Annotated in this window: 34 protein-coding genes, 2 tRNA genes and 3 rRNA genes (1 of these 39 running past the window's edge); 21 read left to right on the top strand and 18 right to left on the bottom strand. The window is 59.0% G+C overall.

The window, feature by feature from the left end; translation table 11 throughout:
• Positions 1-24 carry the start of an SDR family oxidoreductase gene (locus BINDI_RS00185; RefSeq protein WP_237742947.1) on the bottom strand. 747 nt of this gene lie to the left of the window's left edge, so only the first 24 of its 771 coding nucleotides appear in the window; the start codon lies at positions 22-24; the stop codon falls past the left edge of the window.
• Positions 25-194: 170 nt separating this feature from the next.
• Positions 195-872, bottom strand: a complete 678-nt coding sequence (locus tag BINDI_RS00180; protein WP_052109074.1) for a M48 family metallopeptidase — start codon at positions 870-872, stop codon at positions 195-197.
• Between the two features lie 144 nt (positions 873-1,016).
• Between BINDI_RS00180 and BINDI_RS00175 the strand changes: the two genes are divergently transcribed.
• The 7 genes from BINDI_RS00175 (at position 1,017) to BINDI_RS07725 (ending at position 8,574) form a co-directional block, all read left to right on the top strand.
• A tRNA-Ile gene (locus tag BINDI_RS00175) sits at positions 1,017-1,090 on the top strand.
• Between the two features lie 34 nt (positions 1,091-1,124).
• Positions 1,125-1,197, top strand: a tRNA-Ala gene (locus BINDI_RS00170).
• Positions 1,198-1,586: 389 nt separating this feature from the next.
• Positions 1,587-1,784, top strand: coding sequence for a hypothetical protein (locus BINDI_RS00165; RefSeq protein ID WP_033491523.1), 198 nt, complete (start codon positions 1,587-1,589; stop codon positions 1,782-1,784).
• A 20-nt stretch (positions 1,785-1,804) separates the two neighbouring features.
• Positions 1,805-4,717: a type I restriction endonuclease subunit R gene (locus BINDI_RS00160; protein WP_033491525.1), complete on the top strand. Its 2,913-nt coding sequence runs from the start codon at positions 1,805-1,807 to the stop codon at positions 4,715-4,717.
• A gap of 5 nt (positions 4,718-4,722) precedes the next feature.
• The gene (locus tag BINDI_RS00155; RefSeq protein ID WP_033491527.1) at positions 4,723-6,297 is read left to right on the top strand and encodes a type I restriction-modification system subunit M; all 1,575 of its coding nucleotides are present in this window, start codon (positions 4,723-4,725) and stop codon (positions 6,295-6,297) included.
• A 677-nt stretch (positions 6,298-6,974) separates the two neighbouring features.
• On the top strand, positions 6,975-8,198 hold the full coding sequence (locus BINDI_RS00150) for a restriction endonuclease subunit S (protein WP_033491529.1): 1,224 nt from the start codon (positions 6,975-6,977) through the stop codon (positions 8,196-8,198).
• A gap of 223 nt (positions 8,199-8,421) precedes the next feature.
• A complete protein-coding gene (locus BINDI_RS07725; RefSeq protein WP_202805346.1) occupies positions 8,422-8,574 on the top strand; it encodes a recombinase family protein in 153 nt (50 codons plus the stop codon).
• Between the two features lie 711 nt (positions 8,575-9,285).
• Here BINDI_RS07725 and BINDI_RS07030 read toward each other — a convergent pair.
• Complete coding sequence (locus tag BINDI_RS07030) at positions 9,286-11,040, bottom strand: amino acid ABC transporter ATP-binding/permease protein (RefSeq protein WP_158332576.1); 1,755 nt, start codon at positions 11,038-11,040, stop codon at positions 9,286-9,288.
• A gap of 38 nt (positions 11,041-11,078) precedes the next feature.
• Positions 11,079-12,965 carry an ATP-binding cassette domain-containing protein gene (locus BINDI_RS07025; RefSeq protein WP_081830713.1) on the bottom strand — a complete coding sequence of 629 codons (1,887 nt, stop codon included), beginning with the start codon at positions 12,963-12,965 and terminating at the stop codon, positions 11,079-11,081.
• Between the two features lie 326 nt (positions 12,966-13,291).
• On the opposite strand from BINDI_RS07025, the gene BINDI_RS00140 reads away from it, so the two are divergent.
• From BINDI_RS00140 to BINDI_RS00100, 9 genes are all read left to right on the top strand, one after another.
• Positions 13,292-13,957, top strand: a complete 666-nt coding sequence (locus BINDI_RS00140; protein ID WP_237742946.1) for an MptD family putative ECF transporter S component — start codon at positions 13,292-13,294, stop codon at positions 13,955-13,957.
• A complete protein-coding gene (locus BINDI_RS00135; protein WP_052109078.1) occupies positions 13,954-14,643 on the top strand; it encodes an energy-coupling factor transporter transmembrane component T in 690 nt (229 codons plus the stop codon). Before BINDI_RS00140 ends, BINDI_RS00135 begins: the two co-directional genes overlap by 4 nt.
• A complete protein-coding gene (locus BINDI_RS00130; protein WP_160229834.1) occupies positions 14,615-16,090 on the top strand; it encodes an ABC transporter ATP-binding protein in 1,476 nt (491 codons plus the stop codon). The genes BINDI_RS00135 and BINDI_RS00130 overlap by 29 nt, the downstream gene beginning before the upstream one ends.
• Before the next feature lie 154 nt (positions 16,091-16,244).
• Complete coding sequence (locus BINDI_RS00125; protein ID WP_033491531.1) at positions 16,245-16,946, top strand: ABC transporter ATP-binding protein; 702 nt, start codon at positions 16,245-16,247, stop codon at positions 16,944-16,946.
• 2 nt (positions 16,947-16,948) lie between these two features.
• A complete protein-coding gene (locus tag BINDI_RS00120; RefSeq protein WP_033491533.1) occupies positions 16,949-20,407 on the top strand; it encodes an FtsX-like permease family protein in 3,459 nt (1,152 codons plus the stop codon).
• An 88-nt stretch (positions 20,408-20,495) separates the two neighbouring features.
• Positions 20,496-23,315, top strand: coding sequence for an ABC transporter ATP-binding protein/permease (locus BINDI_RS00115; protein ID WP_033491535.1), 2,820 nt, complete (start codon positions 20,496-20,498; stop codon positions 23,313-23,315).
• Between the two features lie 100 nt (positions 23,316-23,415).
• Positions 23,416-24,303 carry a formate/nitrite transporter family protein gene (locus BINDI_RS00110; RefSeq protein ID WP_231570880.1) on the top strand — a complete coding sequence of 296 codons (888 nt, stop codon included), beginning with the start codon at positions 23,416-23,418 and terminating at the stop codon, positions 24,301-24,303.
• 286 nt (positions 24,304-24,589) lie between these two features.
• Positions 24,590-25,981 carry an FtsX-like permease family protein gene (locus BINDI_RS00105; RefSeq protein WP_033491551.1) on the top strand — a complete coding sequence of 464 codons (1,392 nt, stop codon included), beginning with the start codon at positions 24,590-24,592 and terminating at the stop codon, positions 25,979-25,981.
• A gap of 3 nt (positions 25,982-25,984) precedes the next feature.
• Complete coding sequence (locus BINDI_RS00100; RefSeq protein WP_033491537.1) at positions 25,985-26,686, top strand: ABC transporter ATP-binding protein; 702 nt, start codon at positions 25,985-25,987, stop codon at positions 26,684-26,686.
• A 586-nt stretch (positions 26,687-27,272) separates the two neighbouring features.
• Here the strand turns inward: BINDI_RS00100 and rrf are convergent.
• The 4 genes from rrf to BINDI_RS00080 form a co-directional block, all read right to left on the bottom strand.
• Positions 27,273-27,389, bottom strand: a 5S ribosomal RNA gene (gene rrf, locus BINDI_RS00095).
• A gap of 169 nt (positions 27,390-27,558) precedes the next feature.
• Positions 27,559-30,622 (bottom strand): 23S ribosomal RNA (locus BINDI_RS00090).
• Between the two features lie 409 nt (positions 30,623-31,031).
• A 16S ribosomal RNA gene (locus BINDI_RS00085) occupies positions 31,032-32,556 on the bottom strand.
• Together the 16S, 23S and 5S rRNA genes form the textbook arrangement of a ribosomal RNA operon.
• 502 nt (positions 32,557-33,058) lie before the next feature.
• Positions 33,059-33,973 carry an alpha/beta fold hydrolase gene (locus BINDI_RS00080; protein ID WP_033491020.1) on the bottom strand — a complete coding sequence of 305 codons (915 nt, stop codon included), beginning with the start codon at positions 33,971-33,973 and terminating at the stop codon, positions 33,059-33,061.
• Between the two features lie 385 nt (positions 33,974-34,358).
• Between BINDI_RS00080 and BINDI_RS00075 the strand changes: the two genes are divergently transcribed.
• From BINDI_RS00075 to BINDI_RS00060, 4 genes are all read left to right on the top strand, one after another.
• A complete protein-coding gene (locus BINDI_RS00075; protein ID WP_081830712.1) occupies positions 34,359-37,346 on the top strand; it encodes a glycoside hydrolase family 3 protein in 2,988 nt (995 codons plus the stop codon).
• A 378-nt stretch (positions 37,347-37,724) separates the two neighbouring features.
• Entirely contained in the window at positions 37,725-40,154 is a 2,430-nt protein-coding gene (locus BINDI_RS00070) for a glycoside hydrolase family 3 C-terminal domain-containing protein (RefSeq protein WP_033491021.1), read from the top strand.
• The gene (locus BINDI_RS00065) at positions 40,147-40,818 is read left to right on the top strand and encodes a hypothetical protein (RefSeq protein ID WP_197068958.1); all 672 of its coding nucleotides are present in this window, start codon (positions 40,147-40,149) and stop codon (positions 40,816-40,818) included. The genes BINDI_RS00070 and BINDI_RS00065 overlap by 8 nt, the downstream gene beginning before the upstream one ends.
• A 229-nt stretch (positions 40,819-41,047) precedes the next feature.
• Positions 41,048-42,094 carry a glycosyltransferase family 2 protein gene (locus BINDI_RS00060; protein ID WP_033491022.1) on the top strand — a complete coding sequence of 349 codons (1,047 nt, stop codon included), beginning with the start codon at positions 41,048-41,050 and terminating at the stop codon, positions 42,092-42,094.
• On the opposite strand, the gene BINDI_RS00055 is transcribed toward BINDI_RS00060, so the two are convergent.
• Both BINDI_RS00055 and BINDI_RS00050 read right to left on the bottom strand, forming a co-directional pair.
• The gene (locus BINDI_RS00055; protein ID WP_033491023.1) at positions 42,058-43,413 is read right to left on the bottom strand and encodes a sensor histidine kinase; all 1,356 of its coding nucleotides are present in this window, start codon (positions 43,411-43,413) and stop codon (positions 42,058-42,060) included. The genes BINDI_RS00060 and BINDI_RS00055 overlap by 37 nt on opposite strands.
• Positions 43,410-44,126 carry a LytR/AlgR family response regulator transcription factor gene (locus BINDI_RS00050; protein ID WP_033491024.1) on the bottom strand — a complete coding sequence of 239 codons (717 nt, stop codon included), beginning with the start codon at positions 44,124-44,126 and terminating at the stop codon, positions 43,410-43,412. Before BINDI_RS00050 ends, BINDI_RS00055 begins: the two co-directional genes overlap by 4 nt.
• A gap of 200 nt (positions 44,127-44,326) precedes the next feature.
• On the opposite strand from BINDI_RS00050, the gene BINDI_RS00045 reads away from it, so the two are divergent.
• Complete coding sequence (locus BINDI_RS00045) at positions 44,327-45,271, top strand: DMT family transporter (protein WP_148301941.1); 945 nt, start codon at positions 44,327-44,329, stop codon at positions 45,269-45,271.
• A 59-nt stretch (positions 45,272-45,330) separates the two neighbouring features.
• Here BINDI_RS00045 and BINDI_RS00040 read toward each other — a convergent pair whose 3' ends face one another.
• The 8 genes from BINDI_RS00040 to dnaA form a co-directional block, all read right to left on the bottom strand.
• Positions 45,331-46,425, bottom strand: coding sequence for a VanZ family protein (locus BINDI_RS00040; protein WP_237742945.1), 1,095 nt, complete (start codon positions 46,423-46,425; stop codon positions 45,331-45,333).
• 88 nt (positions 46,426-46,513) lie between these two features.
• Entirely contained in the window at positions 46,514-47,038 is a 525-nt protein-coding gene (locus BINDI_RS07395; protein WP_148302003.1) for a DUF3566 domain-containing protein, read from the bottom strand.
• Positions 47,039-47,447: 409 nt separating this feature from the next.
• A complete protein-coding gene (gene gyrA, locus BINDI_RS00030) occupies positions 47,448-50,201 on the bottom strand; it encodes a DNA gyrase subunit A (RefSeq protein WP_033491025.1) in 2,754 nt (917 codons plus the stop codon).
• 43 nt (positions 50,202-50,244) lie between these two features.
• Complete coding sequence (gyrB, locus tag BINDI_RS00025; protein ID WP_202805353.1) at positions 50,245-52,284, bottom strand: DNA topoisomerase (ATP-hydrolyzing) subunit B; 2,040 nt, start codon at positions 52,282-52,284, stop codon at positions 50,245-50,247.
• Positions 52,285-52,545: 261 nt separating this feature from the next.
• Positions 52,546-53,043: a DciA family protein gene (locus tag BINDI_RS00020; RefSeq protein ID WP_033491027.1), complete on the bottom strand. Its 498-nt coding sequence runs from the start codon at positions 53,041-53,043 to the stop codon at positions 52,546-52,548.
• Positions 53,040-54,260: a DNA replication/repair protein RecF gene (gene recF / locus BINDI_RS00015; protein WP_033491029.1), complete on the bottom strand. Its 1,221-nt coding sequence runs from the start codon at positions 54,258-54,260 to the stop codon at positions 53,040-53,042. Before recF ends, BINDI_RS00020 begins: the two co-directional genes overlap by 4 nt.
• Positions 54,261-54,365: 105 nt before the next feature.
• Positions 54,366-55,490 carry a DNA polymerase III subunit beta gene (gene dnaN / locus BINDI_RS00010; RefSeq protein WP_033491030.1) on the bottom strand — a complete coding sequence of 375 codons (1,125 nt, stop codon included), beginning with the start codon at positions 55,488-55,490 and terminating at the stop codon, positions 54,366-54,368.
• A gap of 411 nt (positions 55,491-55,901) precedes the next feature.
• Positions 55,902-57,671, bottom strand: a complete 1,770-nt coding sequence (gene dnaA / locus BINDI_RS07545) for a chromosomal replication initiator protein DnaA (protein WP_033491032.1) — start codon at positions 57,669-57,671, stop codon at positions 55,902-55,904.

The following is a 57,671-nucleotide window of genomic DNA, read 5'->3' as shown; positions in this document are numbered from 1 at the left end:
CGTATTCGTTGAATCCGTCATCATCGCTCCTTCATCTGCCATCCTTGAACAGCGCTCACCACCAACGCTAGCGCGGAAACAAGCACCCGAGCGCATTCCCACCCCGATGTGGTCGGATATCAACCAGTCGTTCATTCATCTCTGTGTGGTTCCCGGCATAATTCGGGTCGCCGTGGAATATGGGCCTAGGGTATTCAGATAACCACGTACTGGTTGAGTCGCCTCCTGCGCTGTCGCCAATCCGGCATGTACCTGGTCATCAGCTCCTGGAACAGGGGGCCATGTCCATGGGCATGCAGGTGGGTCAGCTCGTGAACGAGCACATACTCCAGAAGTTCAGGATCCAGCCAGGCCAGCTCAGTATTGAGCCGAATCCGGCCCGTGGAAGGAGTACAGGACCCCCAGCGGGTCTTCATGTGGCGCAGAGTAATGGCCGTGGGGCGCTTACCGACGACCGGCACCCAGGTTTCAACCAACCGAGGCAGCCGCTCTTCGATGATTCGCCTGGCCCTATCCTCGGATCGGTCCTTCCCCTGCGGTTCATCCCCGCATCTGCTCTCACCATCTGCTTTTCGGTCATCGGCAGAATCGTTGGAATCACTCGCAATCTCCGAAATGGAGTTACTGATACGCCCTCGGGTCCGGCCAATCCAAACCCTCCTGGCCCGGACGAACTCCTCAAGCTGCTTATCCGAGAGACCGACCGGAGCCGTGACTTCAAGCCCTCCTTCAGGCGGTTTCACCCGCAGGTAGACGTTCTTGATTCGCTTACTGATGACCAGGACCTCTTCACCATCCAACTCAAGCAGGCGGCGCTTGACCGTCGATCCGGCACCCCGGCCCCGTCTGCCGCCACCGATTGTCTTGGTCATATACGAATCTCCGTCATACCTGCATTCTTCACCACCCCCGCGATGTAGCTTGTAATCTTGCAACTCACGACGCGACGCGAATTGACTTACTCTGCCCACATGGTATGCTAACCATTTGTGTGATTCTCCAGAGTCACATGGAATGGGCCTGTAGCTCAGCTGGTTAGAGCGCATCCCTGATAAGGATGAGGTCGGAGGTTCAAGTCCTCCCAGGCCCACGCACTTCTGCTTTTTGAAGTTCATTCCAATCACGGGGCTATGGCGCAGCTGGTAGCGCATCTGCTTTGCAAGCAGAGGGTCGCCGGTTCGAACCCGGCTAGCTCCACAAAAACATGAAGCGTCTGACCGTTCCTCCTCAGGAGCGAGTTCGGGCTTATTTGTAGATTAGAGAGCGCAATGTAGGCACTTCTTTTTCGTTTTATGTCCTAGAAGGCCCAAATTTGCCGTTTTTAAGCCATTTTCGGCCCTTAGGTGCAGGTCTGCTGCCGTAGTCCGAGGCAACCGCAGGTCAGGGTTCAAGCCCTCCACCGTCGCCGTGGACGGCCGTGGCCCCACAGCCAAGACCGTACGCACGATGTACGCCAAGGTGAGAACGCCCGCCGTCCTGCCGTTCGAACGGGTAAAGCTGAAGTAGGACGAGACTGAGTGAGATACTCATTAGATATTGGTTAGATAAAGAGTATCTAATGCGAGGAGGTAAGAGGGAGGCTGTATATGGGCAAGAAGCACGACTGGAAGGAAACCGAAGCGTTTGCTGGAACCACGGCGTCTGAAGTGCGCGCCACGTCGCTGGTGTCCATGACGAGAAGCGCCAAGGAGCGTCTGACGGCTGTCGCGAAGGCCCACGAGTTGAGCCTGAGTGCGTTCTTCCGACTGGCGGCCGACGAGTACATCACGAACCATAAGTGGTAAGCAGAGAGGGAACCGAACAGATGGCACACGTCTCCGAATACGATGCCGAGAATCTATTCATTGACAGGCTTGAGAGCATCGGTTATGAGTTTGTTCAGATGCGTGACTACGACGACGTCGTGGCGAATTTTCGCAAGCAGCTCGCGGCATTCAATGCCGAGAAGCTGACCGAAGCGAAGGGCGAGACAACGTTCTCAGATGCCGAGTTCGGACGTGTGATGATTCATGTCAACAACCACAGCGTCTACGAGTCTGCGAAAATCATTCGCGATAAGTACGTGCTGACGCTGGATAACGGGAAGACTGTATATCTAGATTTCTTCAGCTCCGACATCGATCGGAACATCTATCAGGTGACGCATCAGGTAACAATGGATAAGGAGCATAAGGGCGATGTCGTCTATAAGAACCGTTACGACGTGACGATTCTCATCAACGGCCTGCCGACGGTGCAAATCGAGCTGAAGCGCCCCGGCGTCGAAATCAACGAGGCAATCAATCAGATCAACCGGTACCGCAAGTTTTCGTTCAAAGGACTGTTTCATTATTTACAGCTGTTCGTGGTGTCGAATTCCGTGCAGACGAAGTACTTCTGCAATGAGAACGAGATGGACGGCGGCTTCTACAACCCGATTCTGAAGAGCCTCGTGTTCTTCTGGACGGACGACAAGAACACGCGAATCAACAAGTTGGACCAGTTCACGGCGGAGTTCCTGCGTCGCTCGACGCTTACGGAGATGCTCGACAAGTACATGGTTATCAAGACCACTGAGCCTATCCTGATGGTCATGCGCCCGTATCAGATTTACGCGGTGAAGGCCGCGAAGCGCCGCGTGCTGGATTCCAACCAGAACGGCTATGTCTTCGCGTGCACAGGCTCGGGCAAGACGCTGACGTCGTTTAAGTTGGCCCAGCTTTTACGTGACGAGCCGCGTGTGGACAAGGTCATCTTCCTGATTGACCGCAAGGATCTGGACGACCAGACCGTGGGCGAGTACAACTCGTTTGAGAAGGACTGCGTGGACGGCTCCGATTCGACCACCGTACTGGTCAGACAGCTGAAGCAGGACGACCGCAAGCTCATTGTGACGACGATTCAGAAGATGGCGAACGCGGTCAGGAACAAGCGATATGAGTCGCTGATGGATTCGTACCGTGACAAGAAGGTTGTATTTATCATAGACGAGTGCCATCGCAGCCAGTTTGGTAAGATGCACGGCGACATCAAGCGCCATTTCAACAACGCGAACTATATCGGCTTTACGGGCACACCCATCTTCGAGGCGAATCGCGGCAGGGATGGCAGGACGACCGCGGATGCATTCTGCGCTGGGTCTAAGCTGGATGCCTGCCTCCATCGTTACATGATTAAGGACGCGATTGCGGACGGAAACGTGTTGCGCTTCTCGGTCGAGTACCGGCGCTCGCTTTCCCCCAAGCGTATTGCCGCGAATGACATCGATCCCGAGCAGCTGAACGACCCTGATTATTGCCGACGCCACAACATCGATTTGGAGTCGCTGTACCACGACGACGAGCGTATCCGGTCGGTGGCCGGGAACATCTTCGAGCATCACGAGCAGCACGCCCACCCGCAGGGCACGGACGTGTACACGGCGCTGTTCGCGGTGGACACTATCAAGACGCTTGGCAAGTATTACGACGCGTTCAAGGCGTTGAATGAGACGAGAGATGACGACAAGCGGTATCGCGTGGCCGCCATCTTCACGTACCAGCCCAACGGCGACATGGACGAGGGCGGAGACGAGCACTCGCAGGAGCTGCTGGAGCGCTGTATGAATGACTACAACGAGATGTTCGGTACGGCGTTCGGGCTGGATTCCTTCGACGCGTACCGCAAGGACATCACGCGCCGCATGAAGCAGGAGGATCTGCCGCAGGTGGACATTCTGCTGGTGGTCAACATGCTGCTGACGGGATTCGACGCGAAGCCGCTGAACACCCTTTATTTGGACAAGAACCTCATCTGGCACACACTGGTGCAGGCATACAGCCGTACGAACCGAGTCGACAAGGTGACGAAGCAGTTCGGACAGATTGTCTCCTACCGCAATATCAAGCGGGCGCAGGACGATGCCCTGCGTCTGTTTTCCGGCGACGGCGACCCTAACGAGTACCTGCTCGAGAACTATGAGTATTACATGAACAGGTGGATGAACCAGGTGCCCGTGCTGCGCAAGGTCACGCAGACCGTGGACGATGCCGGACAGCTTCAGAGCGAGGACGACATCCGGCAGTTCATCCTCGCGTTCCGTCCGCTTTCAGGCACGCTAGCAACGCTGAAGACACTCGACGAGTTCAAGTGGACGGATTTAGCCGGGGCTCTCGGCGAGGAGGAATACGAGGGCTTCAAAAGCTGGTACCTGTATTATTACGATGAGTCGAAGAAGCGCAACCCGAAGGTTCCCGTGCCCGTCGACGTGGATTTCGACGTGGAGCTGGTCCGCACCGACCGCATCAACGTGATGTACATCCTGAGCTTACTGAAGTCAGCGCACAAAGCCAACAAGAGTGAAGCGGATATTGATCGCGACATCGACCTTGTCATGCGGGAGATCGAGCGTTCGGACAACGATGCCCTACGCGCTAAGAAGGACATCATGAAGGCATTCATCCAAACGCGCTTCTACAACTTGCCGGAAGACGCCGACGTGCAGCAGGCTTACGAGCAGTTCGAGCGTGAGAGCCTCGAGGACGAAATCGAGACGTTCGCCCGCGAAAACAGTCTTGAGGCGAAGGACGTGCAGGACATCTTCTCGAAGTACATCTTCGACGGGAATTTCTCTGAGGAGGCCGTCCGCCAGAAGCTGACCGCATATCGTAAGGGACTTGTGGAGATCACGACCATGACGCAAGTCATCAAGAAGTTCGTCATCGACACATACAACCGCTATAGGGCCGAAGGAGAGTAAGCGGCATGATTGATGCCACAAAGTATCAGGAGCAGGCGAGCGAGCTGTCCCAAAAGCTCTGGGCCATCGCGAACGATTTGCGTGGAAACATGGATTCCACCAAGTTCCGTAACTACATCCTCGGGACAATTTTCTATAGCTACCTGTCGGAACGCACCGAAGAGTACATGCAGGAACTCCTGAAGGCGGACGGCCTGAGCTACGAGCAGGCATTCGCCGATGCGAAATACGGCCCCATCGTCGAACAGTGGTCCATTAAGCATCTTGGCTACATTATCAAGCCCAAGAACCTGTTCCGCGAACTGGTTCGCAAGATTGTCCATCCTTCGGATGACCGTGACAAGTTCAGCGTTGAGGACTACGAGCGCGCGGTGAACGAGCTGACGGGTTCCACGATGGGTCAGGCGTCGGCGGCGGCGTTCTCCGGCTTGTTCAATGACATGAAGTTGCATGACCCCGATTTGGGCGACACCGTGGCCGATCGTACTGCGCTCATCGCCAAAGTCATCGTGCAAATCAGCGAGATTGACTTCAAGCTATCCGATTCGCAGTTCGACGTGCTGGGGACGGCGTACATGATTCTTCTCGGACTGTTCGCCTCGGACGCTGGCAAGAAGAGCGGCGAGTTCTTCACGCCAACGGGGCCCTCGAAGCTGGTGGCGACGCTGGCGACCGTCGGCCTGGACGAGGCGAAGACGGTGGGCGACTGCACGTGCGGCTCGGCATCCATGCTGCTCGAGGTGCAGAAACACCTCACGACTGGACGTGTCGGTCATTTCTACGGGCAGGAAAACAACGCCACTACGTACAACCTTGCGCGCATGAACATGCTGATGCACGGCGTGGATTACCAGAACTTCGACATCTACAAGGGCGATACGCTGCGCGAAGACAAGTACGGCGACGTGAAGATGACGGTGCAGGTCTGCAACCCGCCGTACTCGCTGAAGTACGACGGCAACCCCGCCTTGCTGCATGACCTGAGGTATTCGGGCGCGGGGAAGCTGCCGCCGAAGTCCCACGCCGACTACGCCTTCGTCGAGCACATGATCTATCACATGGACGATGACGACGGGCGCGTGGCCGTCCTGCTGCCTCATGGCGTGCTGTTCCGCGGCGGTGCCGAGGCGGTCATCCGCAAGTACATCATCAAGGATCTGAATCGCCTCGATGCCGTCATTGGCCTTGCACCAAACCTGTTCCACGGCACATCCATCCCCGTGTGCCTGCTCGTACTGAAGTCCAAACGCAACGGCAACAGCGACAACGTGCTGTTCATCGACGCGAGCAAGGAGTTCAAGCCCGGCAAGAACCAGAACACGCTTGAGGACGAGCACATCAAGAAGATCGTGAACGCCTACACGATGCGCGAGGACATCGAGAAGTTCGCCCATGTGGCGGATATGGCAGAGATCGAGGCAAACGACTGGAACCTCAACATCCTGCGTTACGTGGATACGTACGAGGAGGAAGAGCCCGTCGACCTCGAGGCCGTACGAGATGACATCAAGCGTATCGAGGGCGAGAAGAAGGCCTCTGCCGACAAGGTGGAGTCGATGCTGCGGCAGCTGGGAATATGACTGTGGTGGAAAAGAAAGCAGAAGACTGACCTTGGAAGCGTGCGATTTACAACTATCACATGAGGGAAGACGAGAACAACGCCTGTATTTCGTCCGCTGTGACCGATAGTTGGTATTCGACGTCGCCAGAACAGGAGAAGACTCTGTTTCTGAGCACGATGCACAGGCTTTCGAAGGGCATGATGGCGTTACGGTGCACATCGCTGAGGTGAATCTGCCCTCTTTATTTATGACGAGCGGATATACGGAGACGTTTGAAGGTGTGTTTGTTGGCGGAGCAAGATGTAATCATGCGGCGAACGCGCAGCCGAGTTCATGATTTTGCTGGACGTGGATTATTGGAAGGCACTATTGACGCCCCTGCGATTACGTTCTCAGGGCTAAAGTAGCTCAAAGACCTCGTGACGCTCGACGACTCGGCAAACGATATTATTCGCGAGTTTGTTGCAGCCGTTCACGAGAATACAACTGCGATGTAGGTGCATGGCAAGAAGCTTGATGAATCACTGGTTGCGTTGGAATCGCAGATTGCAGCATCAGAGAAGAAGGACGACGCGGTATACATGGCGGAGAATATGGCGACGACTATCGACACGGTGCCTGCTGCGGCAAGCGCAGCACCAAGTATGATGAATCCGATTCATCGATTGTTTGAGTTTATTAGGAGGTGAAGTGATATGGAACCAGTATTGCGTTTTAAGGCTGATGATGGGTCCGATTTTCCTGATTGGGAAGAGAAGACACTGGGAGAACTTTGTGCGCCTTTGACATACGGAATGAATGCGGCTGCAACGAGGTTTGATGGCGAAAATCGTTATATCCGCATTACTGATATTGACGACGAAACGCATGCATATTTGTCTGACGATGTTGTTTCGCCAGAGGGTAAACTTGACGATAAATATATTGTTGGAAACGGGGATATTTTACTGGCAAGGACTGGTGCAAGTACAGGCAAGTCTTATCTGTATCATTCAAAAGACGGCAAATTGTTTTATGCGGGCTTTTTGATTAAAGCGCATGTGCTTTCAAGTTCGGACGACTACTTTGTGTATTCCCAAACGCTTACTGATAAGTATTGGAAATGGGTTAAGACGACTTCGATGAGATCTGGTCAACCGGGAATTAACGCAACCGAATATGCATCTTATTCGTTTGCTGTTCCCTCTCTCCCCGAGCAGCACAAGATTGCCGATTTGCTCTCGACCGTCGACAGAGTTATCGCTGCCCAGCAGACCGAGGTAGACGCATGGGAACAGCGCAAGAAGGGCGTGATACAGAAGCTGTTCAGCCAGGAGGTCAGGTTCAAAGCTGACGACGGGTCCGAGTTTCCCGATTGGGAAGAGAGAACATCTGCCGAATTGTGCAATCGAATGATTGGTGGCGGTACGCCATCAACTAGCAATACCGACAATTACAACGGTGATATTTCTTGGATTTCATCTTCCGATTTGGATGTGGACAACATCACAACAGTTCGTAGAACGCGATTTATCACAGAGGAAGCTATTGCAACTTCGGCTACAAAAAAAGTAAAGCCCGGTTCAATCGCTGTAGTTCTTCGTGTTGGGGTTGGAAAAGTTGCGCTTTTGGATCGCGAAACGTGTACGAGTCAGGATTTTATTAGCTTAGAAGATGTCACGGGCGATGCAAAGTTTATTGCATACATGCTGTCCGCACGAATGCAACGAGAAGCCGTTCGAACCCAAGGGACTTCAATTAAAGGTATCCCCGCAACACGATTCAAAGAGCTGACTTATCGCATGCCATCGTCCATTATTGAGCAGCGCAAGATTGCCGACCTGCTCTCGATCGTCGACGACGTCATCGTCAAGGCGAAGGCTGAGCTGGCGAAATGGCAGGAATTGAAGAAGGGCCTGCTACAGCAGATGTTTGCTTAGATCCGACCACGCCCATCGTTGTCGCGATGGCGGACGTTTTTCTTTAGTCTGATAACAAGTAAAGGGAGTTAGTAATTTGGCACGCAGGAAGAAAACCGAGCTGGACGACAACAACCTCGCGATCGCGTATTACCGGTTCTCGTCGCACTCACAGAACGAGGCGAACATCGAGCAGTAGCGTGAGCTCGCCCACGAGTCGGCCGATGCCCATGGATTCACCATCGTGAGGGAGTACGAGGACGCGGCCATATCCGGCACGACGGACGCGCGCCCGGGGTTCCAGCTGATACTGTCGGAGGTCGCCAAGGGCAGGCTGCACACGCGCTCATCCTGCGGAAGACCGACCGTCTGGTGCGCGACAAGTACGTGCTGGTAATGGCTAAGAAGACCATACGCGAGGCAGGGTGCGAGATCCACCTGCTGGCGGAGAACATCCCGACGGACAGGCCCGAGGCGGTGCTCATCGACGGCCTGATGGCTCCATGTCCGAGTACCACAGCCGGCAGCTGTCGCAGAAATCCAGAGAGGCATGGACTACAACACCGCGCACTTCGCGCGTCGCATGTTCGACGAGTAAGCTACGGGGCGGGATGCAGTCGATAGCCGACGAGCTGAACGCCGAGGGGCGCAAAGTTCGGCGTGAAGATGCTGAACACGATGCTCAAGAACCGTGCTACATCGGTGAGCATCACTATGGCAACATCGCGGTCGAAGTAAGGCATACCTGCGCTGGCCAGCGGGGCCACGTTCGACAAATAGACTTAATTACCTCAACTCTGCCGAAAGGAACCCTTCTCTTTTCTACTGTTTTAAGACAGCCAGAGTCCATGGACCACGCTTGTATAGGTAGCTTACGGGATGTCACCACCCAAGGTGAGAGCAGACATCTACTTTGCCGAACCACTTTTCTCCGAACTGACTCCAACTATGCCCCCCCCTATTTGCGGAACCGGCAGAGAGAATCCGCACCCGGGAATCTGTCATTGAAATGCGCCAATGCCGGTTTGAATTGTGTCGACAGCGTCATAGCTGTGAGCAGCAATTCGAACCGGCACCATAAATTGCACCTCATTCTTTGTGCGGATGTTCAGGCGGAGATGAGCCTGCCATCCTGCAAGGTCAGCAGCCGATCGACCCGGGCCAGGACCGAGGGCCGGTGGGAGACGATCAGGTAGGCCCTGTCACCCTGTTGATCAATCAGGGATTTGAGCACCTTGCCCTCCAGGAGGGCATCCATGTTGCTGGTCGGTTCGTCCAGCAGGAGCAGGGAGGCCTGGCTCAGGAAGGCGCGGGCCAGGGCCACCCGCTGCTTCTGCCCTTCGGAGAGTTCGGATCCGTTGCTGGTCAGAACCTGGTCCAGTCCCTTGGGCAGCTGGTCAATCAGATCATCAAGGCAGGCCTGGCTGGCGGCCTCGGCAATCTCCTCGCGGCTGGCACCAGGTCGGGCTATGGCGATGTTGTCGGCCAGGGTTTCGCTGAATATATAGGTATCCTGGCTCACCAGGGTCTGTCGGGCACGCAGGTCAGCCGTGTTGATGGTCTCGATGGGTAGGCCGGAGACGGTCAGGTCGCCAGCACTCCTGTCTCGGAAGCGCATGAGCAGGTCGATGAGCGTGGTCTTCCCGGCCCCGTTCTCACCCTGGACACCGACCAGATCCCCTGGCTTGATGTCCAGTTCCAGGTCATGCAGAACCAGAGAATCGCTCCCATCCTGGTCAGACCCGGTGGCATAACCGAAGGAGAGCCCACTGGCATGGGTGCCTGAATAGGCAGGCAGTCTGGACCCTTCAGCCACCTCTTCAACCTCAGGCTCCTCGTCCAGCAGGCCGAAGACCCTTCGGGCAGCGGCGATGGTGGGCTGCAGGCCCGAGCCCAGTCTGGCCACAGGAATCAGGGGACCGAAGGAGCTGAGGAAACCAACCAGACCGATCATGGCCGGGGCCAGACCAATCGCTCCCCTGCCTGCGAGCGCGCAGACGGCCAGGGTGAAAACGGCCATGCAGACGAGGGTGGCCACCTGGGTGGCCAGGTCGTTGTAGAGGGTGTTACGTGAGGTGCGGCGCCGAGATTCCAGCATGTCGCCGGTGGCCTCATCCAGGTTCTGCCTGACCTGATCGGCGGCACCCAGAGCCACCAGCTCACGCCGCCCATCCAAGGTCTCCAGGAGAAGGCTGTGCAGGCGCCCCTGGGCTGTACGCTCCGCCATGGCCACACGGAAGGTGGGCGAGGCGCTGAGAAGGGGGATGACCAGACCTACGATCAGATAGGAAACCAGGGCCATCAGTCCCATCCACCCGGACAAGGCAGTCAGCGTGACCAGGTTGACCACGGCGGTAATCACTGCGATGGCGATGGGTGAAAGGGTATGGGCGTAGAAAATCTCCAGAGCCTCGATGTCATCGGTCAGAACGGTGACCATGTTGCCCCGCCCCCGCCGCGACAACTTGGCCGGGGCCAGAGTCCGCATCTTATCGAAAACGGTCACACGGATGTCGCGCAGGACACTGAACGCCATTTCATGGTTGTAGTACTGCTCGCCGTAGGCCATGACCCCCTTGAGCACCCCGGCCACAATGGACACCACCGCCCAGGCAATCCAGGTCCGGCTCAGCCAGCTGCCGTTTCCGGTCAGTCCACTCAGACCTATCAGGGCCGCCGTCGCGGCCATGACGCACCACACAGAGCACAGGTGGCCGAGCGACCCGCATCCTATGGCCTTACCTTCGGTGGCTGCCAGGGGCCTCATCAGTCCGGCCATTCGACGCATGATGCTCAGAGAGCCGCCGCCGGCCAGGGGGCCGAACTCCTCCTTGGGCATGGCACTTGTACTGGTACCGCTCAACGATCCGGTTCCCTTCTGCGTGGAAGTCCTCTGTCGGCTCATCGTGCGGCCTCCAACTCTTCGTATCGTTCCTGCTCGTTCCACTGGGCCGCAAAGAGTCCGCCCGCTTCCATGAGCTGGTCGAAATCGCCGCTTTCCACCAAGTGCCCCTGGTCCAGAAGCAGGATCCTGTCCGCATCCCGCACCCCGGCCAGGCGGTGGGTGATGGTGATGACCAGGCTGGACCTGCCAAGCCGATCCATCAGGGCGGACAGACTGGCATCGTGCTCACGGTCGACGGCGCTGGTGGCCTCGTCGAAGATGTAGAGCCTGGATCCACGCAGGAGCCCTCGTGCAATGGAAAGACGCTGCCTCTGCCCTCCCGACAGGTTTGAGCCGCCTGGCTCAAGTCGAGATTCCAGCCCCTCCGGCCGATTCAACAGGTCTTGGAGGTCCACATCCCTCAAGGCCTGCTTCAGAACCTCATCCGAGTACCCGACACCCGCCGGGTCAAGGTTGGACCGCAGGGTGCCGCTGAAAAGATGATCAGTACCCCTGACCACGGTTTGGGAAGTTATCAGGTCCGAGGGGGACATCCGGCTTACCTGATTACCGAATACACTCAGGCTTCCCTCATACCCCTTGAGCTGCCCGCTCAGAATGGAAGCCAAAGTCGACTTGCCCGATCCGGAAGCACCGACGATACCGATATGTCCCTGCTGCGGAAGCTCGAAATTCAGGGCATGCAGCGCCGTGAACCCGTCGGGATACGTAAACCTGAGATCGCCGGCCTTGACCCCGCACTTAGCCCCGGCGCCCTCACCGTCGCCTGGATCGACCTGCTCAACAGTCGCACCATCCTGCCCCGCATCTGTATCGGCCTGTGCACCCTGGGAAGACTCGGAACCGGCAGGGCCTGAAGCCTCTCGGTCGGCCCGGTCATGTGCTTCCTCCTCCTGCCTTTCCCGGCGTATGGCGGCAATGGCCTTACCCTGACGGGTGGCCACCACACCGGCATGTGCCAGGTAGCTCATACGCTGAGCGGGGGCAAAAAGACGGACACCGGTCAGGACGACCACGATGGAGGGCAGAAGCCAGATACGTGGGCCCGAGCCCCACTGGACCAGCACGGTCAGAACGGCAGCCAGGATGACGGTCAGGTGGACCATCATGTCGGCATTGATCAGACTACGCAGCTGCCCGGCCAGCACCGCCATGGTCTGGCGGCGGAAACCTTCGGAGTCCTCTGCCAGACGGTCGGCTTCGGCCTGGTCAGCATGGAAGATCTTCAACGTATTCAGGCCACGCAAGGACTCCTCGAAGTGGACCCCCACCTTGTCGTATTTCCGCAGATGCGCCGTTTGGACCTTGGTGTTGCGCTTGGTTCCCATCCTGAGGGTAAAGGGCATGACCACCATGCCCACCAGCACGACGATGGCACCCACAGGGCTGACCGGCAGAAGGACAAGCAGCACGACAGGCAGCATCATGACCGACTGGAAGAGAATGGGCAGGAAATCCGTGAAGTAGGAAGCCACCCGCTTCACGCCCTCCGTGGACAGCATGGCAAGGCTCTGGTTGGGGCGATTCCCATCAACCTTTCGCTGCCTGCCGTCAAACATGGAAAGGTAGAGGTCCTCCGAAAGGGCCGTGCTGATTGAGGTGCCCAGAGAGGCAGAACACCGGCTGATCGCCAGAAGGCAGAGTCCTCGGACCAGAATCAGCACCACCAGGCTGACCGCCAGGGCGGGAATCCGTCCGACAAGGGGGATCAGCAGCCCCGGAACCGGCAGGCCCCAGAGGAATCCCAGAGCGTAGATGGACAGGATCATGATCACCAGCTCCGCCACGGCCCCCACCGTATGCAGGAGGCCCAAAATGACGCTGCCGGATACCTTGGCACCCGGCAAATGCAGAAGTTCCTTATTGATCATGCTTGATTCCATCCGAAAATTATCTTTGCTCGTTTGTAGATGCAGACTAACAAAAGGGCTTTCGGAAGGGCAATACCCGAAATTTGGAAATCCTGAAGAGAAGCATGGAAAACCAGGAAACAGGACCGTAATCAGCGGCAGCAAGTCCAGATAGAGCAAATCTTCACGGAATCTTCATTGCCAAATCCGCAAGAATCATCTTAGACTCGTTCCACATCCATCAGACCGGCCGGGTGAGCCGCGGATCAAACTGCAGGATTGAGCCTGGGCCGTTTCTGCAAGGAGCCGATACTCCCCGTCCGGTGAGACTTTGGGGGGACGAGCCAGGAAAACGGTGGATGTCCAGAATAATTGCCATGACGGCCCACTACGCCCGAACGGGAGCATACGTATCCATGAACACACTCAAAGCCAAGGACCTCATCAACATCGGCATCTACAGTGCCCTGTATTTCATCTGCATGGCCCTGGCCGCCTTCCTCACGGGGTTTGTGACCGGCATGATTCTGCCCGGTTTCTCGTCCATCCTCCTGCCCGGTATCGTCGGCCTGATTGCCGGACCGGTCTATATGCTCATGTCCAACAAGGTCCCCCGCTTCGGCGGCATCACCATCATGGGCATCCTGATGGGTCTCTTCTTCCTGGTCTCCGGACACTTCGCCTTCTCGTTCATCCCCTACGTGTTCTGCGGGGTCCTGGCCGACTTCCTGCAGAACGTGGTGGGCAAGGGCAAGTCCGAACCCATGCGTTACCTGAGCTACACCATATTCGCCTTCGGCAACACCGGCCCTGCCCTGCCCCTCTGGTTCATGAAGAACGCCTACGTAGCCAGCCTCGTCAGGAAGGGCAAGAACCAGGCCTACATCGATAAGGTCTTTGCACAGATCAGCACACCCACCCTGATAATCTGTGTGGTTGTCACCATCGCAGGCGCCCTGCTGGGAGCCTGGATCGGATCAATGATCGTCAAGCGCCACTTCGCGAGGATACCTGCCAAGGCATGAAAAGGATATCGATCTACAGCAAGTTCTTCCTGGTTGTCTTTGCCAACGGGCTGCTCTTTTTCACCCTGCCCGACGCATTGACCCTGGCCATCACCCTGTATTTATGCAGTTTCCAGTTTGTGGATGGCAGAATCAGGAAGGGCTTGAAGTGGGTCGGCATCACCGTCGTATTCGCGGTGGGGACCTATCTGGCATATTTGGCCCCCGAGAACCTCTTCGGCCGCTACATACTCTTCTTCTTTGTAGGCCTGGGCAAGATGCTGCCGGTCGTGATCGTAGGGGCCTACATATCCGGAACCACCAAGGTCTCCGAAATCATCTACAGCCTGCGCCGCCTGCACGTTCCCCAGTGGATAGTCATACCCACCAGCGTGCTCTTCCGTTTCTTCCCGACCGTACGGAACGACTACCGGCAGATTCGCAAGGCCATGAAGTTCAGGGGCATTGCCACCACCACCGGCGACATGGTGCGTCACCCCGTCAGAACCATGGAGTTCATCTACGTGCCGCTGCTGAGCAATGCCACCAATGTGGCATCCGACCTGGCATCGGCTGCATTGACAAGAGGACTCACCGACCCTGGCCCCAAGACCTCCCTGGTCCGGGTCAGGTTCACCCCGGCGGATGCCGCCATGTGCCTGCTGGGACTCGTCCTGATTGGAGCTGCCTTCTATGCTCTCCGGTAAGAACATCAGTTTCATCTACGAAGACGCCGTGCAACCTTCCCTGGAGCATGTCGACATGGAGGTCGGCAAGGGGCAGCTCCTGGTGATTACAGGCAAGAGCGGGTGCGGCAAGACCACCATATCCAGGATTGTCAACGGTCTGATCCCCGAGCTCTACGAGGGTGAACTTGAGGGTCACTGCCTTCTGGACGGTACCGAGACCATCGATCAGCCCATATACCAACTGTCCAGAAGGGTGGGCTCGGTATTCCAGAACCCCAAAACCCAGTTCTTCACCACCGACGTGCGCAGCGAACTGGCCTTCCCCTTGGAGAACATGGGGATGGAGCGGGAAACCATCAGCAAGCGCATGGACCAGGTGACCGCCCTCTTCGGCATCGAACGCCTGCTGGATCGCAGCATGTTCTCCCTATCGGGCGGCGAAAAACAGATGATTGCCATAGCCTCATCCTGCATGGCCAACCCCGAGCTGCTGGTCCTGGACGAACCTTCCAGCAACCTCGATGTAGAGGCCATAGAGGAGCTGACCGCCATTCTCGGCAAACTCAAGGCCCTGGGGCTGACCATCCTGGTCATCGAGCACAGGCTCTACTACCTGAGGGACCTGGCCGACAGGTTCCTGGTCATCCGTGACGGCCAGGTGGCCGGCACCTTCACCCCGGAATCCATGGCGGCCATCAGCCCCGAAGAACGCGAGCAGCTTGGCCTGCGGGCCCTGGTCCTGCCCGAGCCACACAATGCCGACAGCCCGGTATCGGCCACCGTAACGGCGACCGGTCGGAGTGAATCCAGCCTCCGGGTAACCAATCTCTCCTTCTCTTACGACCACGGACAGACCCCGGCCGTACAGATTGACGACCTGACGGTATCCAACCAGCAGATCACCGGCATCATCGGCAGAAACGGAGCAGGTAAGAGCACCCTGGCCAACCTTCTGACCGGACTGCACAAGGCCGAACACGGCAGTGAGTTCTTCCTGAACGGCAAGCGGCAGTCGACAAGGGAGCTGATAGAGAACTCCTACATGGTCTTCCAGGACGTGAACTACCAGCTCTTCTGCGAGAGCGTCCGCAAGGAGCTCCTCCTGGGTGCCAGACGGCCCGAACTCCTCGATGACGTCACCTCGGAACTGGACCTGGACGGCCTGCTTGACCGTCATCCCAACACCCTGTCGGGCGGAGAGAAGCAGCGGGTGGCCATAGCAGCGGCCATCATGGCCGACAAGCATCTGGTCATCCTGGATGAACCCACGAGCGGCCTGGATCTGTATCACATGAACCAGGTGACTCGGGCCATACGGTACATGCAGGACCGAGGCACCATAATCCTGATAATCTCCCACGATGAAGAGTTCCTCCGGCAGACCTGTCAACGCTTTCTGACCTTCCGCCAGGGCAGACTGGTGACCGACCAAAACAGTATGGAAAGCCTGATCGGCGCCCTCTAGTCATACCCTGCGACACGCCTGAACCACAGTGCTTCCCCTTGGACCTGACCACCCCTTGTGTCTACAGTTTTACAGGGGAATACCGGTATCGGGATGCGGAGCAACCATACGCTTCGGTCACCAAACCCGGCTGTCAAGGAAAAGAAGGGCACGAATGGGCTACATCGACGTCATCGGAGAAACGAAGCGGTATGTGACCGGTGCAACGACCATTGCGGCCAACAAGGACGTCACCTTCTCCATCGACAAGGGGGAACTGGTCGTCATCCTGGGAGCCTCTGGCGCAGGCAAATCGACCGTTCTGAACATCCTGGGCGGGATGGACACCTGCAGCGAGGGCCAGGTGGTCGTGGACGGCAAGGACATCGCCGGCTATGACGCCCGACAGCTGACGACCTACCGCCGCTATGACGTGGGATTCGTCTTCCAGTTCTACAACCTGGTGGCCAACCTGACCGCCCGGGAAAACGTGGAGTTGGCATCGGAGATCGTGGAAAACGCCGCCGACCCGGTCCAGACCCTGATTGATGTCGGTCTGGGTGACCGGATTGACAACTTCCCCGCCCAGCTTTCGGGCGGCGAGCAGCAGCGGGTGGCCATCGCCAGGGCCGTGGCCAAGAACCCCAAGATCCTTCTCTGCGACGAGCCCACCGGGGCACTGGATTATCGGACCGGCAAGCAGGTGCTGCGCATCCTCCAGGACCAGTGCCGCAAGCACGGCGCCACTGTGGTTATCGTCACCCACAATGCAGCCATCGCCCCCATCGCCGACCGGGTGATTCGTATGCATGACGCCCGGGTACAGTCCGTAGAGACCAACAGCAGCCCCGAAGACATCGACAACGTGGAGTGGTGAAGATGCAGACCGTCAGAAGGGTGCTCTGGCACGACATCCGCATTTCCTTCCGCAAGTCCCTGGGACGGTTCATCTCCATCGTCTGCCTGGTCGCACTAGGGTCCTTCGCCCTGGTGGGATTGAGCGTGGCCGGACCGGACATGCGGCAGGCAGGCAACGCCTACCTTTCCGAACACCACCTGGCCGATTTGACGGTCATCAGCAGCTATGGGCTGGACCAGGACGACCGAAAGGCCATAGACACCGCGCCGGGCAGCTCCGGAATCGAGTACGGCTACCTCAAGGACGTGGTCCTGAAAGGGGGCGACCAGAGCCTGCGCATCTACTCGGCCCCCAAACGAATATCCACCTACGAACTGGTGGAGGGGTCCATGCCCACCAGCCCGGACCAGATAGCCATCGATACGGCCCTGGCCGAAAGCCACCCCATCGGCACCAGCATTGAAGTGGACGAAAAGGCCGACCAGCTGGGCAGAAAGATACTCAGACACCACAGGTTCCAGGTGGTCGGGACGGTCAAATCGACCGAAATCCTGAGCAAGGTCAACATGGGGCCGTCCACCGCCGGGTCGGGATCCCTGGATTCATATGCCGTATCCACACCGGGTGCCTTCGATTCCGACGAGGTCATGATTGCCCGCCTGACCTTCAAGGACCTGGACCGGATTCAGGACCACTACTCGGACCGGTATATCAATGCACTGCAAGGTCACAAGGACGCCCTGAACAGGATTCTGTCCGATCGCCCCACGGCAAGGCTTGCCACCGTCAAACGCCCCCTCAAGGAAAAGCTGGACCAGGGGCAGGACCAGGTGAATCAGGCCAGGAGGGGGCTCGAAGGAAACCGACGACAACTGGACCAGGGCCGACAGCAACTGGACCAGGCCGCCCAGAGCCTCCTGGCAGCCAGGGACCAGATGGCATCCCAGACGGCCGAGGCCCAGGCAGCCATCGACCAAGGGCAGCGGCAGGCTGACCAGGGCCAGGCCGAACTGACTCGGCAACAGGCCATATACCAATCTTCGGCGGACCAGGTGGCCCAAGGCAGGGGGCAGGTCGACCAGGGCCAGGCGGCCATCAACCAGGGGCAGGACCAGCTTGATGCCTCCCGCCAGCAACTGGAGAACGGGAAGACCCAGGCCGACCAGGCCGTGGCCCAGATCCAGGCGGCTCAGACCCAATGCAGGCAGGGTATCACGCAGGTCACCAGCCAGATTCAGGCCGTCGACACGGAGCTGTCAGCCCCCGGGCTGACCCCCGAACAGGAGGAGAAGCTCAACCGCACGAAGGCGGAACTCCAGGCCCAGCTAGACGAGCTCAACCGTCAGTCACCCCAAATCGATGCCATGGTGGCCGAAGTCCAGGCAGGCCGCGAGGCCTTCATGTCCAACCAGTACACCCCGGGCATGGCCCAGGTCGCAGCCACCCAGCAGGAACTCGACGGGCGGCGCCAGGATCTGATTCAGGCGAGGGCAGAGGTCGAAGAGGGCGAGCGCCAGCTGGCCCAGGGGAAAACCCAACTGGACCAGGCCACCGCCCAGCTCGACCAGGGCCGGGCAAGGCTGGATCAGTCCCGGCAGACCCTGGCTGCCAGTAGGGCTTCGGCACAGGAGCAAATCGATCAGGGTCAATCCGCCTTAAACCAGAACACCGCGGATTATCAGGCCAAACTGGACCAATTCAACCGGGAGAGCCCTGAGGCCTTGAAGAAAATCGACGACTCCCAGGAGGAGCTGAACAAGTCGGCCGACCGGCTGAAGCGCATGGGGGAGCCCGTCTACGCTCTGGACTCACGCAGGGAAGCGCCCGGTTCAGAGGGCTACAAGGTCTACGTCTCCGTCTCCTTCATCGTGGATTCCCTGGCCAAGATCTTCCCCTACTTCATGTACCTGGTGGCCGCCCTGGTCACCTTCACGACCATGACCCGCTTCGTGGATGAGGAGCGAATCAACGCAGGAACACTGAAGGCCCTGGGTTATCGGGACCGCGATGTCATGGCCAAGTTCCTGGTCTACGGCGGGGTGGCCTCGGCCCTGGGTGCCATCATCGGCATCATCACCGGCCACACCCTCATGCCTTGGATTATCTACCAGGCATATTCCCCTGCCTTCGACATGCCACCCATCCACTACGGCTTCCACCTGCCAATCACCCTCCTGGCCTGCCTGCTGGCCTTCCTGAGTGCCGTGGTCCCGGCCTTCCTGAGTGCCTGGCGGGAGCTGCGCGAGAAGCCCTCCGCCCTCCTCCTGCCCAAACCGCCCAGCGCCGGATCGAAGATTCTCCTCGAACATATTCCGCTGATTTGGAATCGGCTCAATTTCACCCACAAGGTCACCGCACGGAACATATTCCGCTACAAGCAGCGGATGCTGATGACCATCTTCGGGGTCTGCGGCTCCGTGGCCCTTCTGATGACCGGGTTCGGCGTACAGGGGTCCATATCGGCCATCAACGAGCATCAGTTCGGCCAGGTGGTTCGCTACGACCTGATTGCCGCCGAGAGCAGTCAGGCCACCGCCGACCAGCAGGCCACCATCAGGAAGCGGCTGGACAGGGCCGACGTGAACGGGTCCATGAACGTCCGTTACGAGGAAATGAGCAAGACAGCAGGCCACAACGCCGACAAGCAGGCCATCACGATGCTTGCGCCGGCCTCGGTCAGCCACCTGAACGACTTCATCAACCTGGACACCCGCTCGGGTCACAAACCCCTGGACCTCACGGGCGACGGGGTGGTCATCTCCGAGCGGATAGCCCAGCTGACCGGAACCAAGGTCGGTGGGTCCATCACCCTCCAGGATTCCGGAGGCAGGGACAGAACCATGCGGGTGGATGGAATCTGCGAGATGTATCTGGGGCACTTCGTCTTCATGAGTCCGACCACCTACCAGGCCGTTTTCCACCAGGACTACTCCGCCAATGCCCACCTGGTCACCTTCAAGGATTCCAGCGTGGAGAACACCCGGAAGCAGGCCGCCTCCTTCATGCGGATCGACGGCATCCAGGGCGTGGTGCAGAACACCACCATGATGGGCCAGATCGACACAGTGGTCCGGTCCATGAACATAATCATGCAGGTGCTGATTATCGTGGCCACCCTCCTGGCCCTGGTCATTCTCTACAATCTGACCAACCTGAACGTTGAGGAGCGCATCCGCGAGCTGAGCACCATCAAGGTCCTGGGCTTCTACGACCACGAAGTGACCATGTACATCTACCGGGAAACCATCCTCCTCTCGGCCATCGGAGTCCTTGCCGGGTACGGATTCGGAGCCTGGCTCCACCACTACATCATCACCACCGTCCCGCCCGACAACATCATGTTCGACCCCTCCATCAGGTGGGTGGCCTTCGCCATTCCCCTGGTCATGATCGTGGTCATCACGGCCGCTCTGGGATGGCTGGTCAACCACAAGCTCAGAAACGTAGACATGCTGGAAGCCCTGAAGTCCGTGGATTAGACGGCACCCAGACTTTACCCATACTTGTGGCGTAAGCTTGAGCTTCTGGAATCGATATCACTGAACAGCCAAGAAGCGGGGAATCATAGTGCTGCAGATTGAACACGTCTCCAAACAGTACAAGACCGGGGATTTTGTCCAGCAGGCCCTGGATGACGTCAGCGTCAACCTGCGGGACAACGAGTTCGTGGCCATCCTGGGCCCATCGGGATCAGGCAAGACCACTCTGCTGAACATCATCGGCGGCCTGGACCGGTACGACAGCGGAGACCTGATCATCAACGGGACATCCACCAAGAAGTACAAGGACCGGGACTGGGACTCCTACCGTAACCACACGGTTGGTTTCGTATTCCAGAGCTATAACCTGATTCCCCACCAGACCATCCTCTCGAACGTGGAGCTGGCCCTGACCATTTCCGGGGTATCCCGCAAGGAACGCCATATCCGGGCGGTCAAGGCCCTGGAGCAGGTAGGCCTGGGCGAGCATGTCAACAAGCGACCCAACCAGCTCTCCGGCGGCCAGATGCAAAGGGTTGCCATAGCCCGTGCCCTGGTGAACAACCCCAGTATCCTCCTGGCCGACGAGCCCACCGGGGCACTGGACTCCGAGACCTCGGTCCAGATCATGGACCTCCTCAAGGAGGTGGCCAAGGACCGCCTGGTCGTCATGGTCACCCACAATCCGGAACTGGCCCACCAGTACGCCACACGAATCGTGGAACTGCACGACGGGGTCATTCTCAGCGATTCCAATCCTGTGGTCGAGGAAGAGGTTCCCAAGGAGCAGGCCCAGCACCGCACCTTCGGCAAGGCCTCGATGGGGCTCCTTACCTCCCTCTCCCTGAGCTTCAACAACCTGCGGACCAAAAAGGCCAGGACCCTTCTCACCTCCTTCGCCGGGTCAATCGGCATCATCGGCATAGCGCTGATCCTGTCCGTATCCACCGGCGTGAACCGGTACATCGACAACATCCAGCGTGAGACCATGACCTCCTACCCCATCACGATCCAGGAGCAGTCCTTCGACCTGAACAAGATCATGGACTCGGCCCAGGAATCCGAAAAGGAGGCCAAGTCCCACAAGGACCTCAAGGCCATATACCCCGATGATTCCAGCATCAAGGGGGCCTCGAGCCTGACCAGCAGCATCACCCAGAACAACCTGACAGGCTTCAAGAAGTACCTGGACAACCCCAAGAGCGAGATTCACCAGTACGTAGGGTCGGTGGGCATTCAGTACTCCTACGACACCAAGTTCGCTGTCTTCGGGCATGATCCCGAGGGCAAGCTGGTCTCCGCCGACAAGGTGACCATGGGTGCGCAGGACACCGGCTCCGCAGCCAGTCAGATGGCCTCCGCCAACACGAACAGCGATATGGGCGACATCCAGTCCATGCAGATGTCGCACCTGACCGGCAAGACCGACAAGAACAAGGCTCCGGAGATCTTCGGGGAGATCATGCCCGGTGCAGATGCCAAGACCACCATCAGCAAGGTGGTGACCGACAACTACCAGGTGGTTGACGGTTCCTGGCCCAAGGCCAAGGATCAGGTCGTTCTGGTGCTGGACAAGAACAACCAGATCCCCGTCACCAGCCTCTACAAACTTGGCGTCCTGCCCTCCAACCAGTACTCCGACATCATGAGCAAGCTCAACAGCGGCCAGGAGGTCGAAACCGACACCTCCCCCATCGACTACTCCAAGGTCATGCAGCAGAAGCTCTCCATGGTGCCGGCCGCAGACCAGTACGTCAAGGGTGATGACGGCCACTACCGCTACATCGGCGACAACGCGGACGAAATGGCCAAGGTAGCCGACAAGGCCATGCCCCTGCAGATCGTCGGGGTCGTCCGACCCAACGAGGACGCCAAGGCCACCCCGCTCAAGGTGGGCGTTGGATACACACGGCAACTGACCGACTACCTGATTGACCAGGCCAAGACCAGCCCCATCGTCACCGACCAGGAGGCCGACCAGGACCATAGCGTCCTGAACGGCATGGCCTTCGCCCCTGCGGACGATGCGGCCAAGGCCAGCGACGCCAAGGATTACATCGCTTCCCTTGGGGTCAGCCAGAAGGCCAGCATGGCCCAGGGCTTCATGAGTGGTTCATCGGCCGGGGTTCAGATGGGAGCCGGCTCCCAGGGATCTGCAGCCACCGCCCCGTCGGAGCAGGCCAGCGCCTCAGGTGCCATGGCCGAGCAGCAGACCGCGCAGGCCTTCGACCAGTACATCGCCACGGCCCCGCAAGATGTTCTGGTCGCCATATACAACCAGTACGTTTCCACCGGCACATACGCCGACAACCTGAGTGACTTCGGCATGGTCTCCCGGAACGCCCCCTCCCGAATCAGTATCTATACGGACAGCTTCGAGAACAAGAACTCCGTGGGTGATGCCATCAAGCACTACAACGACAAGGCCTCGGAGAAGAACAAGATTGTCTACACGGACTACGTAGGCCTGATGATGAACTCGGTGACCACCATCATCAACGTCATCACCTACGTCCTGATTGCCTTCGTGGGGGTCTCCCTGGTGGTCTCCTCAATCATGATCGGCATCATCACCTACATCTCGGTCCTGGAACGGACCAAGGAGATCGGGATTCTCCGCGCCATGGGAGCGTCCAAGCGGAACGTCTCCAACGTCTTCAATGCCGAGACCGGCATCATCGGCCTCCTGGCCGGCCTCCTGGGTGTGGGAATCACCCTCCTCCTGATAATCCCGGCCAACAGCATCATGCATCACTTCATGGGAACCACTGAAGTCAACGCAGCCCTCCCTGTCTCCGGCGGAGTGGCTCTGGTCGTTCTGAGTGTGGTCCTGACCCTGATTGGCGGCCTGATTCCCTCCCGGAAGGCAGCCAAGCAGGATCCCGCCACGGCATTGCGCACCGAGTAAGGCATGAAGACCCGATGCTGGCAATGACGGATAAGTGAATTCCCACACAGTCGGCCCCTGAGACCGCTCTTCCCGGGCTCTGGAATGCCATAATGGACCCGTGAACGAACAACTCAACCAGATGCCCAACCAAGAGGACGGGTCCGGTAAGTCAGCCCCAGGGGGGCAGCCCCTCTTCCCCGGGCGGGCCTTCATCAGCACTGTCCTGGACGTGGTCGAGAGCAAGAAGACCATGAGCGGCGATCTGACGGGGAAGTACCTCCAGCGGGCCACCGCGGCCGGCCTGTTCATAGGCATCTTCTTTACGGCCTATTTCGTCATCATGGGGCAGGCCGGTCAGAACCCGGACAACCATGGCCTGGTCCTGGCGGGGAAGGTCCTGGCCGCGACCACCTTCGGGTGGGCTCTGGTCCTAATCTACTACACCAACTCTGAACTGCTGACCTCCAACATGATGGTGGTCACCATAGGCGCCTACCACAAGCGCCTGGGCTGGCTGACATCGCTGCGAATCCTGGGCCTCTGCTTCCTGGGCAATCTGGTTGGACTCCTGATTGTGTCCGTCATCCTTCGATTCTCTTCCATCGTCAGCGGGCCGACCCTTGACCAGATGTTAACAGCGGCAGCCACCAAGACCGGCTACGTCTCGGGAGGCCCCATGGGCTTCGCCGACCTCTTCGTCCGCGGTATTCTATGCAACTTCTGCATCAACGTCGCCATGCTCATGGTGTACAACGGCAAGCTCTCCAACGACTTCACCAAGTGCACCATCATGATTGTGTCCGTCTTCGTGTTCTCCTTCTGCGGCTTCGAGCACTCTGTCGCCGATTCCGCCCTCTTCCTCACTCTCGGGGTCTTCGGGCAGGTCAATGCCTGGAAGGCCATCCTGGTAGTCATCGTGGCCATGTTGGGCAACTACGTGGGTGGTGGCATCCTGATTGGGCTGAACTTCGCCACCATGAACGACGAGAGGCATTTCAAGGCCTAGAAACGTACGGTACTCATTGCCCGTCAGAGGCGCGGATGTGCTTACAAGGGTGGGTGAAAGGACGTTCCTGAAGGAAATCGAAGCCGGCAAGCGAACCGGCGCTCAGTTCTGATGGATTCAAGGCATTGCTCGCTATTGCTGGGGAGAATGAGCGTCGCCATTTTTCAGATAGCCCTTTATGGATTAGAGTCATTGCCGCGGTAGGATATATCATCGGTCTTCTCTAACACTGCAAGGGTGGCAGTGGACGTAATCAGATGGTTCACCTAGGAATCGAGAGATGCGTATGTTTCTGTTGAAGCTTGTGGTGCGTTCCGTGGCTATTGATGTGGCATCGTGGCTGGCATTGATCGTCACTTCTGCGATTCTGGCGGTGACGGTCACTCTGGACATTGGATTGGTGGTTGCCGGTGCTAACACATCCGGCGAGGCGCAGCAGGCGTTCGTCGCGTTCGGAGGCGTGGCGTTGGGGTTCTGTGTTCTGGTGGGTCTCCTGTCGCTGATGATGGTGATTCGCGTATGTCTGGAATTGCAGCGTCGTTCCGTGGGGCTGTGGCAGTTGGCGGGCGTTCTGCCCCGGACGGTGTTCGTGGTGCTTCTTGGCGAGGTGCTTCTGGTGGGTCTACTGTCCTCCCTGCTGGGAGCGCTAGTGGCGGGACTGGTATGGTTTCCGTTCGCGCGTCTTATTTCTTCCAGCGGGCTGCCCTCGAATGACGTGCTGGCTCAACCTCTTATTCCACTCGCTCTGTGGATCGGCGCCGGATCCACGGGCGTGATCTGCGTTCTGGGCGGGCTGCTTCCGGCCAGGAGAATCGCGCGCGGCGATGTTCTGGAGGCAGTACGCGGTGACGGTCAGACATCGCGGAGTGGATTCTCTTTGCGAAAGCGCATCTTAAGAGCCGTGCTGTCAGTCGCCATTATCGCGGGCACGGCGGCGCTCTACATAGCGATAGGCCATGCGCAACCGCTTATCTCGAAGCGGGCTGTGGGAGATTTCATGACCGTGTACGCGGGTATGGGCATGCTTGTGTGCCTGGTGATCGCATGCTGCGCCACCCCTCTGATACGAGGGCTGCTCGCGCTCATCGGCCTGGGCTCCGATCGACTCGGTACTCCGTGGTTTCTGGCGGTGCGTGAAGCATCCTCGCACCCCGACCTGACCCGCGGGCTGATAATGCCCATCGGACTGGCCGGCGGCGCGGTAGGTGTGATGATGGCGTGGATCGACAAACTGAGTTCAGTGCTTTCTGGATCCGGCGAGACCGTTTCTGCGCCCCCAAAACAGATGGCGGCGCTGTTCGGCGGGGCTGTCATCATCGGATGCGTCGCCGCCTCGTCGGTCGTGTTCGCCACCATGCGCAGCAGAGGCAGGGATGCCGCGGTCCTGATCGCAGGCGGCGGCACCAGCGGACTGGTCTGGATGAAAGTCGCATGCGAGACCGTGATCTACCTGGCCCTTTCGCTCGTTGTCGCCTACGCAATCGTGTGGATCAACGAGCTGGCCATGGACCACGCATTCACCTCAGGACCGCTACCATCCGCACCGTTCACCATGCCGGGCTGGCAGTCCGCAGGAATCGTGGTTTTCGGCATGCTCTTCGTTGTCGTGATGCTCGCCGCCATCACTGCAGGAATCACCCACAGACAGGTAATCGACGTAGTTCTCGACGAAAGGTAGATCATGACATCACCATTGCTCGCAGCCTCAGGGATCCGCAAGGCCTACCACACACGGAGAGACCGTGTCGAAGTGTTACGTGGCATTGATCTGAGCGTGCACCCCGGCGAGTTCGTGGCCATCGTCGGCAGGTCCGGTTCAGGCAAGTCCACGCTGCTTTATTGCCTGTGTGGGCTGCTCAAGCCAGATTCCGGGTCCATCAGTTTGTGTGGACAGGACGTCACAGGACAATCCAACGCGCAGCTCTCACGACTACGACGCGATCACGTCGGATTCGTGTTCCAGGATCTCAACCTGGTCAGTGCACTCAACGTCGCTGACAATGTGCTCCTCCCTGCCAAGATGGCCGGCATCCACGCCTCTCGTAAGCAAGTCTATGCACTCCTGAAACAGGTGGGTCTCGACGGCATGGGACATGAGCGGACGGAAAATCTGTCGGGAGGGCAGCGTCAGCGCGTCGCCATCGCCAGGGCGCTGCTGCGCCATCCCGATATCCTATTCGCAGATGAGCCGACCGGATCGCTCGATCCTTCGACCGCGCAATCGGTCATGCATCTATTGCGACAGACCGTTACACCACGCAGCTCCCTAATCATGGTCACCCATGACCTGGAGATCGCCGCGACCGCTGACCGGGTCGTCGTGCTTTCCAACGGCATCTGCGATGATGTTCTGACCCATCCCACCGTCGAGCAGCTTTTTTGAAGTAACCCAAGAGGAAAACGACTGACCGGCTTGAGAGCAGCGTGCGCCAAAAATACTCACGCCTGAAGTAATCGATACATACATTATGACGCCTCGGTCGACGCCCTGTCAGCAGAATCATCCGCAGGCATCAGCAGGCCTATTCGCACGTCCCCGTTTGGCGATGGCCTCAGCGCATTCATAAACAGCGCAGAACGTGGGTGTTGTGGTGTTTGTGATGCGAGAGTGCCGGTTCCATCTGAGGCCGTAGGGGCGGGCGCGGAGCGGGGCAGGATGGGGACCGGTTGTCGCGGTGCCCGTCAGGATGGTGTGGGCGGGTTCCCCGCCCTTTCGGTGCGGTCCTGGTGGCTGCGCCTGTGTGGTTCTCGGTCTGTGCCCGATTGGGGGTGTGTCCCGCGGGCCGGGCGTGAGGAGTCGGGCGGGTTTGCTGCCCGGGAGGCGATGTGGTGCTGGTGGTCTGGTCTGCCGGTGTCCGGCGGGTCGGGCGGTTCGGTTGGGTCCCGCAGCGTTGTGGGTGGGGTGTGTCGGGGTATGTGGAAGGGGCCCCGTCGCGGCGTGTGCCGTGCGGGGCCCCTTGTGAGTTGTGGAGCGGCGGTGTGCTACTCTCCCACACCCTTCCGAGTGCAGTACCATTGCCGTGCTGGGTCTTAGCTTCCGGGTTCGGAATGGGACCGGGCGTCTCCCCCAGGCCATGACCGCCGCAAATTCTGTTGTACCGGCCCACTTTGAAAGGTGGGTGGGTCGTGGTGACGGTTCGGGGACCGGACGGTGGACGCGTGTTTCGTTGTCGATCGCCTGTGGCCGTTCGTGTTCATTGCCGCAGGTCTCGTTCGCAGTGGTGTCGATGCCTCCACCCCTCAAGGGGGGTGGGTGTTGTGTTGTCTTCGACCATTAGTGCCGGTCGGCTTCGCCCCTTGCGGGGTTTCCACGTCCGGTCTATCGACCATGTGTTCTGCATGGGGTCTTCAGGAACCGAGGTTCCATGGAATCCTTATCTTGGAGGGGGCTTCCCGCTTAGATGCTTTCAGCGGTTATCCCATCCGAACGTAGCCAACCGGCCGTGCCGCTGGCGCGACAACCGGCATACCAGAGGTTCGTCCACCCAGGTCCTCTCGTACTATGGGCAGGGCTCCTCAAGATTCCAACGAGCGCAGAGGATAGAGACCAAACTGTCTCACGACGTTCTGAACCCAGCTCGCGTGCCGCTTTAATCGGCGAACGGCCGAACCCTTGGGACCTGCTCCAGCCCCAGGATGCGACGAGCCGACATCGAGGTGCCAAACCATCCCGTCGATATGGACTCTTGGGGATGATCAGCCTGTTATCCCCGGGGTACCTTTTATCCGTTGAGCGATGCCGCGTCCGTACGCCGGCACCGGATCACTATCTCCGACTTTCGTCCCTGCTCGACCCGTCGGTCTCGCAGTCAAGCTCCCTTGTGCGATTGCACTCAACACCCGATTGCCAACCGGGCTGAGGGAACCCTTGGGCGCCTCCGTTACTCTTTGGGAGGCAACCGCCCCAGTTAAACTACCCGCCAGGCACTGTCCCTGACCAGGATGACTGGTCGAGGTTAGAGGCCAGATGAGGACAGAGCGGTATTTCACATTTCGGCTCCACGGATGCTGGCGCACCCGCTTCGAAGCCTCCCGCCTATGCTACACAGTCCGCACCTAACGCCAATACCAAGGTATAGTAAAGGTCCCGGGGTCTTTTCGTCCTTCTGCGCTTAACGAGCATCTTTACTCGTACTGCAATTTCGCCGAGCTCCTGGTCGAGACAGTGGGGAAGTCGTTACGCCATTCGTGCAGGTCGGAACTTACCCGACAAGGAATTTCGCTACCTTAGGATGGTTATAGTTACCACCGCCGTTTACCGGGGCTTGAATTCACCGCTGCCCCCCCGAAGGGGATGACGGATCCTCTTAACCTTCCGGCACCGGGCAGGCGTCAGTGCATATACAGCGACTTTCGTCTTCGCATGCACCTGTGTTTTTGGTAAACAGTCGCTACCCCCTGGTCTGTGCCACCCCCCTCGGCTCCGCGCGCTGGGCGCCTCACCGCAAGGGGTCTCCCTTATACCGAAGGCACGGGAGTGATTTGCCGAGTTCCTTGACCAGGATTCGCTCGATCGCTTTGGTATACTCTACCTGACCACCAGTGTCGGTTTAGGGTACGGGCGGCGACAGCCCTCGCACCGAAGCTTTTCTTGACGGAACGGCACACCGGATTCGGGGCACGAGGCCCCCCATCATCACACCTCACGCTCATGCCGGACGGATTTGCCTGCCCGACGCGCCACATGCTTGACCACGGATAACCACCACCGCGGCCCGGCTCCCGTTCCGTGTCACTCCTGTGCTACCCGCCACGCATCCACACACCGGTCCCGCACCATCGGACGGTCCGAAGACCGCCGCCCGATACAGGTAAGGGCATGCTTCCACGTCTTGGATTGGGCGGTCTGACGCCGGTAGGAGAATATCGACTCCTTCATCCATTCGACTACGCCTGTCGGCCTCGCCTTAGGACCCGACTCACCCGGGGACGACGAACGTGGCCCCGGAACCCTTGGTCATCCAGCGGACGGGATTCTGACCCGTCTCTCGCTACTCATGTCTGCATTCTCACTTCCACACGGTCCACGGCCGGCTCACGCCGCCGCTTCGCCCCATGCGGAACGCTCTCCTACCCAGTACAGTAACTGCACTGCCGCGTCTTCGGTGGTGTGCTTGAGCCCCGCTACATTATCGGCGCGGAACCACTAGACCAGTGAGCTGTTACGCACTCTTTCAAGGGTGGCTGCTTCTAAGCCAACCTCCTGGCTGTCTATGCGACTCCACATCCTTTCCCACTTAGCACACACTTAGGGACCTTAGACGACGATCTGGGCTGTCTCCCTCTCGACGACGGAGCTTATCCCCCGCCGACTCACTGCCGCGATACACCTCACACGTATTCGGAGTTTGGCTGCTGTCGGTACCCGATACGGGCCCTCAAGCATCCAGTAGCTCTACCCCATGGAGACATTGACGCGACGCTGCACCGAAATGCATTTCGGAGAGAACCAGCTATCACGGAATTTGATTGGCCTTTCACCCCTAGCCCCAGGTCATCGGCCCGGTTTTCAACCCAGGTCCGTTCGGTCCTCCACGCGGTCTTACCCACGCTTCAACCTGCCCAGGGCTAGATCATCCCGCTTCGGGTCCAGGGCACGCGACTCAAACGCCTTTTAAGACTCGCTTTCGCTACGGTTGCCCCACACGGGTTAACCTCGCCACGCACCACTGACTCGCAGACTCATTTTTCGATAGGCACGCCGTCACCCCGAAAGGCTCCGACGGATTGTAGGCACACGGTTTCAGAAACTGTTTCACTCCCCTCCCGGGGTGCTTTTCACCTTTCCCTCACGGTACTCGTACGCTATCGGTCAGACAGGTATATTCAGGCTTACCCCACGGTCGGGGCGGATTCACACGGGATTCCACGAGTCCCGCGCTACTTGGGAACAAGGATCGGCAGACGACGCGTCTTCGACTACGGGGCCATCACCCTCTACGGCCGGGAATTCAATCCCGTTCGTCTCACACGTCGTTTTATCACTGCCGCCGGGTCCGTCGGAACCCGGGCACCAAATCCCACAACACCCATGCCGCAACCCCCGACGGGTATCACACGGCACAGGTTTGGCCATCATCCGCTTTCGCTCGCCACTACTCACGGAATATCTCTTCCTGCAGGTACTGAGATGTTTCACTTCCCTGCGTACCCCCCGCACGAATGCGGTGCCAGCCCATGACGGCTGGCGGGTTTCCCCATTCGGACACCCTCGGATCAAAGCCCTGTCGGCGGCTCCCCGAGGCCTATCGCGGCCCCACGCGTCCTTCATCGGTCCTGTCTGCCAAGGCATCCACCATGCGCCCTTACCGACAACACGACCACAGGCCATGCCACGGCAACAACAACTGCGAACTGCCAGACGACAAATCATCACACTAATAGATCACAAAACGATCGACCCGAACCCACCATGTGGGCTCGGACGAAACAATACAAGCGGACGGACAGGCACAAGGCCAGCCATCCACTCGCGTCCACTATCCAGTTCTCAAACCACCACCACACCACCAGGACCCGCCACGGGACGACACCCGCACAGGAACCCGATGGGCGACAGGAACACCACCCACAAGGGTGGCGGTCCGGGAACCCAACAGCGCATCCATGCCACAGCCATTCGACCGTTCCACGCCAGCACGCCCACACCATCCGACCGACCGGCCGGACCCATGGACACGACCCCACGACCCATAAACAGGCGGGGGATTTTACTCATATCTCCGTAGAAAGGAGGTGATCCAGCCGCACCTTCCGGTACGGCTACCTTGTTACGACTTAGTCCCAATCGCGGACCTCACCTTAGACGGCTCCCCCCCAAACGGGTTGGGCCACCGGCTTCGGGTGCTGCCCACTTTCATGACTTGACGGGCGGTGTGTACAAGGCCCGGGAACGCATTCACCGCGGCGTTGCTGATCCGCGATTACTAGCGACTCCGCCTTCACGGAGCCGGGTTGCAGGCTCCGATCCGAACTGAGACCGGTTTTAAGGGATCCGCTCCATGTCGCCATGTCGCATCCCGTTGTACCGGCCATTGTAGCATGCGTGAAGCCCTGGACGTAAGGGGCATGATGATCTGACGTCATCCCCACCTTCCTCCGGGTTAACCCCGGCGGTCCCCCGTGAGTTCCCGGCATGACCCGCTGGCAACACGAGGCGAGGGTTGCGCTCGTTGCGGGACTTGACCCAACATCTCACGACACGAGCTGACGACGACCATGCACCACCTGTGAACCGGCCCCGAAGGGAAACCACGTCTCCGCGGTCGTCCGGCACATGTCAAGCCCAGGTAAGGTTCTTCGCGTTGCATCGAATTAATCCGCATGCTCCGCCGCTTGTGCGGGCCCCCGTCAATTTCTTTGAGTTTTAGCCTTGCGGCCGTACTCCCCAGGCGGGATGCTTAACGCGTTAGCTCCGACACGGAACCCGTGGAACGGGCCCCACATCCAGCATCCACCGTTTACGGCGTGGACTACCAGGGTATCTAATCCTGTTCGCTCCCCACGCTTTCGCTCCTCAGCGTCAGTAACGGCCCAGAGACCTGCCTTCGCCATTGGTGTTCTTCCCGATATCTACACATTCCACCGTTACACCGGGAATTCCAGTCTCCCCTACCGCACTCCAGTCCGCCCGTACCCGGCGCAGATCCACCGTTAAGCGATGGACTTTCACACCAGACGCGACGAACCGCCTACGAGCTCTTTACGCCCAATAATTCCGGATAACGCTTGCACCCTACGTATTACCGCGGCTGCTGGCACGTAGTTAGCCGGTGCTTATTCGAAAGGTACACTCACTCTCGCTTGCTCCCAATCAAAAGCGGTTTACAACCCGAAGGCCGTCATCCCGCACGCGGCGTCGCTGCATCAGGCTTTCGCCCATTGTGCAATATTCCCCACTGCTGCCTCCCGTAGGAGTCTGGGCCGTATCTCAGTCCCAATGTGGCCGGTCGCCCTCTCAGGCCGGCTACCCGTCGAAGCCTTGGTAGGCCATCACCCCACCAACAAGCTGATAGGACGCGACCCCATCCCATACCGGTAAACCCTTTCCCACACCATCATGCGATGATGCGGAACACCCGGCATTACCACCCGTTTCCAGGAGCTATTCCGGAGTATGGGGCAGGTTGGTCACGCATTACTCACCCGTTCGCCACTCTCACCAGACAGCAAGCTGCCTGGATCCCGTTCGACTTGCATGTGTTAAGCACGCCGCCAGCGTTCATCCTGAGCCAGAATCAAACCCTCCACAAAAAACAATGAAGAAGCCGAAACGACTCTCATAATAAATTGACGGATCCGCTTCCATAAGGAGGAAACAGACCCACGAAAAACCCCGACACCCCTCACAACGCTCCCGCGTACCCGGCAAAACCGGGCGGGCATCGGACTGGCAATCAAAAAAGCTATAAAAGTAGCACAAACACGCTCTTGAGTTCTCAAACCACCACCACACCAACAGTCTCAAGTTATCCGGGAGATTCCTTGTCGCTGTCGGGCAGCAAAAGAACAATTTACACGAACTACCTGGTTGTTGCAAATTGGTACGCTTGAGTATCGGAGAAGCTCAATCATTGCAACGGTTTTACGGCGTGTCGGCATTTTTAACGCCGCCCCTTGCAATCCGACCTTCACCTTTTCAGGAATCCCCTCTGCACTCTCCAGCGAGATTCAAACCAATATCGTCGCTTCCATATATTAGTAGATACTCCCCCATTAAATGCAAGTTACATCCGATCGACTTCCGGAACCGCTCTTAATTCAGGCACAGTTCCCTCACGACAGCGGCGAAGTGAGCAGGCTCATCCCAGTGCGGGCAGTGTCCCGAGTGTTCGAACAGCAGAAAGCGGTGTTCCGTCCGTATCGTGGCCGCATACTGCTCAACCAGCATTGCCGGAAGATGCCGGTCATACCTGCCGCTGATGAAGGTGACGGGCACACCAAAGGACGTGACCCCGCGGAAATCGACAGCTTCGAGTTCCCCGTTCAGCCGGGCTCGGGACTGCCTCACGCCTTTCTGCTGGTTGACCAGGGCACTCCAGGAATAAAAAGGGGAACGTACGTAGGCCATGGCCCGGTCCAATATGCCGAGCGCGGTTCTGGTACCGCCGCGGTCCATCAGCTCACGCACCAACATGACCAGATCGGCCTGGGAGCTCTCACTGCCCACCAACCGCTGACCCCATTTGGGCAGGGTTCCCCGACTGAGCCTCTGCCTGAGCATCAACGCCCCCTGCATGGTGACCACCTGGCCCAGGCCTATGTAGTGGCTCACCAACGAGGGGTACCTCCGCGCCATCTCCAGGCCCAGCACACTCCCCCAGGAGTGCCCGACCAGAACCAGGGAATCCTGCTGGTAGGTCTGCAGAAGAGTGAGCATGAACTGGTGGATGTCCTCGACCATGGAATCGATGGTGACCACCTCATCCAAGGCAAAGCGGTGATAGGAGAGACCGCTGCCGCACTGGTCCAGATTGATGAAGCGGAAGTCTCGTTCCAGCTCGGCATTGCACCTCATGGTCACGGGGATGCAGGCGTCGCCCGGGCCACCGTGCAGGTACAGGATAATCGGCGCCTCACGCGGGGCGGGATTCATGGAGAAGACCAGCCGGGCACCGTTGACCCCGGCCTGGTGGATGTGCGAGTGGCTCGAAACCGTAAGGCCTGACATGCCACCATTCTACCGATTCACAACCGGTTCTGCGCTTATAACCAGGTCGATCCGCGTTATGGAGCACTATTGCGCAGGTAATATGCGGACACTTCATGATGAGCAAGCAGGGATGGGCGTCCACATGCCCCGTCCTCCGCGAGCCCTTCGGCTACCACATGCAGGTTATGACGCAAAATCGACAGTTCATGTCAGGGAAGTCGTCCAGCAAGGTTTCAGCATGGTTCACTGGGGACATGGCATAAAGGCGTGTCGATGAAGCTAAAGGTCGCTCGCCCACCGTGGAGCGGATTGTCAACCTTGAACGTCTGTCTCCTATGTGACCAGGTCTGCCTCGTGCGGTCCGGTTCAGGCTTTAGCAGAGAAAAACAAGAAAGTAGCGAACATGTTCAGTATTAACCTGAGCGATGTAGTCGCAGTGCTCAAATCGCTGATACCCGAATTGGTGGTTATCGGCGTTTTCCTGGTACTGGCGATCATCATCACCATTGCGGTCAACAAGCGCACCGTCAAGAGTGTCGCCAACCGCAAGATGATTCACTCACAGTCCTGGCTGGTCACCTTCGTGGCCATCGTCGTGGCCCTGGCCACGATGCTCCTGGGCCCCCTGTCGAACCTGATCACCAAGTCGACCAACAAGCACGAACTCCAGCCGGCCACCGTCACCGCCGCGCGCGACCTTGCCAAGGACATCCAGCGCGAGTCCGTCACCATGCTCCAGAACTCGGATGAGACCCTGCCCCTGAAGGACAGCAAGGTCAACGTCTTCGGCTGGGCCTCGACCAATCCCGTCTACGGTGGCACCGGCTCGGGCTCCATGTCCCCGGACAACCCCACCACCAGCCTCCTGGACGGCATCAAGGAAGCCGGTCTGGAAACCAACACCGAACTGAGCAAGTTCTACACGGACTACCGTGAGGACCGCCCCAAGGTCGAGATGTTCGAACAGGACTGGACCCTTCCCGAGCCGACCGCCGCCAAGTACAGCAACAAGCTCATGAAGGACGCCAAGGACTTCTCCGATACCGCCATCGTGGTCATCGGTCGCGTCGGCGGCGAGGGTGCAGATCTTCCCGTCAACATGAAGTCCAAGGACCTCACCTATCACGACAACGACAAGTCCGACCCCGATTTCCAGGATGGACAGAGCTTCCTGGAGCTGTCCAAGCCCGAAAGCGACATGATCGCCAAGGTCACCGGCACCTTCGACAAGGTGGTCCTGGTCTACAACGGCGCCAACACCTTCGATCTGAACTTCGTCGGCCAGTATCCGCAGATCAAGTCCGTCCTCTGGTGCCCGCCCCCGGGACAGGCCGGCTTCACCGCCCTGGGTGAGGTGCTGAAGGGCACAACCAACCCCTCCGGCAAGACCTCCGACACCTTCGTCCGTGATCTGACCAAGACACCCACCTACAACAACTTCGGTGCCTTCACCTACACCAACATGGACGAGCACAAGGCGACCTTCGTCGGCTTCACCGGCAAGTCCGAAACCGTTACCCCCACCTTCATCAACTACAACGAAGGCATCTACGTGGGATACCGCTTCTGGGAGACAGCCGCCAAGGAAGGGCTGATCAACTACGACGAGATGGTGCAGTATCCCTTCGGTTACGGCCTCTCGTACACCAAGTTCAGCCAGAAGATGGGCAACATCAAGCACGCTGACGGCAAGATCTCCTTCGATGTGACCATTACCAACGACGGCACCAAGGCCGGACGCGACACCGTCCAGACCTACTTCGATCCCCCCTACACCGATGGTGGCATCGAAAAGGCCAGCGCCAACCTCGTCTCCTTCAAGAAGACCAAGGTCCTCAAGCCGGGACAGAGCGAAACCGTCTCCGTCAGCTTCAAGGACGAGGACATGGCCTCCTACGACGCCAACACGGCCAAGGCCTATGTGCTGGATCAGGGCGACTACGGTATCTCCATCCGCTCCGATTCCCACAGGGTCATCGAGTCCCAGAACGTCAGCATCAACAAGACCATCACCTACGACGAGAGCAATCCCCGCTCCATCGATAAGGTGGCGGCCACCAACCGTTTCGATGATGCCAAGGGCACAGTGACCTACCTGTCGCGAGCCAACCACTTCGCCAACTACGAGGATGCGGTTGCGGCCCCCAAGAGCACCGAGATGCCCGAAGAGGCCAAGGCCAACTTCTACAACAACGAGAACTACGATCCCAAGAAGTTCGACAATGACAGCGATCAGATGCCCACGACCGGGGCGAAGAACGATGTCAAGCTTTACCAGCTGCGCGACAAGAAGTACGACGACCCCATGTGGGACAAGCTGCTGGACGAGCTCACCGTCAAGGAGATGGACACCCTGATCGCCATGGGCGGCTACGGCACCCAGGCAATCAAGAGCATCGGCAAGATCGAGATGACCGACGCCGATGGTCCCGCCGCCCTGAACAACAACTTCACCAAGGTCGGATCCCTGGGCTTCCCGTCATCCACCTCCCTGGCCTGCACCTGGAACCCCGAGCTGGCCACCCGCTTCGGCGAGATGATCGGCACCATGGCCCACGACATGGATGTGGCCGGCTGGTACGCACCGGCCTTCAACATCCACCGCAGCGCCTTCTCCGGCCGTAACTTCGAGTACTTCTCGGAAGACCCGCAGATCAACGCTGTCATGGGATCCAACGAGATCGCCGGTGCCCGCTCCAAGGGTGTCTACTCCTTCATGAAGCACTTCGCCATGAACGACCAGGAGACCAACCGTAACAACATGCTGGCCACCTGGGCCGACGAGCAGACCATCCGCGAGATCTACCTGAAGCCCTTCCAGGCTGCAGTGGTCGATGGTGGCGCACAGGCCGCCATGACCGCCTTCAACTACCTCGGCAACACCTACGTGGCCGCCTATGCTCCGCTGATGCAGGATGTTCTGCGCGGCGAGTGGGGCTTCCGAGGAATGGCCCTGACCGACTACTTCGGAGTCTATGGCTACCAGAACGCCGATCAGCTGATCCGCAACGGAAACGACATCATGCTGGCCACCACCGAGGTGACCAACCATGTGAAGGATCAGAGCGCCACTTCGGTCAAGGCCATGCGTGAAGCCAGCCACAACATCCTGTACACGGCCGTGAACAGCTACAAGTACGCAGATGGCGACCCCAAGGTCCAGACCCCTGCATGGCAGATTGCCCTCTATGTGGCTCTCGCCGTCATGGCTCTGATCTTCCTCGCCCTCGAGTGCCTGGCCTTCCGCAGGTTCAACGCCCGCCGCAGTGCGGTTGACGTGCAGACCCTGACCGACATGGCCGACCAGGCCAAGGATGTCAGGATGCAGGACCCCGCCAGCGAGGAGACCACCCCCGCAGAGGATGGCCCGTCTCACGACACCATTCAGTAAGGGAAGAGCACAGCAAGGCCCGCGGGCATGAATCTGGTCAGGTAATCTGATCGGGCTCCGGGCCTGGGCTCTACTGAGGGGCGGACGACTACAAAGTCGTCCGCCCCTCTTTTTTTATCGTCACCCACATTCCCCGCCGTCTTGTCCGCTGGGCCCGTCTCACAGACGCGCCCATCCTCCTGGATTCAACGGTGGAGTCAGGTGCACCATTCATGCCGGAAAAATGACAGGTTATGCTCTGGTGATTCCAGCGTACGCAACGGTTGACGATACTGGAACTATATATGGCAGAGTTACGCGGTGGAGACACCGGTGCTGACTGTGGAAGCGATGAGGGTTCCAATCCAGGGGCTCATCTCATCAGGGAAAAGGAACACAATGGAAGTCAAAGATCTGACAGTCCTGGAGAAGGCATCGCTGCTCTCCGGAAATTCTATGTGGGGCACCCGCGAAATCAAGCGGGCAGGCATTCCGAGCATGGTCCTGAGCGACGGCCCACACGGGCTGAGGCGGCAGATGGGAGCCGGAGACAACCTGGGAATGGGCGAGTCCAAGCCGGCCACCTGCTTCCCCACCGCCGGAACCGTGGCCTGCTCGTGGGACCCGGATCTGGCCAAGGCCATGGGCGAGGCGCTGGGCCGAGAGGCCAAAAGCCTGGGCGTGAACATCGTGCTGGGCCCGGGTATGAACATCAAGCGCAACCCGCTGTGCGGCCGCAACTTCGAGTACTACTCGGAGGATCCCCAGGTGGCTGGACACATGGCCGCGGGGCTGATTGAAGGCATCCAGTCCCAGGGAGTGGCCGCCACCCCCAAGCACTTCGCCATGAACAGCCAGGAACTGCGCAGGCAGGCCTCCAACTCCGTGGTCGATGAGCGGACCATGCGTGAGCTCTACCTGACCGCCTTCGAGATTGCCGTACGCCAGGCCCACCCCTGGGCCATCATGACCTCCTACAACATGGTCAACGGCACCTACGCCAACGAGAACGGACACCTCCTCAACGATATCCTGCGCAAGGAGTGGGGCTTCGACGGCATGGTGGTATCCGACTGGGGTGGTTCCAACAGTGCCGTGGCAGCAGCCGCCAACGGTTCCTCCCTGGAAATGCCCGAGGCGGGATTCGATTCCGTCCGTCAATTGGCCAAGGCCGTCAAGGACGGGAACCTGGCTGAGGCCGACCTGAACGCCAGGGCTGAAGAGGTTGCCAAACTGGCCAAGCTGACCTATGACCCGAAGATGGACCCGGACGGAAACCTGACCGACGAGCAGAAGCGGGACCACCACGAAATGGCCCGCAGAATCGCCGAGGAATCGGCTGTGCTCCTGGTCAACAAGAACGGGCGCCTCCCCCTGTCCGCCGGCACCAAGGTGGCCGTTGTGGGCGATATGGCCAAGACCGCACGCTTCCAGGGTTCCGGTTCTTCCAAGGTCAATGCGACCAGGCAGGAGAACATCCTGGAGCTGATTGAACAGGGCCATGCCGGAGGGTTGGAACTGGCATCCTACAGCCAGGGCTACGACCGCCACGGAGACATGAACCAGGACCTGGTTGACCAGGCCGTGAATGCCGTTGACGGATCCGATGTAATCCTGGCCTGCGTGGGTCTTGACGAGCGGAGCGAGTCCGAAGGTCTGGATCGTTCCACCATGGATATTCCCCGGGCCCAGGTGAACCTCCTGCAGGCCCTCGGCAAGACCGGCAAACCCCTGGTGGTTGTGCTGGTGGCAGGGTCCCCCGTCTCAGCAGACTGGGTCGACCTGTGCGATGCCGTTCTGTACATCGGGCTGTCGGGTCAGGCAGGTGCGTCCGCCACCCTGAACATCCTTACAGGCAAAACCAACCCCTCAGGCCACCTGGCTGAGACCTGGCCCAAGTCCTACGCGGATTGCCCCAGCTCCGGTTGGTACCCGGAGTCCGAGCGTGACTCCATTTACCGCGAGGGACCCTTCGTGGGGTATCGGTATTACCTCACCGCCGGAGTAGAGGACCTCTTCCCCTTCGGATACGGCCTCTCGTACTCCCACTTCACCTACTCCAACCTGGCACTGGACGAGAAGGGCGCCTCCTTCACCCTGACCAACGATTCGGAGCACGACGGTGCCACCGTTCCACAGCTCTACGTCCAGGCACCGGAAGGCGGCGTGCTCAGGCCCATACGTGAGCTCAAGGGCTTCCGGAAGGTATCCCTCAAGGCAGGCGAGTCCACGACCGTACGTATCGACTTCGATCAGACCACCTTCCGTCACTTCGATACGGACCAGGACTCCTGGCAGACCGAATCCGGCGATTGGACGATCATGATCGGTTCGGATGCCCGGACCATGGAACTGACCGGCACACTGTCCGTAGCGGGCACTGTCCAGCCCCACCAGGCCGACCCCGCCCTGGGCGCCTACCTGACCGGCAAGGTCAAAGAGGTCACGGACGACAACATGACCGCCCTCTTCGGGCACCCGGTCGAGCGTCAGGGCGCCATCAGCACCTTCGGCCCCAACGATCCCATCTCATCCTGGAAGGACTCCAGGAGTGGCCTGGCCCGGTTTATCGCCAACTTCCTGTCCAAGCGGGAGCGCAAGCAGGAAGCCAAAACCGGCAACCCGGATCTCAATACCCTCTTCCTGCTCAACATGCCCCCCAGGGCCATGAGCAAGATGACCAACGGCATGATCGACATGGCCATGGTCGATTCGATCGTACGTATACCGAACGGCCACGTCTGCAAGGGACTGGGAGGCTTCATTGCAGGCTTCTTCAGGAACATGTCAGCCAACCGCAGGACCAGAAAGGAACTGAACCATGAGTGACCAGAACGCACAGACCGGCGGAAAACCCGCCAGCGCAGAGGAGGCGGCCACCTCCAAGTACGGCATCGTCCGCTGGTGGCAGCGCTTCTCCTTCCGTCACGAGACCGCGGCACAGTTCATCGTCTTCTTCCTGCTCTCCAACGGTGTCACCGTTCTGCAGCTGATCATGATGCCTGTGCTCAAGGCCATCTTCAACGGCACCTCCCTTGTCGGAACCAACTTCCAGATCTGGCACATGGGAACCGTGGGCGGCAAGCCTTACTACCTGTTCGACTATGCCGCAGGTGCCATCAGCAACGGCGGAGGCGGCGGCCTGGCTTACTTCCTGGCTGTGGAAATCACCCTGCTGATTGCGCAGATCATCAACTTCTTCCTCCAGAGGAACATCACCTTCAAGTCCAATTCCTCTGTTTGGAAGGCCGCTTTCTGGTATCTCCTCGCCTACATCATCATCACCATCATCGCTGCCGCCCTTCAGGGCTGGTACAAGGACCCGATCTACGGCTTCTTCCAGCACAGCCTGAACTGGGGCACGGTCGGCACCACCGTGGCCGATCTGGTGACGATGATCATCAACTCGGCCATATCCTTCTGGGTCTTCTTCCCCATCTTCAAGGTCATCTTCAAGCAGGTGCCCGATGAGGAGACCAAGCAGGAAGCCTGAGTAACCAACCAATACGTGGCCTCGATCGTCCCCTCCCGTTAGAACCGGCATTCAGGGAGATTCGGGACGACCGGGGCCCATTCCATATATACAATTGGTACGGTGCAGTACAGTGGTCGGATACGGCAGCGCGGTCGATCCGCCTGTTGATTCGGTTCCCTTGAATCGGGAATCCCCATCACTCCCCTGCCCTCACACAACCCGTCATACATATGAGGTGATTCCGTTCATGACATCGTCCACACGAGCCGACGACCGACCTGTCATCACCTTCATCATCCCGGCCTACAACATGGCCGATCATCTGGATACCTGCCTGAACTCCCTACTGTCGCAAGCGGCCGAGGACCTGGAAATCATCGTCGTGGATGATGGATCGACCGACGACACAGCGAAGCTCTCCCACGATTATGAGGTAAGGCACCCTGGGATTGTTCGTCTGATCAAGCAGGAGAACAAGGGCCATGGCGGTGCGGTCAACGCAGGATTGTCACAGGCGCAAGGCCTGTATGTAAAAGTGGTGGACGCCGACGACTGGGTCGATACCGACTCCCTGGGACTCGTACTCGACAGGCTGCGGACCCAGGCCACCAGCTCGCATCCTGTCGATATGGTCGTAACCAATTACGTCTATGAAAAAGAGGGGCGGCACCACAAGCAGGTCATCAACTTCCGGAGCGTCATGCCGTCGGACAGGGTTCTGGATTGGAATCATCTCGGCAGGTTCGGAATGGCCCAGTACATGATCATGCACGCCCTGATCTTCCGCCGCGAGGTTCTGCAACGTGCCGCAACCCACCTGCCTGAGCATACATACTACGTTGATTTCATCTATTCGTATCAGCCTCTGCCCTATGTGACAAGCCTGATGTACCTGGATACGGACTTTTACCGCTATCACACAGGCCGTGAGGGCCAGTCCGTCCAGACCTCGGTCATGGTTTCCAGAGTGGACCAGCTGCTCAGGGTCAACGGTCTCATGGTCGAGGCCACCCCCGAGCCGGGCCAGGTGTCGGATGGGCTGTACCGCTACATGATTCACTATCTGGCCATCAACTGCGTGGTCACCTCGGTCTTCCTGATTCTGTCCAAGGATCCGCAGAATTATCAGAACAAGGACATGCTCTGGAGCCGACTGGAGGACCACTCCCCCGCCATTTCGCATGATGTGCGCTCGACCCTGCTATGCAAACTCATCAACATGCCGGGCAGACCGGGACGAGTGGCCATTCGGCTGGGTTACAGAGTGGCCGAGGCGGCTGTAGGCTTCAACTGACCATTGACCATGGGCAGGAGCACACACAGGTGGAACCAGTGGTCCTTCGCCCTCAGGGTCATCTCCCCCTGGTACTTGTGGGCTATATGGCGTATCGACTTGACGCCGTATCCATGCAGGACGTTGTCCCTCTTGGTGGTGGCCAGTTCCCCGTTGGCCTTCCAGTTCAGGTGGGAGGCATAGGTGTTATCGATTTGCAGGACCGCGAATCGGTCCCTGGAGAAGAGTGCCACCTTGATCAGTCTGCGATCCGGATTGTCCACCTTCTTCAACGCCTCGATGGCGTTGTCCAGGGCATTGCCGAACAGGGTCGATACATCAATGGGGGTCATACCGGCCAGGAGGGACCCATCGGCCACCACAGTCAGGGTAATCCCACTGTCGGCACAGATGCGTTCCTTGGTCGACAGAACCACATCCAGGACGGGGTTGCCGGTGTGCTGCTGAGATCCGTACCGCTGTATGGAGGCCTCGAGTTCTTCGAAGTTGCGTGACTGCCTCTCAGGGTCGATTTCAGTCCTCAATGCGGCTATCTGGTGCTTCAGGTCATGAGCCAGCCGCCCCATCGCCTCAAGGTTCTCCTTTGACCGCATATACTCACGATGCTGACTGTATGCCCGGGCGTTGATGGAGGCCAGCTCGGCACTGGCCTGGTTCTCCCTGACCTGCTCTTGCTGGGCATAGAGCAGGGCGAAGCCGCACAGGTCAACCAGGGTCCTGATGTAGAAGACCTCCAGGCCGACCCGGCCCGAAAAGGGGGTATTGGTCGAAACGAAGCTCAGATTGGACATGGCGAAGGTGACGACCGATATGGTGGCCGCAATGAAAACGCTACGCCCGGGCGGGTCTATATCCCCGACACCGAAATTACGGCGCTCCCCCCACCAGGCGAGGAAACCGCAGCCGCCGTATATCGCCACCAGCAGGGCAATCGAAGCCGGCGCATGGATCGTGCTCGTGGGCGGACGCAGGAATGAGTCAATCTGCCAGTGGAGGGAGGCAATGAGCTCGGCCAGGACAAAGGCCCTTGCAAGCACGTAGGCACCGGTCAGGGCCTGCATGGAAGAGGCCAGCATGATGATGCTGTACATACAGGCCACGGCCACGCACATGCTGAAAATCCAGAAGGCTATGGGCAGTGACCCGGCCCAGTACTGAACCCCGATAAGTACACCAAGCCCCACAACCAGGACCGTTATCGTCCGTTTGGGCGGTTTACGGCAGCTGATGGACATGAGGTAGACCAGGCACGCCACCCATTCGCTGATGGCCGTGTACAGGCGCGGAATGTCAGGTAGGGCGTTGAGTATCTGGTTCATATACGGCCGCCCACGTAAGCGGCCAAAGCCGTCATGAAGGCCTTTTTCCGTGGGCGGCTGACCCTGAGTCGTTCACCGGTCGACATGATGCAGTCCTGGGACTCCATCCCGACCACGTGGGCCAGGTTGACCAGATAGCAGGAATTGGACCGGAAGAAGTCCTGATCAGCCAACTGGGTTTCGAGGTTTTTCAGGGTGGCCGTGATCGTCAACCGGTCAGAGAGGGTGTGCATGACGCAGCTGTGCCTGACCGACTCCACAAACACGATGTCACTGAGAGGCACCCGTCTTGACTTGGCTCCCTCGCTGACCAGGAGGGACCGTTCCACCCTGCCGCGCACCTGGGCTATGCACCGCTCCATTTCCTGGGAGAAGGCGAACCAGGGGAGCGGCTTGAGCAAGTAGGACAAGGCACCCACCTTGTACCCGTTGATGGCATACTGCGGCGCTGAGGTGATGAAGACTATGACGACCGAATCATCCCGCGAGCGCACACGGCGGGCAACTTCAATGCCGTCCATGCGCTTCATCTGAATATCCAGCAGGAGGATGTCGTAGATGGGGGAGTAGCCTTCAGCGAATTCCCTGCCATCATCGAAGACGGAAACGGCGAATTTCTCCTCTTTGTCCTTTTCATATTTATGGAGATAGTCCACCATGCGCTGGCTACTGATTGAATCGTCGTCCACTACCGCGATTCGAATCGTCTCCATGTGCCATCCTCGTTCCCGTGGTTCCTGCCGCATCCAAATGTTGGGCTCAGCGAATTTCGTATCCTTTATTATCACACATATGGTCTTCCATAGGGCATGAGGCGAGGCTCTTGCGCACAGGGCGGACAGGTTCAATCCCTACCATAGAGCGGCAAACGCACCGGCATCGACGACCGGCCGTGAGCGATTAGACTTTATGTGTGCGTATCGTTGAGTCCCCCGTGTGGAAACCGTCACCCTGGCTGGCCAGATTCATGCTGATCCTCGCAGCTGCCGCCTGGGGAGCCGGGTACACCTTTGAGAAAATCGTCTTAGAGACCCTTTCCGTTCGTTGGTTGATGGGCATCAGACTCCTGTGTGCCTTGATTATCATGACCCCCTTCCTCATGCCCCGGCTCCGGCGGGTGAACCTGGTCAACATGCTGGTTCCAGGGTTGATTCTGGGGGTAACGTATTGGGCTGCATTCAGCCTGCAGACGATGGGACTGACCACAATCGCACCCGGGAGGAACTCCTTCCTGACTGCGATCTACTGTGTGTTCGTACCGTTTTTGGTCTGGATCATGACCAGACGACGGCCGGCCATACGAAACTTCGTTGCCGCAGCCATCTGCATCGTCGGCGTGGCCCTGATATCGCTGCCTGCCCATGGGGGAGTGGGGGAGATAGGGTTATCGCTGAGTATCGGAGACCTGTTGACCCTGGGCGGGGCGCTCCTTTACGGGGTGAACCTGGTCGTGACCGGCTTCCTGACCAAGGAGTTCGACGTCCCGACCCTGACCTACCTGGAGCTCTTCATCGCCGCCATCCTCTTTTTGGGATGTGCCCTCTTGTTCGATCCTGTGCCGGGCCTGGCCAATTTCCCTCCACGGACACTGTGGTCCATGGTTTATCTGACGTTGGTTTCCACGCTGATTGCGCAGAACTTCCAGAACATCGCCTTCTCACAGGTACCTGCGGCCCAAGGTTCGCTGATTCTGTGCTCTGAGAGCCTGTTTGGGATGCTGGTCTCGGTTCTGGTCATGCACGAGGAGCTGGCGGGAACCCACCTGATCGGTTTCGCCGTCATCTTCATTGCCATCCTGATTTCGGAGGTCCGCATTCAACGGCACCCGAAGAAGACCAGGCAATCAGAATCATCCTGATGCCGTGCGGAGGGCGTTGTTTCGGATATCCGCCCGGCAGACCGATTCCTTTACCGGGTTCAGCGCACTGCGGGGGAGGGCTGATGGGACCGGTCCTGCCCGGGCAGCAAGTCGTAAGGCATCTGCCGCTTGAACAGGTAGAAGATGAAGAGAACCACCGCAAGCAGGAGGGTCCATTGACGCATGGTTCCCGTCCATGGACCGAAGATGGACAGAATCACCGCCGTGCGGAAGGCATAGAAGACAACCCGCGACCAGCCCCTTCGGACCTTGGTCTCCACGGTCATGTGGGTGAAGGTGGCACCCAGTGTCTTGCCTCTCCTGAGCAGGGGAATCAGCAGCTCAAAAAGCACGAGCAGCAACACATCCAGGATGGTCACCATGCCGCTCAGATGACTGGGATCCACCACCAGAAGACCCAACCGGTAACTTCCGTCCAGCTGATAGGTGGCCAACTTATGCACGGCATAGGTCAATCCCAACCCCAGTGACATGGAGAGGGTGTAGCACAGCACCAGGTCCACCGCCAGGGCCACACAGCGATGCAGGAAGCCCGGCCTGGTGACGAGTTCCGCCGCGTCGGTCTGCTTGGTGGGCAGAAGGCGGTTGACCACCAGGGCAACCAGATACCCGATCAGGGCACCGGAAGTGTTCCATATCAGGTCATCCACATCAAAAAGGCGGTAGGCGCACCCTACAAGACCGAAAGCCCCTGTGCCCTGGGCTGTTTCAATGAAGAGCGAGACGAGGAATCCGACCGGCAGGGCCAGTCGCAACCTCCATCGGCAGACCCTGCCCATAATGAAGCCCAGAGGGAGGAAGAAGACCACATTCAGCACGATCTGGAGGAGGGCCATACGCCCACCTGCGCTCAGATCCGTCATGAACTGCAGAGGGTTGAGTTGGGGATGCAGGTGGTGGGTGGCACAGAACGCCTCCCTGTCGTCCGGCATCGGCCAGAGTGTGAAGAAGACCAGGGCAAGGAGATAGAGGATGACCAGGTAGGCCGTCAGGGCCGAAACCAGGCGTAGGCGGTGATAGCGGTTGTATATCAGGGCAAGGATGGGCAGCGTCAGCAGGAGCGAGGTAAGGGGCCAGAAAATCAGGGATATGCCGAAGGACCCGCTGAAATAACCCAGATATGTCGAAAGCACACCTCCAGCTTATGACAAGACCGCCGTCGGCGTGATCATTCCCAGGGAATGAAGACACCGGCGGCGGTCGGCACGGTAGTGCAAGAGGTCAGTCGTCACCAAGGGTCACATGGATACCACCCACCAGAGAGCTGACCATGTTATAGAGGAAGGCGAAAATCGTCACCAGGACCACAACCACGACAATCTTGAAAATAGAGTAGATGGTGACCGAACTCAATACCGTACCCAGGCTCATCACCTGGCCGAAGTCGAAACCACCGGCATCCAGACCGGTCTTCGATACGACCTGGGTCAGATTATCGAAGAGCCCTATCATGTTGAGGAGAATCCAAAGCAGGGCCGCTGCCACCACCCGGATAATGCCTGCGGCAATGGACAGGAGGAAGGTGACCTTGGCCACCGACCAAGGATCCAAGCGCGTCAAGGAGAGCTGCATACGCCTGGCCCTGGGCACGTTGGGCTTTGCACCCGTCGAAGTCGATGTCCGAGCTTGAGCCGACTTGGAATCCGGAGCTGTGGTCCTGGCGGAACGCGCTGCAGTCGGCTGCGTGGTGCCCTTGGCCCCACCTGAAACCGACGACCTGAGCGGGGACGGTACCGTACCCGACACCGGCGCACTATTCTGAGCCGGCTTCGAAACCGGAGCCGCAGGCTTGCCCGAAGAAACCGAGGTCCTGCCTGGAGTCGACGCAGCGGCCGAAGTTGTTGCCGTACCTGGCTGTGGCACAACAGATGAAGTCGAAGATGACGACCTGCGCTTGGCTGGAGACGCACCCGTAGCCGATGACTTGCCGCCACTCACCCTGGGCCCGGTAGCTGACTTGTCAGACTGAACCTTAGCCTTGACCGTCTGAGACTTCTCAGCCTTGGCCTTTTCCTGTTTGTTCTGGCTCATCGGCACTCCTTGACTGTTGCGGACCCAGCACCCGGGACCTAGATATCTGTATTGAGACTACCAACCTTTGTAGACGGGCCATCCCACCGGATGGGCGGCATTACACCGCCCATCGCAGCCAATGTCATTCCCCGTCACCCTCGGATCCGCTGTCGACGGGGGCAGATTCGCCTGTACCCGTAGTGGCGATGGGCTGTTCCTGTGCAGCCAGGGGAGCGGCCTGGGCGATAACCTCTCCCTGATCGGAGGAGGCACCATCCGTCTCCTGGTCGGCCTCGTCCTTTTCGGCGTTCCTGGCAATCGAGAGAATCTCGTCACCCTTGTCGGGCTTAGCCAGTGTCACGCCTTGTGTGTTGCGTCCGGTCCGCTTGACCTCAGCCACGTCGGAACGGATTACCTTGCCTGACTTCATGATGGCCATGATCTGGTCATCCTCGTCCACCACCAGGGCACCCACCAGTGATCCACGGCCTTCGACCATGGCAATGGCCTTGACCCCGTATCCATTACGTCCTTGGAGACGGTACTCGCTCAGGGCCGTACGCTTGGCAAAGCCCTCATCGGTGACCACCAGGAGATCCTCGTCGGATTCCTCGGTGACAACGTCCATGCTGAGCAGTTCGTCACCCTCGCGGAACTTCATTCCCTGAACACCGGTGGTCTGCCGGCCCATGGGGCGCAAGGTCTCGTCGTTGGCGGGGAACTTGACACTCATGCCCTTGCGGGAAACCAGGATGATGTCATCCTTCGCGTTGCAGAGTGCGGCACCAACCAGCTCGTCGGTCAGCACACCGTCCTGCCCATCTTCACCGCCCTCGGCCGCGCCGAGCTCCATCAGACGAACGGCGATCAGGCCGCCCTGGCGGGGGGAATCGTACTCGGCCAGGCGGGTCTTCTTGACCTTGCCGGTCCGAGTGGCCAGGACCAGGTACTCCGCGTCGTCATATCCGTGCAGGGAGAGGACCTGTTCGATATTCTCGCCCGGACTCAGCTGGAGGAGGTTGGCCACATGCTGACCCTTGGAGTCGCGGGACCCCTCGGGCAGCTCATAGGCCTTGATCCGGTACACCCTGCCCTTGTTGGTGAAGAAGAGCAGCCAATTATGGGTACTGGTCAGGAAGAAGTGGTCCACCACATCGTCCTCACGCAGCTTGGTGCCACGGATACCCTTGCCTCCACGATGCTGCGCCCTGTACTCATCCGCCTTGGTCCGCTTGACGAACCCGGAATGGGTGACCGTGACCACAACGTTCTCGTCGGCAATCAGGTCCTCGACGTTCATCTCGCCCGAGTAGGGAACAATCTTGGTGCGGCGCTCATCGCCATACTTGTCGACGATTTCATCGAGCTCTTCGCCCACGATGGAGCGCTGACGTTCCGGATGGGCCAGAATGTCGTTGTAGTCCGCGATCTTGCGCATGAGTTCCTCATGCTCGTCCAGGATCTTCTGCCGTTCCAGTGCGGCCAGACGGCGCAGCTGCATGGCCAGGATGGCATCGGCCTGGACCTCGTCCACATCCAGGAGGTCCATCAGACCGGTCCGGGCCGATTCGACGTCCTTGGAGGACCGAATCAGGGCGATGACCTCATCGATCATATCCAGGGCCTTCAGGTACCCCTGGAGGATGTGATCGCGTTCCTCGGCCTCGCGCTTGAGGTAGCGGGTACGGCGCTCAACCACATCCAGCTGGTGGTCCACCCAATGCCGGATAAAGGCATCGAGGCTCAGGGTGCGAGGCACCCCGTCAACCAGGGCCAGCATGTTGGCACCGAAGGTCTGCTGAAGCTGGGTGTGCTTGTACAGGTTGTTCAGGACCACCTTGGGCACGGCATCACGCTTGAGCACCAGAACCAGACGCTGACCGGTACGGCCGGAGGTCTCGTCCCGCATGTCGGCAATACCCTGGATCTTCCCATCACGCACGGCCTCACGGATGGAGGAGGCAAGCCGGTCGGGGTTGACCTGGTAGGGGAGCTCAGTGACCACCAGGCACATGCGGCCACGGATCTCCTCGGTGTTGACCACGGCCCGCATGGTGATGAGACCACGGCCGGTCCGATAGGCCTGTTCGATGCCCTTGTGTCCCAGGACGGTTGCACCCGTGGGGAAGTCAGGCCCCTTGATGATGCTAATCAGGGCATTGAGGAGTTCCTCCTTGGAGGCTTCCGGATGGTCCAAGGCCCAGTGCACGCCCTGGGCGACCTCACGCAGATTGTGGGGCGGAATGTTGGTGGCCATACCCACCGCAATACCGGCCGAACCGTTGACCAGGAGGTTGGGGAAGCGGGAGGGCAGAACGGTCGGTTCCTGTGTCTTGCCGTCATAGTTGGGGATGAAATCGACCGTGTCCTTGTCGATATCGCGGACCATCTCCATGGCCAGGGGCGCCATGCGGCACTCCGTGTACCTCATGGCGGCGGCCGGATCGTCGCCGGGGGAGCCGAAGTTACCCTGTCCGTCGATCAGGGGGTAACGCATGGACCAGGACTGGGCCAGTCGCACAATCGTGTCGTAGATGGCCGCGTCACCGTGGGGGTGGTACTTACCCATCACGTCGCCCACAACGCGGGAGCACTTGTTGTATCCCCTGTCGGGGCGGTAACCGCCGTCGTACATGGCGTAGATGACCCGCCTGTGCACCGGCTTCATGCCATCACGGACATCGGGGAGTGCACGCTCCACAATCACGGAGAGGGCGTAGGAGAGGTAGGACTCTCGCATCTCCTGCTGCAGGTCAATGGGCTGAATCCGCTCACCCTGGAGAAGACCGTAATCGGTGTTGTCCATCTCCTGGGGGCTCAGTGGTTCGCGCGACCCGTCGGGCAGGTTGATGCCCTCCTGGTCCGAACTATTGCCGTTGTTGTTGTCGTCTGCCAAAATCGATCCTTAACTCAAATGGTGAACAGAGGAGGCGTCCTGCTCAGGCGTCGATGAACCGTGCGTCATGGGCGTTGCGCTGGATGAAGAGACGGCGGGGTTCGACCTCGTCTCCCATGAGCATGGTGAAGGTCTCATCGGCCTGTTCGGCATCCTCGATGTGGATCTTCTTGAGGATGCGGTTCTCCGGGTCCATGGTGGTCTCCCAGAGCTCCTGGTAGCTCATCTCTCCCAGACCCTTGTAGCGCTGGATTCCTTCGCCCTTGGGGAGCTGACGGCCGGAGGACTTGCCCTCGGCCAGCACCCTGTCGCGCTCGGCGTCCGTGTAGACGAAGTCATGGGGACCCTTGGTCCACTTGAGCCGGTACAGAGGAGGCATGGCCACGTACACGTAGCCGGCCTCGATCATGGGCCTCATATAGCGGAAGAAGAGGGTCAGGTTCAGGGTGGCGATGTGGGCACCGTCAACATCGGCATCGGCCATGATGATGACCTTGTGGTAGCGCACCTTGTTGATGTCGAATTCCTCGCCGTAACCGCCGCCGACGGCCGTAATCAGGGATTCGATTGTGTCGGACTTCATCATGCGGTCCAGGCTGGCCCGTTCCGTGTTGAGGATCTTGCCTCTCAGCGGCAGAATGGCCTGGGTCATGGGATTGCGGCCCTGAATGGCGGAACCGCCTGCAGAATCACCCTCCACGATGAAGAGCTCGCACTCCTCGGGGTTGCTGGACTGGCAGTCCTTGAGCTTGTCGGGCATGCCCGCCGTCTCGAAGATGGACTTGCGCCGGGTGTTCTCACGGGCCTTCTTGGCGGCAAGACGGGCGTGCGAGGCCTCAATGGCCTTCTGGATGATGCTCTTGGCTTCGGATGGGTGGGAATCGAACCAGTCGGTCATCCGCTCGGTCATCACCCGCTGCACAAAGGCCTTGGCCTCCGAGTTACCCAGCTTGGTCTTGGTCTGACCTTCGAACTGGGGGTTGGTCAGCTTCACCGAGATGACGGCCGTCAGTCCCTCACGCACATCGTCGCCGGAAAGGTTGTCGTCCTTCTCCTTGAGGATGTTCTTCTCCCGGGCGTACCTGTTGACCATGGTGGTCAGGGCAGCACGGAAGCCCTCTTCGTGGGTTCCGCCCTCGGTGGTCGAAATCGTGTTGGCGAAGGTGTGGACCGACTCGGAGTAGGAGGTTGTCCACTGCATGGCGATTTCGGCCGATATGCCCATATCGAGGTCCTCGGCCTCGAAATCGATGATGTCCTCCTCGACCGGAGAGGCCTTGCGGACCTTGACCATGTAGTCTACATAGTCCTTGATGCCGTTGGCATACTGATAGCTGACGGTCTGACCCTTTTCGTCCGGGTCCTCCTCTTCGCCGGCGACCTCGTCACCGGTCTCCTCATTGGGACGCAGGTCGGTAAGGGTGATGCGAAGCCCCTTGTTGAGGAAGGCCATCTGCTGGAAGCGGCTGCGCAGGGTCTCGAAGTCATACTCCGTTGTTTCGAATATCGCCGGATCCGCCCAGAAGGTGACCGAGGTGCCGGTATGCTCGTCCGGCCCCAGGGGTTCATCCTTGGAAAGGGGAGCGTTGGGGGTCTGGTCGCGGAAGCTCTGATGCCAGTGATAGCCCTGACGCCGCACCTGAACATCGATGCGGGTGGAGAGGGCGTTGACCACGGAGATGCCCACGCCGTGCAGACCTCCGGAGACCGCGTAGCCGCCGCCACCGAACTTGCCGCCCGCGTGGAGCTTGGTCATGACCACCTCAACGCCGCTCTTCCCCTCGCCGGGGACCTCGTCAACGGGGATGCCACGACCGTTGTCGACAACGCGGATGCCGTTATCGGGAAGGATGGTCACTTCGATATGATCCGCATACCCGGCGAGCGCCTCGTCGACCGAATTGTCGACGATCTCATAGACCAGGTGGTGCAGGCCGCGGGGACCTGTGGAACCGATATACATACCGGGACGGATGCGCACGGCCTCCAGCCCCTCCAGAACCTTCAGATCGCTGGCGTCATAATGACCAGGGGAGAGGGAGTCATCCAGCTGGGCACTGTCCAGCTGTTCCTGGGGCTTCAACCCCTCCTGCTCAGGTGAATCTTCAGACGGATCAGCATTAAGATCTGCCACGGTATTCCTTTCTGCACCTTCGCACCATCCCGGTAATCAGATACGTACACGGTTGCACGAAGGACTTTGCCATGGTCATTACATTCCAAATCGTCCATAAAGGGGTCTTGAAAGCGTTTGACCGTCTATCCTATAGATTACCAGCCTTATATGACTTTGGGCTCTCAGAAAGCTCAGGAAGTACCTTGATTGATTCACTCCTCCTCGGAATCACCCATAGGTGTCGCGCACACCCCGGCCGGGTGGATCAAAGCGTCCCCTCCTGAAGGAGTAGTTGTGGGGACCTGTCACCCTGACCTCCGTCACAGGCATCTGCAGGCGCTTGGAAATCGCTTCCTTGAGCTGTGGGACCAGGTAGGTCAGCTGGGTGGCCCATACCGTGGTCTGGGCCTGGACGACCAGGACACCGTCCTTGTAGGAGACCACCCGCGAGTGGGCGGCTATGCCGGGCCCAACCACCGTATCCCATCGGTTCCGTAGACTGGCCACCTTCATATGGGGCATCCATCCGCCACCGGTGGCCAAGGAAGTAATCACCCCGCCCAGGCGATTGGGATCCCTGCCCGGCTTGCCGAATTCAAACCAGGACTGGAGGGATCTCTCTTTCATATCCTTCTGCTTGGCCGCCTGGCGGGTGTACTCCTCGAAGATCCGTGCCGGAAGGAGACGTTGATCGAGATGCAGTGTTTCAACGACGGGAGCCCTCATGACCTGCCACTCTCCCGTACGGAACCGTTCCGGGTCAGATCCGCCAGGGCCTTCCTGATTTCCTCGTCCTGCTCCTGTTCGGAAGAGTCGGTCTTCAGGGAATCCACATCCACCAGACGGGCCCCATCCAGCGAGGGGATGTCCCCATCCGCCGCAGCGGTTATCAGAACCTGGTCCTGATCCCGGGCAAAGGCAAGGATCTGACTCCTACGAGCCTCGTCAAGCTGGGCGAAGACATCATCCAGGACCACGATCGGCCTGATCTGTTTGGACTGGATAATCACTTTGAAGAGGGCCAGTCTCAAGGCCAGGGCCAGGGTCCACATCTCGCCATTGGAGGCGAATTCACGGGCTGGCATCCCGTTCAGTCCGAAGACCAGGTCATCGCGCTGGGGACCTATCAGATTGGTTCCCCGGGCCACCTCACCCGGATAGATTCGTTGGAAATGAAGGCTGACGGCCTCCTCTACCGAACCCTCGGATACCGTCTGATTGCTGATTTCATCCAGGGATGGGGCATAGTCCAGGCTGGCTTCCTGACCAGGACCGGCAAGGTCGGCATACAGGGCCCTGAACGGTTCCGCGAGCGCAGCCACCAGGCCCACCCGCCGTCTGGTCAGGTCCAACCCTGCTCGAATGAACTGCCCGGTCCATATTTCCAGGCTTGCAAGGATGGCATTGCGTTGGTCGGCCCCCTGGTCGCCCTGTTTGAGCAGCTGCCTGAGCAGGGTCGAACGTTGCTGGGCGATATGGGCGAAGTCCTGTCGGCTCCTGAAGTAGTCAGGATCCAGAAGGGCGCCGGCCTGGTCCAGGAAGGCCCGCCGGACCGAGGGTTCTCCCGAAACCATGCGCTGGTCTTCCGGTGAAAAGGTCACACATGGCACCTGACCCACCAGACTGCGCATATACAGGGACGGCCCGCCGTTGATACGGCCCCTTTTGGCCCCCTTGGCTGCGATGGTCAGCTCGTAGTCGTCCGATTCACCGTCTCCCTGAACCCGTGCCCTGACCGTGGCCTTGCTCTGTCCTCGCTCCACCAGGGGCAGGGAGGAGGATACACGGTGGCTGGTTCCGGTTGAAAGGACCTCGATGGCCTCGACAAGATTGGTCTTGCCCAGCCCGTTCCTGCCCTTGAGGATGGTTACACCTGGTTCCAGATCCAGGAGGCATGTGCTCCAGGAACGGTAATGGTCCAGTACCAGGCGGGATATGTACACGGAACGCTTCCTCGGATGGGGAGGCCCACTTGCCCTGCTGTCGGTTGCGGATTCCTCGAAAAGAGGTCCACAACCGGTGCAGACCAAAAGCGGGCGGGTGACGGATCAGTTGTTGAATCGCATGGGAACCAGCAGGTAGCGATAGTCCATGGACTCCTCGGAGTCCTTCTCCTGCTGCCCGTTGAACTCCACGGCCTTGACGGCCGAGGTCATCTTGACCCGGACGAACGGTTCGGTAATGGCGCTGAGACCGTCAATCAGATAGCCGGGGTTGAAGGCCACGGTGATTTCCTCGCCATCCAGGTCCACGGGGAGGACCTCGTTGGCCTGGGCCTCATCAGCACTTCCTGCACTGAGGGTCACCTCCTGGCCTGAGAAGAGCATCCTGATCGGGGCATTTCGCTCGGCAACCAGGGCAACACGTTTGATGGCATCGATCAGCTCCTGGCGGGAGATGACCGCCTGAATCGGATATTCGTCCGAGAAAAGCCGATCAACGGCAGGGAACTCACCATCGATCAGCTGGGAGGTCGATATCTTCCCGGCGTTCTCAACGCCCATGATGGTGGGGTTGTCCTGCTCATAATCCATGACAACGTTCTGATGCTCGTCCAGGGAGCGGGCGATGTCGCGCAGGAGGGAGCCTCGAATCAGCATGGAGGTGGAGAAGTCGTTGTCCTTCGGGGTCCAGGTGAAGCTGGAACGGGAAAGGCGGAAACGGTCGGTGGCGGTCATGACCACCTTGTCCCCGTTGATTTCGGCCTTGACGCTGGTCAGGACCGGTCGGCTCTCTTCACGGGAAACGGCGATGATTGCCTGGGAGATGGACTGCACAAAGGTCTCGGCATCCACCTGGCCCATGGTTTGGGGAACTGCAGGGAGGTCCGGATATTCTGTATCGGGCATCAGCTGCAGTGAGAAGGTCGACTTTCCTGAGGTGATGGTGAGCTTGGAACCCTCCGTCGACAGGTAGGTCTTCTGCGCAGGAAGTGACTTGGTTATGTCTGCGAGGAGTTTGCCCAGGACCAGTGCGGTTCCTGGTTCGTCGACTCCTGCTTCGATGTGGTTCCGTGCGGAAACCTCGTAATCGAAAGCGGAAAGTTTCAGTGTTCCGTCGCCTGCTTCAAGCTTGATGCCGGCCAGGATGGGCGATGCCGGACGCGACGGGATGACGCGCGTCGTCCAGGCGATGGCGTCCGATAAGGCTGCTGAGTTGACTTCGACTTTCATGTGGGCCTTCTTTTCGATGAGTGATCTGGATTCATTCTATCGAACCGGTCCGCTTTTCGATCAGGTCTGCCCTGGTTGTCTGATTGAGACGATGATGAGCTGCATAAATATTCATGAGTTCGTAGTAGTAAGCATGGTGGATTGTGTGGATAAGTTTTAATTTCCGTGCAACCAGGTGGATAAGAGCAGATTGGTGATTGTGGATAAGCTGGTTAGGAAGTGTGCATAAGAAGCCGATTTATCCACAGGAGCCGAGAAATTCTGAAATATCCACATTTTCAGGGTGCTTATTCGCGGGTACTCCACCACTTTTCCACGAAAAATCGGTGGGTTATTCCCAAGGTTTGCCCACATCTGGGGATAAGTGAGTGGATAACTTTTCTGATTCATCCCCCGCATGCCAGCGTGTCGCTATGCGTTTGCGGGCTGTTTGAGTCTGACCGTCAACTCCATGACATAGTTGTAGATTTCCCGCTTCTCCTGCATCTCATTGGATATTCGGGTATAGGCATGCATGACCGTGGTGTGATCCCTGCCTCCGAAGACCTCACCGATATCGACCAGGGACATGCTGGTCATCTCCCTGGCCAGGTACATGGCAATCTGCCTGGCCAGAGCGATGTTCTTGGTCCTGGTGCGGCCCACGATGTCATCAAAGGTCAGATGGAAGTACTTGGCCACCTGGGTAATGATGTCGGTCGGCTTGATTTCTATGTCGGTTGCGAAGAAGTCCTGCAGGGTCTGTTCGGCCAGTGCCGGAGTGACCGGCTGATTGTTCAGGCTGGCTACGGCCGTGACCCTGGTCAGGGCCCCCTCCAGTTCCCTGATGTTCTCGGTGAACCGCTCGGCTATCAGATCCAGGACCTCGTTGGGGATGCTGACCCCGTTCATCGAGGCCATCATGCGAAGGATGGCCACACGGGTTTCACGGTCCGGGGGCTGGACATCGACGGTCAGTCCGGAATCGAAACGGGAAATCAACCGTTGCTCAAACCCTTTGAGGTTCTTGGGTGGAACGTCCGAGGCGATGACGATGCGTTTGTTGGCATCATGCAGGGCATTGAAGGTATGGAAGAACTGGTCCAGGGTAGCTTCCTTGCCGCCCAGGAACTGGATGTCGTCAATCAGGAGGACATCCACCTCCCTATAGCGTCGGTTGAACTCGGCGATCTGCCCGTTCCCCTGGGTGGAATTCTGGAGGGCGTCAATGAACTCGTTGGTGAATTCCTCGGAGTTGACGTATCTCACCCGGAGCGACGGATCCTTGACCAGGGCGTAATTTCCGATGGCATTGAGCAGGTGGGTCTTGCCCAGGCCCGAACTGCCGTAAATACAGAGCGGGTTGAAATTCTGCCCGGATCCCTCGGCCACGGCCAGGGCGACGGTTCTCGCGAAGCGGTTGGAGTCGCCGGGGACGAAGGTGTCAAAGGTCGCGTTCTTGTTGAGATGGGTTTCGGAGTCCCTCTCCACCCTGTTCTGACCCATGGGGAACTGGGGGACCGAGAAGGGTTGGTGCTTCTGAGGTAGGGAGGTCTCACCCGGTTGCTCACCCTCATGTATCCCAACGGGAACAACGGAAGGCTGTTCAGCGAGTTCCGCCTGCATATCAAGGGTCATGGGTACATAGGTGCCCTGATGGAAGTCGCTGCTCGAAATAATCGGGGTCTTTTGACCGGTGTCCTGAGCGGCCCCTGCCTGGGAGACGGGGTTTCCCTGGTTCGGCTGCCATCCGGTTGAAGTCTGCTGCTCGCCCTGATCGGTTTGGGCCGGCTGGGAGGGCTGATATGAGGGAAGGACTTCAGCTTCCTTGGCTGCATCCGGCTGGGTGTTGGGGACCTGCCTGAATTCCCCGCTGCCCACGAAGCCTGCCTGAGGATTCTCGCCCTGTTCCGAATTGGCCTGCTGGGGGTAGACGATTTTGATGGCGGGGAACATTTCCTGATTGGTGACCAGCTGGAGGGCGTTGAAGAGGGGCTGGCTCAGCGGACCCTGTACCGCCTCCTGGGTTTCCCTTGAGGAGACACGCAACACGATAGTGGTGCCGAACACGGCCTCGGGGGTGATGTCCTCCAACCATCCCTTATCGCGGGAGGTGAGTGAGTTGCTGTAGCGAAGCACCTGCAGAACCGCGTCCCAGATTCTCTTGGCCTGGGCCGTGGCATCCAGCGGATCCTGCGCCAT

Source organism: Bifidobacterium [indicum] DSM 20214 = LMG 11587 (genome assembly GCF_000706765.1).
Taxonomy (GTDB): Bacteria; Actinomycetota; Actinomycetes; order Actinomycetales; family Bifidobacteriaceae; genus Bombiscardovia; species Bombiscardovia coryneformis.
Note: the sequence above shows the minus strand (reverse complement) of the source record. Positions and strands in the feature narration are given on the sequence as shown.

Coding starts and splice junctions, on each gene's coding strand:
- BINDI_RS00180 (WP_052109074.1), bottom strand. CDS start 872: ATGACCAAGACAATCGGTGGCGGCAGACGGGGCCGGGGTGCCGGATCG.
- BINDI_RS00165 (WP_033491523.1), top strand. CDS start 1,587: ATGGGCAAGAAGCACGACTGGAAGGAAACCGAAGCGTTTGCTGGAACC.
- BINDI_RS00160 (WP_033491525.1), top strand. CDS start 1,805: ATGGCACACGTCTCCGAATACGATGCCGAGAATCTATTCATTGACAGG.
- BINDI_RS00155 (WP_033491527.1), top strand. CDS start 4,723: ATGATTGATGCCACAAAGTATCAGGAGCAGGCGAGCGAGCTGTCCCAA.
- BINDI_RS00150 (WP_033491529.1), top strand. CDS start 6,975: ATGGAACCAGTATTGCGTTTTAAGGCTGATGATGGGTCCGATTTTCCT.
- BINDI_RS07025 (WP_081830713.1), bottom strand. CDS start 12,965: ATGGAATCAAGCATGATCAATAAGGAACTTCTGCATTTGCCGGGTGCC.
- BINDI_RS00140 (WP_237742946.1), top strand. CDS start 13,292: ATGTCCAGAATAATTGCCATGACGGCCCACTACGCCCGAACGGGAGCA.
- BINDI_RS00135 (WP_052109078.1), top strand. CDS start 13,954: ATGAAAAGGATATCGATCTACAGCAAGTTCTTCCTGGTTGTCTTTGCC.
- BINDI_RS00125 (WP_033491531.1), top strand. CDS start 16,245: ATGGGCTACATCGACGTCATCGGAGAAACGAAGCGGTATGTGACCGGT.
- BINDI_RS00120 (WP_033491533.1), top strand. CDS start 16,949: ATGCAGACCGTCAGAAGGGTGCTCTGGCACGACATCCGCATTTCCTTC.
- BINDI_RS00105 (WP_033491551.1), top strand. CDS start 24,590: ATGTTTCTGTTGAAGCTTGTGGTGCGTTCCGTGGCTATTGATGTGGCA.
- BINDI_RS00100 (WP_033491537.1), top strand. CDS start 25,985: ATGACATCACCATTGCTCGCAGCCTCAGGGATCCGCAAGGCCTACCAC.
- BINDI_RS00080 (WP_033491020.1), bottom strand. CDS start 33,973: ATGTCAGGCCTTACGGTTTCGAGCCACTCGCACATCCACCAGGCCGGG.
- BINDI_RS00075 (WP_081830712.1), top strand. CDS start 34,359: ATGTTCAGTATTAACCTGAGCGATGTAGTCGCAGTGCTCAAATCGCTG.
- BINDI_RS00070 (WP_033491021.1), top strand. CDS start 37,725: ATGGAAGTCAAAGATCTGACAGTCCTGGAGAAGGCATCGCTGCTCTCC.
- BINDI_RS00065 (WP_197068958.1), top strand. CDS start 40,147: ATGAGTGACCAGAACGCACAGACCGGCGGAAAACCCGCCAGCGCAGAG.
- BINDI_RS00060 (WP_033491022.1), top strand. CDS start 41,048: ATGACATCGTCCACACGAGCCGACGACCGACCTGTCATCACCTTCATC.
- BINDI_RS00055 (WP_033491023.1), bottom strand. CDS start 43,413: ATGAACCAGATACTCAACGCCCTACCTGACATTCCGCGCCTGTACACG.
- BINDI_RS00050 (WP_033491024.1), bottom strand. CDS start 44,126: ATGGAGACGATTCGAATCGCGGTAGTGGACGACGATTCAATCAGTAGC.
- BINDI_RS00020 (WP_033491027.1), bottom strand. CDS start 53,043: ATGAGGGCTCCCGTCGTTGAAACACTGCATCTCGATCAACGTCTCCTT.
- dnaN (WP_033491030.1), bottom strand. CDS start 55,490: ATGAAAGTCGAAGTCAACTCAGCAGCCTTATCGGACGCCATCGCCTGG.
- dnaA (WP_033491032.1), bottom strand. CDS start 57,671: ATGGCGCAGGATCCGCTGGATGCCACGGCCCAGGCCAAGAGAATCTGG.